The organism is Microcoleus sp. Pol7_B2, assembly GCF_036701035.1.
Lineage (GTDB): Bacteria > Cyanobacteriota > Cyanobacteriia > Cyanobacteriales > Microcoleaceae > Microcoleus.
The window spans coordinates 1-57,671 of sequence record NZ_JAUBQB010000017.1 but is presented as its reverse complement, the minus strand read 5'-3'; the positions used below and the strand labels follow the sequence as shown (position 1 = coordinate 57,671).

The window sequence follows — 57,671 nt, the reverse complement described above, 5'->3', positions numbered from 1 at the left end:
CCGCTGATTTTTCAAGTCTGGTTCTAAACCCAAATCTTCGAGAGGAATTAAGCCGAGTAAAGGTTCTTCTCCTGCGGGGATTTCTACACAATCATACCTGCCTTCTCGTCCAGCTACTGCAAGACCAACATTTTTGAACAGACGAAATTGTCTAGCTCCTATTGCTGTATTTCCTTGGATTTCACCAACTAGAGTTAAACCTAACTGAGCGATAATATCTGCTGGTAAGCAGAGGCGAATTACTCCTTTATCTACTAAAACGTTATCGAGGGTGATTGAGCGTATTTCCTCTGCGGGGATGAACCCTCTTTCTGCTAGAATCTTGTCTACTTCGTTGGTGACGGTTATTGTTGCGGTGACTCTGCCCATTTTTTCCTTTAGTTTTGCTACGCAAGGCAATGGCACATTTCTCAATAATCTTGTGACGGTGCAGGAGGATCACCATCTTACATTTTAGCAAAATCTGTAGCTAAATGAGCTTGGCATTACTAATTCAGGACTGACGCCTCAACAACGTAATTCTGTTATTATTCGCTGTGTATCTTAATTCCCAACCCTTAGTTGCTCTATCCATTGATTTTATTGCAAATCTGCTAGAAGTTTTTGGATCTCTGTCAGCAGCGGTAGCTGTTGTTCTATACAAATTTCCTCGGCTTGATTTAGGTAATATTGGATCATTGGCTGTATGCCAATTACGCACCTCAGCATAGTTTTGGCTAACTCTACGAGTACCCTTAAAGTATCCAAACGATCGACCCCAGCATTCTTATCAATATTGTTCAACAGCATCTCGCTAGTTTGAAGATTTTCAATTGCTTGCTCAAATTCTCTAAGATTCTGAAATTTTTTGCCCATTTTATACACCCTATCTACCTTATGCCTGGAATCTCCATCACTTTCAAACTTAACACATTCACTCAAAATATCGAAAAAGTTTTGATATTCTTCGAGTCCATTGTACGCTGTCACCAAACCTTTGCTCTGATATATGCCATCAGGTCGATCTGCCAAATCAATATAACTTTTTAAAGGCTCTTGCACCCAAGTTATTACCGTTTTATATTTGTGGCTATTTGCACAAAAATCGCCGATCTCAGTAAGCAGATAAGTTGTACATTTGATTTGATGATCTTTGTCGGAGATTATTTCTATAAACTGATTTAAATAATCAATTGCTAAATCGTACTTTTTTAATCCTATGTATGTATTGCCCAAACCAGCCAATGCGTTGGCTTCTCCTTCGGTAAAGCTGTTTTGAATAGCAACTTTTAAAGCTTGGCTAAAATATGCGCTCGCTAAATTATAGCAGTCCCTGTAATAGTTGATGTATCCCAGAGTGTTTAAGACTTGGAATTCAATTTTATCTTCCTTAATATCAATAGCAATTACCAAGCAATCCTCCAAACATTTAATGGCATTTGGGTAACGATCTAGATAATTATGACCCTTTGATAGGTAAAATAAAGTCATTGCCTCTGCTTTTTTATTTTCATTTTTCCGGGCAATAGACAAAGCTTGCTGTAGATATTCGCTGGCAATCTGAAATTGTTCGATCGACTGGTAGACTAAACCAATCTGACACAAAATCTCAATATGAGTAGCAGCCGAAGTTACTAATTGTCCTCCTTGTTTCCAATCAAATGGTATCAGTTTGCTGTACAAACATATCAGGAGTTTAAAATGACTCCAATAGCGCATCGACTCGAAAGCATCGGAAAGTGCGATCGCAGATTCATCCCAATCCTCTGCTTGACAAGCATGATAGTATGCTAACAGCAGCGGTTTAATATCATTAATACTTTTCCATTCAGTTTTAGGCTTGAGGGGAACGTTCAGAAAGTAGCGGTATGCTTGCTGATTAGCGATGCGGAACTGTTCGTAATTTTGACACAGCAAGCGATAAGCTTTTTCTTGAATTAATGGATGCAATTGGTAAGATTCCCTTTGGCGATCGTAGTCAAGAAATTGTCGGCGTTTTAAAGCGAGGATGACGTTTTCTTTTAAGTCATATTCGCTCAACTCTGGCATCAGGGCTACAATTACTGCCAAACTTAGCGGATATTCTGATGTTTGACAGACAGAAATTCGCAGCAGACAAGTTTGTTCTGGTTCGCTCAAACGGGTTAACACTTCATCGATTAAATTTTCAATATCTCTAATTAACAGCCAGTTCCGATCTCGCAAAAACCTCTCTACTTTTCCTTCAAATTCACTGTCGTCCCGAATCAATGCCGCTATCATTTCCAAAGCTTTTGGATGTCCTTGATAAGATTCAGCTAGTGCGGTTAATTCTGAAGGAGTAGCGGATAACTCGAAACTTTGCAGGAGGGCAACAGCAGCATCGATATCCAATCCGCCCAGAGAGATAGTTTTAGTGGCGCGGCAGGGCAATTCTGCTAAATTTTCCCTACAGGTAAATATCACTTTGCTTTGATGTTCTGTTTCTGCTAACTGTTTGAGGAGCCAAGCATATTCAGGGCAGGATGCAGCAAAATATCCCGCTCGATTTGCCTGTCCAGTTTGCAAGACTGTCTCGACATTATCCAGCACTATTAAACAAGGCTGTTTTTTGAGTAACTCGATCAGCCTGGCGGTTTTTTTCAGATAATCATCTTGAACGGTAGTGGCGGTCGAAATTGCGCCGCCGGAGAGGGTAAACAACAGCGAATCAACAATCCAATCAAAACCAGGGGCTATACCTGTAGCAGAACGCAAAGATTCCCATGTTACGGCGGCAAAGTGTGTGGTTTCTGACTGAAGTTGACGCACTAATTGAGAAGTGAGAGTTGTTTTGCCAATACCTGCTAAACCCACAACACAGACAGAGGTAATTGTAATTGCTTTAGTATCGGGGGCTAGCAGTTCATTTTTGATAGTTTCCAGCTCTTGAATTCGCCCTGCAAAATTTCTAACTGGGGGCAACTTTTCTGGCAGTGTAAAACTCAGAGGATTAGGGATCTGTACTCCCTCTTTTTTGTTACTGGGGAGACAGTTTTCTGGAGTGCGATCGACAACTGCTTCCCAATTTTCTATTCCTAAAGTCTGACAAATTCTAATAAAAGTATCGTACTGAATCGGTTGCTTTGCCCAAAACCGTCTCAAAGTAGCTTTTGAGGTTAAAGCATCGCTGCACAAGACTTCTGCTCCTTTGTCCCATCGTTTCTGCCGTCGAGCTCTTTCAAGAATTTGGAAGCCTTCAGCGGACAATTTCAGAGAAGCCATGCTCATCCTTAATTAACTTGCACTTTCACTTACATTATCGCTAGCTCCAAGGATTATGCGTAGTTTTTGTCAGATTTTGTTACACAGAGACTGTGAGTTTTTACTTAGAGAAGTGAGCAAAATGAGCAAAATGAGCAACGAGGTTGAGCAAAATGAGCCACGAGATTGAGCAGTTAGCGACATTTACGCAAGACATTCTGGATATATGGGAAACAAGAGTCCGATCGAATCCGACCGATCGCGCATTCGAGTAATCATACGAGCTCGGCTGCGTAATTACTCTAGGGTTGCATCTATTAGCAGCAACGTTCGTAAAACTTAATGATTGGAAAGCGCGGCGCAACCAGTCGAACTTTGATAGCAGCAAACCAGCCTGCTTCTAGTTACTGACAGGAACTGTAGCAGCAACCCAAACAAACGAGAATATCCTGTCCCTCAATTGAGTGAAACTCAAAGATGTGACTGGTCGATCGGCAAAGCGTTGCTCAAAATGATTTCAATAACACTGCCTTTTCTGTAATACCAAAGAGGAAATTATGTCAGACCAAAATCTGCCGGATCAAAATAAGTCTAACCAAAACATGAATGCCCAGCCGGAAACCGCGTCCGACCAACTTGCGCCTGATGACGCAACAATCAACGGCAACCTTTTTGTAACCGGCTACGCCGCAGTCGGACCATTTGCTGCAACAACAGGCCAAGGAGGAATTAACGTTGCAGGACCAGTAGCTGAATTTGGTTTTGTAGATCGTAACCTGACTTCTTGGCCAACAACGCCAGTAGCAGGCGACCGTTTTGTCTGGTATAACAAAGACAAAAAAGCCCGTCTTTTCACACATACGAATCGTGATTTGCTAACAGTTACAGCCAATGGCAACGTTGGCATCGGGACGACGAATCCAGAAGCTAAATTACACCTCAATTCGGCCAAAGGAAACATTAAAATGTTGCGAACCTCTGGAGTAGGAGATGATTTTAGTTATGACGGCGGAAATGACAGTTTCTTTGTGTTTACTCATTACGGACAAGACATCGGACAGACGAAATTTATCTGGAATGACGGCACTAGCAAAAAAGATTTACTGACAATTAAAAACAAAGGCAACGTTGGCATCGGGGCGAATAATCCACTATCGATGTTGCATATTGCCGACGGATTACCTACTCAGCCTACTGGTGGTTACCGTTCTTGGATGGTAAGAGGAACCCTAGTTTCTGAGAATACCGATAATGTCTTTTTTGGCTTAAAACCTGAAGGTAAGGATGATCGCCAAGATGCGGTCATTGCATGGGGGGACAATACTGAGGATGTATTCAGATTCATCTTTGTAGGAGTCGGAGGCCCTGCTGATGGACAAGAAATAATGAGGTTGCAAGCAAATGGCACTGTCGGCGATGTCAGAGTCACAGGCGATGTCTATGCCAATGGCATTCTACTCAAGTCTTCGAGGGAATTAAAGGAGAATATTGCCGAACTTTCTGGAAAAGAAGCCGTTGAGGCATTAAAAAACCTCAACCCCGTTAAGTTCAATTTCAAAGCAGATAGCGACAAAAATCGGCATCTTGGATTTATCGCGGAAGATGTCCCAGAATTAGTGGCAACTTATGACAGAAAAACGATCAGTCCGATGGATATCGTTGCCGTGTTAACTCAAGCGCTGAAAGAGCAACAAAATACCATATCGGCATTAGCCGAAAAGGTAAAACTTTTGGAGGCTAAAACTGCATAACTGTCAATAATAACTATTGGGTTTGACAGCTAATCATTTTGAAAAGTTGTGTATGCGGGAAAGTTAGCCAGAGAAGCAAGTAGTTAACCTGCATACTCTCTTTTGGTAATGAACCGACACAACAACTTCTGAGTTTCGAGCGCTACCTCGAAACTCAGTTTCACCAATATCCATAACAGTGTTTTCACACCAGGAAATAAGAAGATTTAAATTATGTCTATCAAACTTGTTAAGCCGAGTTTTTGGGCGCTTGCCATTCTCTGTGCGATCGCCCTAACGCTACCATTCTTGGTGGATATGCCTGCTTTTGCTGATACCCTTTTTCCTCAAACAACTTCCACGCCAACTTTGGGGTCAAAGATTAGTCTGGAGAAAGAACCTACTTCCGCGCCAACTTCAAGCTCAACACAATCAGTTATTTCCCCTATTTCCCCGATTACAATCACCACTCCAACCAAGCACCCAGTCATCTACAAGGTTCCCAAGAATCCTGCCACTCAACAAGAACTTACCCCACAAGAGATTGCTCAAAAATTTAGTGCTGTGATATTTCATCGCGGATTCGCTCCCAAGGCGTTGGAGTACCGTCGCCTCGGCTTGCAGGGTCCTCTCATGCAGTACATAATTATGGAGCAACTGGTGGGACCCCCATACCGCGTGTTCTTTAGTCGTATAGGGCGAACGCAGGTATGCACCGAAAAGGAACGAGAGTGGGACGGCGCACGGAGTAACAACGTAACTATGGATAAGGGTGCTTTTTGCGAAATCCAGGACAGCATCGCCACGGGAACCACATTCGACCACGATCTCAACCCAGATACTCCGCCAATTCAAGCTACTGAGGACTGGTTTCTCCACGTCAGACCATTCCAGTCTTTTGAAAATTACCGAATTGTTAGAGATGGCGGTGGGGGAAAAGCCTACTACCCCAACCCTGGCAATAAAGACTGGCAGGAATATTTTATCGCCCGACTGCTGCGCGAAATGAAGGGTACCCCCAACCATCCCAAGTCGGGAATGGACGGTATTTACTTGGATAACTTGGAGTTGAGCTGGAACAAGGTGCGGCGGGATATGTGCAAACCTACACCTACTGAGAACTGCAAGTCTCAACTGGAGAAGTACCAGTCCAGCCAAGAATACGGCGATGCAGTTTTCGAGTTTGTCAAGCGTATTCACAACGTCCTCCATACCAACGACAATAACTTCCCTCTCTGGGCAAATATGATTGAGGGAGCACCCTGGAACTCGAACTCGGAGTGGGATCGCTTCGAGCCCTACTTAGAGGGTGGCTTCCTAGAAGCCTTTGCACTTGACTGGGGGAACGGCTATTTTAGCCCAAACACTATCGAAAATCAGCTTAAACAGGCTCAGAAGTGGCTTGAGAAAGGCAACAACTATATTGCCGGTGCGCCTGGTAACAGCACAAACCGAGATGAAAAAGCCCGTTTTGCACTTGCCACATATCTTTTGATTGCAGAAGGAAATAAGACGTACTTTAGCTATTCTGACCGTAGCAACCTCTACGATTACTGGTGGGAGTACCCCGAGTATTATTACAACTTCGGCAATCCGATTGAACCATATCAACAGGTTTCCGAAAATCCCAAACTTCTGCGCCGATCGTTCGAGCGTGGCAGCGTTGAGGTGGATCTGACCAACAAAGTCCCTAGGTTCAATTACACTCCGGGAAAGGCAAATCCATCTTAGCTGAGCCGCGCTTCGGTCTGGTGACAATATGCGAACTCAAAATTTGTAGGACTTTAGACCTCTTGCAAAAATAGCCCCGGACGGGCTAACAGCCCATCCGACAAGAGTAATTTTTTCTGGTGGGATAGGCGTCTATGCCTGCCTAATAATTCGATCGAAGGGACTTTTGCAAGAAGTCTATTCATGGGTCAAATCACTTGTATTTCAAAGGCAATCTATAGAGGGCTAATAACCAGTTTTGGAGTACAGAAAATCAGTGGTTAATTCTACTTTGTTAAAAAAAATCTCAAAAAATAATAGGATGAAAAACTTATCAACTGCCAATTTTCAGGCTCTAGATGGCAAGAATGGGGCGCGTCCCTTCAGCAGCGCGCGATCGGCAATAATGTTCGTTGACCCCGCTGTTGCGGACTGGGAAAACCTGGTGAAGGGGGTCAAACCGGGAATTGAAGTGATAATTCTCGATCGCGGGCGGGACGGAGTAAAGCAAATTAGCGAGGTTTTGGACTCGCGCACCGGAATTACCAGCGTTCATATTGTTTCCCACGGCAGCCCAGGTAGCTTGAAACTAGGGAACGCGCAGCTAAGTTGGCATAATTTAGACAAATATGGCAGTTTGTTGCAGCAGTGGCGGCGCGCTTTAACAGATGGTGCGGATCTGCTCATTTACGGTTGCAATGTGGCATCTGACCTCACGCCCTACCTCCGGGACTGCGAGGAGAGGGGAGAAGGGCAAGGAGGAGAGGTTGCGTTCATTCAACGCCTAGCTTTCCTCACGGGTGCAAATGTCGCCGCCTCCGCCAAGCTGATTGGCTGTGCTGAACTCGGTGGCGACTGGGAATTGGAATGCGCGATCGGGCAAATTAAGACCCCGTTAGCCTTTGAACCTGCAGTAATGGCGAACTACCAGGGCCTTTTTGCCGAGTCCATCACCCGCGTCTCCGTAGACTCCAATGGCAACCAGGGTGAGGGCGACCCAGGGGCTTACTTCAATCTATCTATCTCAGGTGACGGGCGCTATGTAGTCTTTGCGTCTGCTGACAGCAAGCTCGTGAAGGACGACACGAACCAAGTGCGTGATGTCTTCCTGCGGGATACCGTCAACAGCACCACCAGCCTGATCTCGGCTAACTCAAATGGTAGTTCCCTGTATCCGTCAATCTCAGCCGACGGGCGCTATGTGGCTTTTATGTCTGGTGCCACCAACCTAGTAAACGGCGACACTAACGGACAGGCTGATATCTTCCTGCGGGATACCGTAAAAAACACTACCAGCCGCATCTCTGTTGACTCCAATGGCAATCAAGGAAATGGTGCATCCGGCATTTCATCCATCTCAGACGACGGGCGTTATGTGGCGTTTGCATCTGCTGCCAGCAACCTAGTAAGTGGGGACACTAACGGACGGATTAATATCTTCCTGCGGGATACCGTCAACAGCACCACCGCCCTCATCTCCCTTGACTCGAATGGCAGTCAGGGGAATGAGAGCTCGTACAACCCATCAATCTCAGCCGACGGGCGCTATGTGGCGTTTGAATCTGGTGCCAGCAACCTGGTGAGTGGGGACACGAACAACTCTAGTGACATCTTTTTGCGGGATACCGTTACAAAAACCACCACCCGCATCTCAGTAGACTCCAACGGCCAACAGGGGAAAGAGAATAGGCACTCCCGGCAGGCGTCGATCTCAGCCGACGGGCGCTATGTGGCCTTTACATCTGCTGATAAATTGAGCAACAACGCTAATCCCTTCGATAGTAACATCTACGTGCGGGACACCCTCAACAGCACCACCACCTTAGTATCATCATTCGATCTAGATAAGCCCGGCAACGCCGCCCCATCCATCTCAGGGGACGGACGCTATGTGGTGTTTGACTCTCAGTATACGACCCTTACACAGAGCGGTTCAACAACAACCCAGACTAACGCATTGGACGTTTTCGTGCGGGACACCGTTAACAACACCACTAAGCGCATCTCTGTAGACTCTAACGGCAACCGAGGAAATGGCCCATCCACGCCGGCATCCATCTCAGGGGACGGGCGCTATGTGGCGTTCTACTCTCTTGCCACCAACCTGGTGACTGGGGATACTAACAACGCTATGGATGTCTTCGTGCGGGATATCAGCGCGCCCATACCAATTCCGACTCCGACTCCAGCGACAACTCCGACTCCAACAGAGACGACTCCAACTCCGACTCCAGCGACAACTCCGACTCCAACGCCTGCGCCAACTCCGACTCCAGCGACAACTCCGACTCCAACGCCTGCGCCAACTCCGACTCCAACGCCTACGCCAACTCCGACTCCAACAGAGACGACTCCAACGCCTGCGCCAACTCCGACTCCAACAGAGACGACTCCAACGCCTGCGCCAACTCCGACTCCAACAGAGACGACTCCAACGCCTGCGCCAACTCCGACTCCAACAGAGACGACCCCAACGCCTGCGCCAACTCCGACTCCAACAGAGACGACTCCAACGCCTGCGCCAACTCCGACTCCAGCAGAGACGACCCCAACGCCAGCGCCAACTCCGACTCCAGCACCGACACTTCCGACCCCAGCGCCAACGCCAACTCCTGCACCTGCGCCAACTCCGACTCCTGCGCCAATACCTGCGCCAACTCCAGCGCCAGCGCCAGCCCCTACTCCAACTCCGACTCCTGCGACGACTCCGACTCCTGCGCCAACTCCGACTCCTGCGCCAACTCCCGATCCCTGTATTTGCGATCGAATTGTGATCCCAAATTTTGCTTCAGTTGCTTTCACGCTTGGCGGTAGCAATGGCGATGACACCCTGACTGGCACCAATTCCAACGACGCTATCAACGGCAATGCTCGCAACGATATCATCATTGGCCAACAAGAGAACGACACCATAATTGGCGGAATTTTCAGCAACATTCCTGTCGGCTCAATTCTCGATCGCGACTTACTGTTTGGTAACGAGGGCAATGACTGGCTCGACGGTAGTGCAGGCGACGATACTATATATGCGGGCAAGAACGATGACCTCGCTGTTGGCGGCGCAGACGACGACTTGGTGCGGGGCGATAAGGGCAGCGATACTGTCTCTGGGGGCGATGGCAGCGATACGGTACGCGGCGGCAAGGGTAACGACACTGTTTTGGGCGATGCTGGGGACGATCGCGTATTTGGCGATAAAGCCAGCGATTTGCTTTGCGGCGGTGATGGCAATGACACCTTGCTTGGAGACACCGAGAGCCTTGCGCTAACGGGTGATGCGGGCTTGAATGACTCGCTGTGCGGCGGTGCTGGCGATGACTGGCTGATTGGCGGTGAGGGTGGCGATACTTTGAGGGGCTATCTCGGGAGCGATCGATTTGTGCTGTCATTTGGCGGCACTGATACTGTAATTGATTTTGAAGACAATCGAGACTTGCTGGTATTAAGCGGCGGTCTGACTTTTGAGCAACTGGCAATTACTCAAAACAATAATGCTGCGTCGATTGCGCTCGCGAATACCGGCGAACTATTAGCCATTCTCGATCAAGTCTCTGCTGCAAACATCACTGTCGCCGATTTTACGCTAATCTAAACCTAACTAATACCAACTCTGCATAAACTATGCGCCGGGGCCGGTTTATGAGATTGTCGATTGTGGGCAATTATTGGCAGGTTTACCCGGCCCTACAAAATTTAACATCAGACTTGTCTGAATCAAACGGAAACGATATAATTTACACTCTCAATATATTAAAATTATTGTGGGGTGGGCATCTTGCCCGACCAAAAACTGTAATTTTTAGCTCGATGCTGAAAATGTTTATTTAATCTGGAATTAATTAATTCCTACTTCCAGCCCAACCACCGCAACAAAGGCACAACTAAATAATGACTTACTCCCAAACAAAGCCCGATCGCACTTCCCAACAAACCAAAAAACACAATTGAACCCCAAACTTGCAGCCAGCCGAAGGTAACGTTAGACAGTGACAAAATCCCAAAGAAACTCCCCGGAAAAATGTTCCAAGCATTCAGCAACAGAAACATTCCCGTAGAGAAAACAGCCACTACCAAAGCGTGAACTAATTGATGGCTCCGCAAACCCATTCCCACAGTCAAAGAGGCGATCGCAAAAGCTCCCAAAATAACCCCCTGCACACCGCTAGAAGCTGTTGCTTCCATCCAGCACAAACCCGCCAACAAATAACCCTGAGCTCCCATCAATCCAGACAGCCAATACTGTTTTTGCTGGCGAAAACTCCCCGCATCAGTCAAACCGATCGCAGTTCCGAACCCCGCAAACCCAAACAGCAGCACTTCCGGCCCGACAGCGAAAGTCATGTTAGGCATTAATTGCTGCAAACCTTCATTCAGAAAACTGGCAATTTCCGGGCCTAGAGGCGAAGCATAACCCAAAACCAAACCGCCGATCGCCCCGGCAGTTCCACCAACGCCACCTAGCACCATTTCCCAGCCCGTATCCAGAGAAGCTACCACGATTTGGGCGATCGCGCCGAACACAACACCAGTCAGGCTGACAGTTTTTTGCGCCCCCGCCACCACTACTTGCCGGCAGAATTCTACAATAGCTTGGCCGATTGGGGCGATCGCGATTTTGCCCTTACTCCTAGCATAAATCTCCTGCAAACGCGCCCGAACATCGCCAGCCGTCGCCGGACGCTGCTGCACGTTCGATCGCACCATATCGTCCAACAAATTCGCCAAAGCCGGACTCACAGATACAATGTGGCGCCACCGCAACTCTCCCGTCATCGGATCTTCAATTTCCGCCGGATACTTCCCCGTCAGCAAGTGAATGCAAGTCCGTCCGAGGGCATAAAAATCCGTCGCCGGCACCACACCGCCGCCCACAATTTGTTCCGGCGGACTGTACCCGGGCGAAATCAACCGCGTCGAACTCCGAGAATCTTTCCCCACCGATTCGACACCGCCCATTTGTTTAACTCCCCCAAAGTCGATCGCCACCAATTGCAGTCCGCCCAAACCCTTGCTTAGCAAAACTTGGGGCGATTCCGGGTCTCGCAGCATCAAATTTGAGGGTTTAATGTCGCGGTGAATAATCTGACACCTGTGCAACTCCTCTAAAATTTCCACAGCTTGACTCAGCCAACTAAACACCCATTCCTGCGGACACCCCTGAGGGTGCTCGTCGAGAACCTCTTCTAAAGTTTTGCCGTGAATCTTTTCCATTACCAAACAAGGCAGCCGCTTCGCCGCAGGATTTCCCTCGCCGCCTGCAAAATTTTGCGTTTGGACGTGAAAATAACCGTCCGGCTCGACTCTCGGGACGCCCGGGTGCCGCAAACGAGCCAAAACCCAAGCTTCTTGCTCGAACAGCTTCAGGGCTTTCGCGGAAGTTTCGAGCAACACTTTCAGGACGCGATCGGTTTGAGTTTCTGTGTCCCAAACTGTGAAAATTGCTGCAAAACCCCCGGAACCGAGGCTTTCTACAGGCACGTAGCGATTTTTTAGCCGCAGGGGAGCCCCGCAACTATGACAAAAATTGTTGCCCCAAGTCTGAGGGTAGGGCCTTGGGCAATCTGGATTGATGCAGTGAACGGCTTTTGAAGGGGGGTGAGGCACAACCAGAGTAAAAATGGGGCTAAATATCCATACTAGACTTACGCGCAGCTCACGCAGAAACCCGGTTTTCAGCGAGGTTAAATGGCTGTAACGGCGGATTTGGTTTGAGAAACGAGCTTACTCTTGCTGCACAAGTCCTGTCCATATTATGTGGTATGCTGTCGATTTTTGAGTTGACGGTCTGGAAGTCGCGGGATTTTAGATTTTAGATTTTGGATTTTGGATTTTAGATTGCATACAGGATTGCTGTTGAGATCGATCTCAACTGCCATCCACAACTTTAGGTATTTCTAACTACTTAGCCCAGACCCATTACCCCTTACTAATTCTGATTTTTAAGTATTAAATTCTTTACATAAACCGTATTGATTCGCTGTTCGGCTCGCTGCACCATATCTTCCGCTCAAGCGAAATTCCTCCCCGCTCTGCGATCCCCAGCCTTTCCTCCTGCATCCTTCGCCGCTGGCTTTTCATAAGATATGTTACAAATATTTGCCTAATGTAAAGCAAAATAAATAATACTTATGATGATTAAAAGAATATTAAAATTTGAGAACGCCACTTTATTGATATATTTTTAACAGCCTGCGATCGGGCAAAAAAATTAAGCGAATACTAGGAAGCGAGATATGGCTTACGCGCAAACCCAAACTCAATCAAAGGCTGGGTATAAAGCCGGAGTTCAAGACTATAAACTAACGTATTACACGCCGGACTACACCCCAAAGGATACAGATGTTTTGGCGGCTTTCCGGGTAACACCGCAGCCGGGAGTACCCCCTGAAGAAGCCGGCGCTGCTGTAGCTGCTGAATCTTCCACAGGTACATGGACAACTGTGTGGACTGACCTCCTGACCGACCTCGACCGCTACAAAGGTCGCTGCTACGACATCGAGCCAGTTCCCGGTGAAGACAACCAGTACATCTGCTTCATTGCTTATCCTTTGGATTTGTTTGAAGAAGGTTCCGTCACCAACTTGCTGACCTCTTTGGTCGGTAACGTGTTCGGTTTCAAAGCTCTGCGCGCTCTGCGGTTGGAAGACTTGCGGATTCCCATTGCTTACCTGAAAACCTTCCAAGGCCCTCCTCACGGTATTACCGTTGAGCGGGACAAATTGAACAAGTACGGCCGTCCTTTGCTGGGTTGTACAATTAAGCCCAAATTGGGTCTGTCTGCTAAGAACTACGGCCGTGCCGTTTACGAAGTTCTGCGCGGCGGTTTGGACTTCACCAAAGACGACGAAAACATCAACTCGCAACCGTTCATGCGCTGGCGCGATCGCTTCCTGTTCGTTCAAGAAGCTATTGAAAAAGCTCAAGCAGAAACCGGCGAAGTCAAGGGTCACTACCTCAACGTAACTGCCCCCACCTGCGAAGAAATGATGGAGCGGGCTGAGTTCGCTAAGGAAATCAAAACCCCCATCATCATGCACGACTACCTGACAGGTGGTTTCACTGCTAACACCACCTTGGCTAAATGGTGCCGCCGCAATGGTATTTTGCTGCACATCCACCGCGCCATGCACGCAGTTATCGACCGTCAGAAAAACCACGGTATCCACTTCCGCGTGCTTGCCAAGTGCTTGCGGATGTCCGGCGGCGACCACCTGCACTCCGGTACAGTTGTGGGTAAACTCGAAGGCGAAAAAGGCATCACGATGGGCTTCGTAGACTTGATGCGCGAAGACCACATCGAAGAAGACCGCAGCCGCGGTATTTACTTCACCCAAGATTGGGCCTCCATGCCCGGTGTCATGCCGGTTGCTTCTGGTGGTATCCACATCTGGCACATGCCGGCTTTGGTGGAAATCTTCGGCGACGACTCCTGCTTGCAGTTCGGCGGCGGCACCTTGGGCCACCCTTGGGGTAATGCACCTGGTGCAACTGCTAACCGCGTTGCTTTGGAAGCTTGCGTCCAAGCTCGTAACGAAGGCCGCAACTTGATGCGCGAAGGCGGCGACGTGATCCGCGAAGCTTGCAAATGGTCTCCTGAACTGGCTGTTGCTTGCGAACTCTGGAAAGAAATCAAGTTTGAGTTCGAGGCAATGGATACCCTTTAAGGATTTTTGGTTGGAGATTTTAGGTTTTAGGTCGCAAACTTGCTAGGAAGTCTTTATCTTTGAAGAAGATTTACAAGTAAGTTTGCATCCAAAATCTAAAATCCAAAATCTAAAATTTGAGGGGGCTGGGGTCAAAATGGATCTCAAACAAGTTGCGAAAGACACCGCTAAGGTGCTGGCAAGTTACCTAACCTATCAATCCGTGCGGATGGTGGTCGCTCAGTTGAGCGAAACCAATCCTCCTTTGGCAATCTGGTTGAACGACTTTTCCACGAAGGCCAAAATCCAAGATGGAGAAGCATACATTCAAGAGTTGCTGAGGGAAAATCAAGATTTAGGATTTCGGATCATGACTGTGCGAGAGTATCTGGCTCACGATGTGACGGAATTTTTGCCAGAAATGGTTTGTACTGGCATTCAACAGGCGAATATGGAACACAGACGCCAGCATTTAGAGCGAACTACGCAACTTAATTGGTCTGTTCCTAGCAGTAATCCTGAAACATCAATAGATTCTGAACCGAATCTGGATAATTTGTCGAGTTAATCGATCGGCAAGTGCGATCGAACACACACCTTAGAGATACAAAAAATGAAGACTTTACCTAAAGAGCGTCGTTACGAAACTCTGTCCTATTTGCCCCCGCTGACAGACGCGCAAATTGCCAAGCAACTCCAGTACATCCTGGATCAAGGCTACATTCCCGGCGTAGAATTCAACGAAACCTCTGCCGCTGAAATGCGCTATTGGACTCTGTGGAAGCTGCCTTTGTTTGGTGCTCGCAGCGTCCAAGAAATCATGACAGAAGTTCAAGCTTGCCGTCAAGATAATCCTGGTTGCTACATCCGCGTCATGGGTTTTGACAACGTGAAGCAGTGCCAAGTGCTGAGCTTCATCGTCCACAAGCCTAACACCAGAGGCTACTAAAAAGTATTGGCTGGCTAATCTAATTTTTAGGTTAACAGTCATTGCAGATTGGAGGCGGGGAATTTTCTCTGCCTCTTTTTTTATAGTTTGCAAATAGCTTTTAACACTTGCAGCAACAAAATTGAAGAGTCGGACTCCATCAGGTTTAGCAAAGGCATTAGTTGATAGGTTGGGTGATTGCCCCCCTGAATATTGACGAACTGATAATGCATTCCGTTTGTTGTCAAGCCCCAGATTGTATCCTGATATTTTAAATTTTGATAAGCATAGGTTAGCAATTGGGATAAACCCATCAATGCGTTAATTCCAGAATTTTTACTTTCAATCACCAAAACCCAAAAATATGTATCGCTTCTGATGGGTTTTATCCTGTTGACAGCTAAGATATCAAACCGTCCTTTAATGATAGTATCTTCCTCTTCAATGCTAATTTCGGCTATGTCTTGTTCTAAACTAATTTTGATCGGGCGGCGGTAGAAGCCAGCCAATCGCATTAAGGGAAAGGTAGTCAGAGCTTTTACCAGTCCTTCAGAAACTCGATCAGTTGAAATGTAGTCATCGAAGTCATCCCTAATTTGTATAATTTCCTGCTGTTCGTGTTCTGTCATATCTTCAAGGGATAACAGAGAGGTAAATGAGTTAGTGTACTGTTTTTGAAAGCCGAACAGACGGTGTACTTCTGATAACGTTAGGTTTTTGGCATTAATAGTTGTCGTCATATTTTGATAGTTATTTAAGTTTTAGTTAGAATTGTAACATAGAGATTGCGGTAATCAACTTGCACCATTCTTAGGAACAGGCAAGATGCCTGTTCCACAACATATCAAGTTTCTTGTGGGGTAGACCGGAGAGCCGGCACATATTCTTAGGAACAGGCAAGATGCCTGTTCCACAACATATCAAGTTTCTTGGGAAGTATGCCTCTTGCCTGCCCATGAAAGTAGACGCAATTTCAATCGTCGGGTGACAACAAACCTAATCTATCCTTTCTATCACAATCCCATCAACTATTTCATAACCCCAATTAAAATGTCGATTTGCCAACTGCTCGGCCATGTCATATTCGCCAAAATTGCATAGTTCAACTAACATTTGATATGCTTCATCTCTTTCTCGCTGCAACCTTTCCCCCCGCAGTTTTTCTCTCTCTTCCTTAGAAGGATTGGGTCGCTCTTCTCCCAGGGGATTGATATCGCTAATGGCTTTCATATCAGCCTCATTAAAAAGGGATTGATTCGACTATTTCGCCGTCAACTATTTCGTAGCCCCAGTCGGGGTTGGCAGCGATTTGTTTTTCAACTATACTTCGGCCGAGAGGAGTTTGGTAAGCTTTTTGCAAAGAGGAAATACTGGGGATTTCGGCGGCGGTTGGTGGCTCTTTTTGTTCGAGTTTTGGTGGTTCAGCAATTGTTTCAGATGTGGATTGATTTAAGCCGGATTGAGGCGCGATCGCCCCTAACTTCCGCATAACGCTATCCTTGGTGATTTGCGGTTTTTCATTGAAGGAAGAGGGCAGATATGGTGTGTCAACGCCCTGCTGTTTTGCTTTGAGCGCATCATCAGCAAGACGATCGCACTTTCGCAGAAATCCCTCCCACAAATCTTTGCCCAAAACCGGGTTTCTCAAGTCAGCACGAGCTTTAGAGACTGCTGCTTCTAGGGGTTCGCCTTTGTGCACGTAATACTGAATTCGCTCTTCTTCAAAAGCAGGATAAGGCACTTCCGGCTCGATTTCCCAATCTCGCTTAACTTTTTGACTTTCTCCTAAAGGAATTCCGGCGATAAATTCATCCCAAAAAGTTGAGGTTAAGCCTTTTGTCATGCTGTCAATAATTTTAAATGCCCATCCAGAAGGATTGCCAAATCCTAAGCTGCGCTCTTGAGCATATGCTTCTAAAGCTCGCTGAAAGTTGTGCAGTTGTTCTTGGGAATCCCAAGGGCCGCTAAATCGGTAATTAGGCGTGACAGCAACGGCTATTTGCTGGCGGGGCTGCCCGAAATATTTGTCGGTTTTAACTACATGATTTGGGGGTGATGTTTCGCGGAAGATTGCTACAGGGTGATTGTTGTTTTCGCGGCTTATCGGTGTTATAATATCTGGCGGATTCGGTGTCTCAAAGTTATTGAGTTTTTCCTCGAAAGCATCAATGTCCGCCCAGAGTTCTAGGGTATCCGTGTGGGGATTTATTAATTTTTCTTTCAGGAGCGATCGCATTTTGAGCTGCTTTCTCGCTAATTCCTGTTCTTCCTGATTTAAACCCGTTGCTTTTTCTATTTCTGTGCTGTTAGTTTTCATCCATTCGCCGGAGTTGGACTTTTGTGATTGCCATTGCAATAATTGGCAAAGAAAAATACTCGCCGCGACTCCGCCGGTAATTGTGGCGAGTTTGGGATAGTAGATGGCGGGGTTTCCTAGATTTCCTAAAAATATTCCTATTTTCATTTTGTATATTCTTAATTCCCTTGAATCTTAGGGTTATTATTGGCGCAGCTTAGCTTGAATTCTAGGGGGCGCCTCGGGGCAGCTTACCTCAACTCAACTAGCATTGAGAAACTTAAGATTTTCTTTAAGCTTCTGTCTATTCCTGACTGAATGGAGTTTCTAGAGTAAAAACGGGGATCGCTTATTCGATCGCCTGATTGACAGGGCTGAGTTAAACGTAATAATAAATTATTTACTGTACAGCTTCTGCCAAAATGAATCCAGAACGCCAAGAGGCTTATTTGAACTTAATCGAGCGAGTGCTTACTTGTCCCAACGGCCAAGAACCAGAGGTTTTGAGTTCCTGTTCCGATTTAATTGATGCGGGATTTGTGCAAATGCTAATCCAGATATCGGCTTCTATGGCGCGCGAAGGTGACGAAGATACTGCTAATTTTTTAGTGCAACTTGCTCGTTTGCTGGGGAAATCTTTGGGTTTGTCGCCGGATTTGAGGTCGGCTGGGTACAGTAGTGCAAAGGGGTAGAGAAGAGTTGCGATCGCCTCGTTGTATCATGTTTTGAGAAATGAGGGCGATTCCCTACCCTTCGGGATAGCTTCGCCTCACCTACTTTTTAAATGTCTGGATTGCCTTATAGTTTATATTCGAGAGGTTCACAAAACTCATCCACCCCAGTTTTAAATACATAAATAATCACCGAAGTCACCAAAATATTAGGGCAAATTTTTGCTGCTACTAAATCTCTAAATGCTGCATTCAATTGTCCGTTTTTCAACTCTTCTTTAACCTCGGATTTGCAGATAGCAACGCGGCATCTTTTGGCCAATCCGTCTAACCAATTTTCCGAGATATTCGGTTCTTGGCCGGCTTGAATTGCTAGAGATATCGCTGCATCTTCGATGTTACCTTCGCAATCTTCGATGGCGTCTAGGGCTTTTAGGGCTTCGGGATATTCGGCTAATTGTGAGCGAAATTGGGCAATTTGTTGTGAGGTAATAATCACCATATTATTTTCCTGTGTTCTCTGCTGGCGGGATAAGTTTAGCAATTAAAGTTGATATTATAGCATTTTTTGATTGAGGTGGGAATTAGGCGATGGAACTTAATTATATTTTTAACTAATATTTTGCACCTCGCAATAGTCTGGATGGGGCTTAAGCCCTGGTATTAAAGCTTAAGTCCGGGCTATGGAGAGTGATGTTAAAATTGACAAAATGCGACGCTCAAATAAGTTTGCAGGACTCATATTTTTAGGGAGTTAGGAAAAATGACGACCGTTACTTTAAACTTAGATACTGTCCAACTAACAGACGAACAGTTTTACCGTTTATGCCAGATGAATCAAGATTGGCAATTTGAACGGACTGCTAAAGGAGAAATTATCATTATGTCACCAGTAGGCGGAGTCAGCGGCAATCGAGAAGCCGATTTAATTACTGATTTGGGCTTGTGGAACCGTCAAACTCAGCTAGGGAGAGTGTTTAGTTCTTCAACAATTTTTCGGTTGCCTAATAAAGGCGATCGATCGCCTGATGCGGCTTGGGTTAGCTTGGAAAGATGGTCTGCTTTAACGGATGAACAACAAGAGAAATTTCCGCCGATTTGTCCTGATTTTGTCATAGAATTGCGTGAAGCGAAGCTATCCCGTAGGGAATCGCGCACAGACCCGCTGCGGCAGCTTCAGGAGAAAATGCAGGAATATCTAAACAGCGGCTTGCGCTTGGGTTGGCTGATTAATCCTCAAGACGAACAAGTAGAAATTTATCGCCCTTCTCGCGAAGTAGAGATTGTACAATTTCCTGTAAGTTTATCGGGAGAAGATGTCTTGCCCGGATTTGTGCTTAATTTGCCCATGATTTGATATTGCATCAAACTTTTTCTGTTTCCAACTGTATTTTCTTGGGGCAAATATCATCATCGTACCAACCAGTCAAAGCCACCGCCAAAGCATCCGCCGCATCGTCGGGTTTCGGAATATAACCCAACTCTAACTCTCGCGCCACGGCCTCTTGCACTTCAGATTTATCCGCATTACCGCGCCCTGTCAAAGCTTGCTTAATTTGAGCCGGCGTAAACTCGAAAAGTGGCACTCTACACTGCGCTAATACCAGTGTCAAAACGCCGCGCGCTTGCGCTACAAGTATGGTATTTCCCATCTTGTAAAAAAACAATTTTTCGGCAATTGCTACATCAGGTTTAATCTCTTCAATTACCGCGTGTAAATCGTCGTAAATTGTTTTCAACCGCTGTCCCATTTCCTGTTTGGGCGTTGTTTGTATGACGCCGCAATCAATCATGGAAACAAAGTTTTCATCTTGTTTACCGGGGACAATTTGACAGCAAATTGCCCCGTAGCCGAGATTTGCTAAGCCGGGATCTAATCCTAAAATTCGTTTTTCCATTGCCCGAATTAGTAATTGGAAATGGGGAAGGAGGCATTAAAAATTTGGGAAATGTTTCCTCACCACCAATTACCAATTACCAATTATTAATTACCCCTCAGTTGTTTCTAGGCCGAATACCCGATCAAACACTTTAGTCACTTTATACCCCGAATCTATTGATTCTAGCGGGTCTTTCCGCAACCGGTGCCGCAAACACAGAGTCATCACCCGGCGAATATCGTCCACAGTCACCTCTGTGCGGCACTCCAAAGCCGTGAAAGCTTTCGCAGCCCGATTTGTCACCAAATCGCCCCGCAGCCCGTCTACGTCCAATTCAGCGCAGACTTGGGAGATTTTTACCCGCAACTCTCGATCGATAGTTACCGATTTCAACCTTTCCTGAGCTTCCACCAACTTCTGCTGCATCTCATCTTGTTCGCGCTGGTATTTCGCGAGAAACTCCGCTGGATTTTGGTCAAAGCTCGATCGCTGTTCGACAATTTCTACTCTTAAATTCGGGTCTTTCACAGTCCGAATTTCTGCGTGCATCCCGAATCTGTCGAGCAACTGCGGCCGCAATTCTCCTTCTTCTGGGTTGCCGGAACCGATGAGAATAAACTTAGCCGGGTGGCGGATCGAAATGCCTTCTCTTTCAACAGTATTCCAACCGCTCGCGGCAGAGTCGAGCAAAACATCGACTAAATGATCGTCGAGCAAATTGACTTCATCAACGTACAGAATGCCGCGGTTAGCTTTAGCTAAAAGACCGGGTTCAAAAGCTTTAACACCTTCCGACAAAGCTTTCTCGATGTCGATCGTACCGCAAACTCGGTCTTCGGTAGCGCCTAGAGGCAAGTCTACCATTTGGACTTTTTTGCGGGCGATTTTAATGTCAGTTTGAGATAAAGTGCGATCGCGCACCTCATCGCTCATCAAATCTGGATCGCTGGGATGACTGTTAAAAGGATCGTCAGCCACCACCTCAATTTCCGGCAGCAAATCAGTGAGGGCGCGGATTGTGGTAGATTTACCAGTACCTCGATCGCCCATAATCATCACCCCGCCAATTTTGGGATCGATGACATTCAACAGCAGCGCCAGTTTCATCTCCTCCTGGCCAACAATCGCAGTGAAGGGAAAAACAGCGCGGCGGGCTGGAGTAGCGGTAACGGTTGGTAGAGCGCCCGCATTTAGGGTATTGCTGACTTCGGCAGTAGGACTCACAGGATAACTCAAAATATAATAATTGCTTGTTTATTGTGACATACAAGCGGACAACAGTCACTCAAAGGTAGGCGATCGTCGTTTTGAGTAGCCTAGTCGGTTTACAAAAATTCATACACCTCTATAATATCTTGTAACGTCCGTCAAGAGTTATAATTAAGAGGTATTTATCTATCTATTTTATCGGCCTATATTTGCTAAGTCTATCGCATTAAAAGTTGAGTTACTTTATGTTAATTGAATTTTCAGTCAGTAACTTTAGGTCAATTAAAGAAGAGCAAACATTAAGCATGATTGCCGACTCTTCCACCAGGAAGAATGACAATACTTTTGTGCCAATCGAAGGTAATAAACTGCGCTTGCTTGACTCTGCGGCGATTTATGGAGCAAATGCTTCTGGCAAGTCAAATATTCTCAAGGCTTTGAATACACTGATCGCCTATTTTCACACTCTAAATATTGATGTTGATGACAATATTCCTTATTACGAACCATTCGAGTTAGACAAGTCGTGGTTAAGCCAGCCTTCAATCTTCAAGCTTAGTTTTATTATTGAAGGAATTATGTATAAGTATCAACTTGCTTTTGACAGTCGAGAAGTTCATCACGAACAGCTAGATTTTTATCCACATAAAAGACAAGCCAACTTATTTATTCGTACAAAAAACGAGGTCAAGCGCGGTGATTATTTTCAAGACAAGCGAGGGTTTTCAACCAAAGCCTTAACTAAATATCCTTATTTATCAAAAGTAGCCCGTGAAGAACATGAACAAATGCAAAAAATTTATGAATACTTAAAAACATATGCTTGTTTTGCAGCCAACGATCCTCACATGAGGAGTTCATTAGTACATCATGTTAATCAATTATTACAAGAAGATCAAAAGCTCAAAAGACAGTTGGATAAACTCATCAAAATAGCTGATACTCAGATAGAAAACATTCAATTTGAAGAAAAGAATGTTAAGTTTGAATTTGCTGATGAGGTGCCAGAGGGAATTAAAAATTTCATTATTAGTGACAATAAGTATGAATTGTTTGCCGTCCATAAGACTTTTGGAGATGGCGTATCAGAAGGTGTAACTAATTTTAAATTTTTCCAAAAAGAATCAATCGGAACTATTACACTTTACGGTCTAGGCGCTTTGATTTTATTGATCTTAAAGAGAGGTCATATTCTAGCTATTGATGAAATAGATAATAGTTTACATCCTAAACTGTGTAAGTTCTTAATTAAGTTATTTCACCATCCATTAACTAATCCCCGTAATGCCCAACTAATTTTTACCAGCCATGAAACCACTCTACTAGATCGAGAATTATTCAGAAAAGATCAAATCTGGTTTACCGAAAAAAATAAATATGGTGAAACCCAACTCTTTTCTGCCCAAGACTTTGATAAGGTAAAAGGTGATGAACCTTTTGACCTATGGTATATGCAAGGTAAATTTGGTGGTCAGCCTAATATTAAAGAAGTTGAATTTATTTTTGGCGATGAGTAGACAAACAAAAAGAAAATTAAGACAGTTAAAGCAGTCCATCTACATAGTATGTGAAGGAACTAATACGGAACGGATTTACTTTGAGCGGATTGCTCAGGAAAATGATGTATTTGAAAAATATGCCATCACCGTTTATCCAAGTGAAGAAGACCAAATAAAAGCCTCAAAAAAAGAAGGTGAATCTATTAAAACAGATGCGGTGAATCTGGTCAAACTCGCCAAACAAGAAATAAACAATTATAACGAAGTTTGGGCAGTTTTTGATAAAGATGGTTATACCAAACATGAAAAAGCATTTTCCGATGCACAGAAACACGGTATTAAGTTAGCGTTTTCAAGTATTGCTTTTGAACATTGGATTTTATTGCATTACGAACAGAATCGAACTGCTTTCCCTAAATCGCAGAATGTTATTGATTATTTGGAACAAGCAGGTTATTTTACAGGCTATTCTAAAAAAGCAGATATTTCCATTTATCCTCGACTTCAAAACCTGACTAAAACAGCTATTGAAAATGCAGCCTGGTTACGGATGGAAATGGCAAAAAATAGAGCTGCTGGTGATGATAAAATCTATGAATTAAATCCTTATACTACTGTAGATAAGTTAGTAATGAAGCTTTTAGCTTTTAATCCTGTAACCTACGGATATATTAAGGAAACGCTGAGAATTAGCGAGATTAGCATCACAGTTAATGATGTTCAGCGCCACTGTGGAATAACTTTGAGTGTTTGTATTGTCAATGAGGGAAAGTGTGGCTATTTAGTGAACAACCACTGCAACCACTTTTATTTAAAAGATGAAAACGAAAATACATTTCCCATTGTCATTGATACTCCAATTAAAATTGAACCAAGTTAAACTCAAGATATGGCCTTAAAGTTTGAAATATCTTCAGCAACGGGCAAGTTAAGATTGCATTTTAGTCCTAAGCCAAAGGAAATACTAATTATTGCGCTTGACAATATAACTGAACCGTGAAAATAATTACCCACAAAAACAAAATAAACCGGGTTTGGCAACCGGGATCTATGGTGTTGCACGATCGATTTTCGTTCATCAAAGCCGGTTTCTGCGGCCAGGACTATGTGAAAAAAACAGGATTTACCACTGCGGCTCGGAAGCCATCAAAGCAGTCGCAGCCTCGCTCGGTAACGGCTTAGCAAAAAAATAACCCTGACCGTATTCGCAGCCGATCGACCTCAACCTAGCTAATTGTGCCGCCGTCTCCACACCCTCAGCAATCACATCCATACCCAAAGCGTGAGCCAGCGCCACAATCGTCCGCACGATCGCCACATTCTCCCCCTCGCTTTCGATCTCCATCCGCCCCACAAACGACTTATCAACCTTCAAAGTATCCGTAGGAAACCGACTCAAATAACTCAACGACGAATAACCCGTACCAAAATCATCAATTCCCAACTTGACATTTAACGCTTTCATCTGCTTCAAAACCGCGATCGCCGACTCCACATCCTCCATCACCACACTCTCAGTAATCTCCAACTTCAAACTCTCGGCACTCAAACCCGTTGTTTCCAAAATCACCTGAATGCGATCGACCAAATCCGGCTGAGCAAACTGCTTCCCAGATAAATTTACACTCATAATCAAAGCTTGATCGAAACCAAACATTTCCTCCCACAGCCGCAACTGCCGGCAAGCCTCCTCCAGCACCCACTCACCCAGCGGCACAATTGCACCCGTTTCCTCAGCCACCGGAATAAACTTCATCGGCGGAATCAAACCCCGCAGCGGGTGTTGCCAGCGTACCAAAGCCTCAAACCCAATAATCCTCCCGCTTGCCAAAGATACAAACGGCTGGTAATGCAGCAAAAACTCCTGACGCTTGAGGGCCATCCGCAAATCAGTTTCCAACTGCAACCTCTCCACCGCCAAAGCGTGCATCGAAGCATTAAACACCTGATACCTTCCCGTTCCCAAAGCCTTCGCCCGGTACATCGCCGTGTGCGCGTCCCGTAGCAAGTGTTCCGGCTGTTCCCTGACAGTAGCAGCAGGTTCGCCCCCCAGGGCAATCCCAATGCTCGCAGTCACAAACACCTCCTGCCCCTTCAACTCAAAAGGCACAATTAAAGCTTCGTGAATTCGAGTGGCCAAATCCACCGCACTAGCAACATCAACATTCCTCACCAAAATCGCAAAATCATCACCCCCCACCCGCGCCACAGTATCCCCGGAGCCAATAATCGCCCTCAACCGCAGCACCACCGCCATCAGCAGTTCATCCCCCACCAAATGACCCAAAGAATCATTAATCACCTTAAACCTGTCTAAATCCAGAAACAGCACCGCAAACACATAGCTGCGCCGGCCCCTAGTATTGGCGATCGCCCGCCCCAGGCAATCCACGAACAAATCCCGGTTGGGCAAACCCGTTAGAGAATCGTGAAAAGCATCGTAAAGCTTCCTGTAAGCACTGACACCCACACCAGTCACCACTAAACCCAAAGTCGGCGACACTAACGGTAGCCACCCACCCCCACTAAAAATCCCATAAGTAATCCCCAACAAACCCATCAATGCAGCACCCCCAGCCAATCCAGCCCTCGCAGGGTGCTGAATCCGCCAAGCCAAAACCCCGCCAACCATTGCCCAAGCACCGTTCCACAAAATTTCCGCCCATTCCGGCCACACCCAAAACAGCGATCGCCCATCCAAAACCGCACTCAATATTTGGCTGAGCATTTGCGCGTGCAGCAACACCCCCGGCATTTTCGGACTTTGCTTTTTAACTGGGCTGTAAGGCGTCAAAAACAAATCTCTGGTACTCGGTGCCGTCGTCCCGATCAACACAATCTTGTCCTTAACCCAGCTTGGTTCAATTTCTCCCTTCAATACCTGCCTGATACTGACTTGTCGCGCCACCTCCTTACCAGAACGGTATTTGAGCAGAATTTGGTAGCCTGTGGTGTCAATATTTGCATAGCCGCCGCTGTCAGAAGTTAAAGGCACAAATTCTGCCTTTCCCCAGTTGATTTGGTGGGGATGAACAGGGCTATTTTCCCGCTGCACTCTGTCTTTGAGATACAAAAAAGCCACTTGCACAGAAAACGAGAAAGCAGTATTCTTTTCTGGTTGCGAGACTGAGAGCAAATTGCGGCGTACAACGCCATCAGGGTCGAGCACGAAGTCGTTAAAACCAACTCGATCGGGCGGTATCCCCGGAGGTGCAGGCACTCCCGGACTTTCTGAATCGCTCAATTGGTTGATAGCCACAACATTCGGTGCTTTCAGCGCGGCCAACAATTCTTGGTGTCCCGGCGCTTGAGGCAAATCCCGGTACAAATCCAAACCGATAACTTTTGGCTGATACTTTTGCAGTTTTGCCAAGGTTTGAGCGATCGCACCGTCGGAAATCGGAAATCTCCCCAAAGCTTGAATATCGGCCTCAGAAATTCCCACTACCAGCAGTCGCGGATCGGGGTCCGAATCTGGCTGCAAGCGCACTAACGAGTCAAAACTCCCCAATTCCAAGCTTTGCAAGCCTCCCAACTGCCGAACTCCCATATTCAGCAGCGTTACAGTCACGCCCGCAAGCATTGCAGGCAAAATCCTGACCCGTCGGTTTTGAGAACTCAGGTTGAGACCAGTTGCGACAGACATGACATATCGAAGATTTCGAGAGAATTTGGCAGTCACAGAAAAAATATGTCGGTGCAAATTAGCTTTGCACAAGTCTGTTCTTACAGAATTGAGCTTAATATGAGATTGAATGTAATTTTTTCAGAACTTGTGCCGCAACCGAGTTTCTTTAAGCTAATTACTCGATTTGGCAAAGTATTTCTCGAATGGGAACCGGGTTTTTGAAGATTTGCCGACAAATCCTGTCTTTCATTCCTTGTTTCCCCAAATTCGCACAAGCGTTAAAATTTAGTCGATCAAACTTTCAGGACATTTTTGAGATGATGGCGAATCAACTTCCGATTCCGGTGATTGTTAACGGTGCTGCAGGCAAAATGGGCCGCGAAGTAATTAAGGCGATCGCCCATGCTAGTGACATGACCTTATTTGGGGCTGTAGACCGCTCTCCTGAGTGCCTCAACGCCGATGCCGGGGAATTAGCCGGATGCGGCCCGTTAGAAGTTCCCATCACAGACGACTTGCAAGGAATGCTGGTATTAGCAGCTCAGGAAAAGCAGTTAGGGGTGATGGTAGATTTTACGCACCCTTCGTCTGTTTATGAAAACGTGCGATCGGCCATAGCTTACGGCATTCGCCCGGTAGTCGGCACTACTGGCTTGAGCAGCGAGCAAATTAAAAACTTAGCTGAATTTGCTGACAAAGCTAGCACTGGGTGTTTAATCATACCCAATTTCTCGATCGGCATGGTTTTGCTCCAACAAGCTGCCGTCACGGCATCTCAGTATTTTGAACACGTAGAAATTATCGAGCTGCACCACAATCAAAAAGCCGACGCCCCCAGCGGTACGGCAATTCAAACTGCCCAAATGTTAGCAGAAATGGGAAAAACTTTCAATCCGCCAGAAGTTGAGGAAACCGAAAAATTAGCCGGAGCTCGAGGTTCACTGGCTGATGAAGGGATTCGCATTCACAGCATCCGTTTACCCGGTTTAATTGCCCACCAAGAGGTAATTTTTGGCGGCGCCGGTCAAGTTTATACTTTACGACACGATACGAGCGATCGCGCTTGTTATATGCCAGGAGTCTTGCTGTCTATACGCAAAGTCCTTGAATTGCGATCGCTCGTTTACGGCCTGGAAAAAATCTTGTAGCCATGAATCATTAGTCATTAGTCATTAGTCATTAGTAATGTGGAATTAATCTAACTTATAACTTTTGACTTCTAACTTCTGATTTTTGACTTCAACATCCATCCCTTAAATCTGTTAAATCCCTTAATATAATCCGCTTCCGAACAGACAGCCGTTGCATCCCGTACATTGCTCGTTGCCGAACTTCCTATGCTAATTCCCTTAACCCGCGAAACCTTTCAAGAACTAATTCCCGCCGTCGCCACGGGAGCGCAATACAAATATATCTGGGGAAAACCGCCCGATTTTTTGAGGCGAATGTTAATCTCTGCCGTCACCGTAGTTTTCCTCCTGGTAGTTTACAACTTCGCCGGTTCCGATGTCGGACCGCTAGTTTTAATCACCGGATTGATAGCTGGTTTGTACTGGCTGTGGGGGCCGATTTTGTGGGCGAGTTTGCGGAATGCAGAATGCCGCAAATATCAATACTGCGGTTTTTGGCAAGGACGAGTTTTGGATATATATATTACAGATGAAGTCACCAGTCAAGAAGAAACTGTCAATCAAAAAGGACAACTCGTAATAGTTGACAACTTAGAACCGCGAATTAATTTAGAAGTCGGCGACAAAACCGGATTTACTACTACACTTCGAGCTCCCTTGCGGAAAGATCACCAAGGAATTGCCCCCGGCCAAGCTGCTTTAATGTTAATCATGTCGAATCAAGAAGATTTGGGACGGATTGCCAAAGTTTCAGATATTTACATTCCCAGCCGTGACGTGTGGGTGAGCGACTATCCTTATTTACGCAGAGATTTGTTTGTCGAGATGAGCCAGCAAATTAAAAAAGGCAGGAAAAAAGACCGCGATCAGACTAATCAAAGCAGAGATGTAAAAAGGCGATCGCCCGCTGATTATTAATATTGATAGTAGCGACAAATTTAAGAGCGATCGCAAGTTAAACTTAGGACAAAATTCACAAGATAGCGGCTAATGCCTACGGTTTTTCAGGTTAGCCCCTACAGTTTCATCTTTTTTAGTTCGGATCGAGGCGAACCCGCCCAAATTCATTTTAAGCGCGATCGGCAACTTACCAAATTTTGCCTTAATCCTGTATTTATCGATAAAAATCGAGACCTCAAAGAGCATGAATTATCCCAAATCCGGCTTTAATACCCCTTGATCTTTTAGTCTCTTAGAGAGAGATGGAAGGCAAGTCTAGGAGCGGTTTCAACCACCGAGTCTTACACAGGGGGTTTTTAAACCGAATTTAGTATTAGTTCCAGCTCTCAGATTCATCTGTGGAGTCAATCTAAAATCTAAAATCGACTGACTTCTCGATCAACTGTTCCCCTCTTGGCCGTAAGCTTGCCAAGCCAAATCCACCAGCCCGTTAACAATAGCCACAGCCACAACTGCAGATCCCTTGCGGCCCTCAATCCGAATGTGAGGAATCATCGAATCGTGCAGCCGCGACTTAGCCACGTCCACCCCCACAAACCCCGAAGGAGTCCCAATCACCAAAGCCGGCCGAATTTCCTCAGATTCAATCAAATCTACGATCGCCGACAAAGCAGTTTGAGCCTGGCCCACCACAAAAATCCCTTCAGGATAGCGTCTTGCCAAAGTTTCAATCCCCCAAGCCGCCCGCGTCCTTTCCTTTTGGGGGCGTGTCAAAGCCTCCATCGAACAGTAAACCGGATTCGCAAAGGTACTTTGGATTAGGGGCGTAATCCCCACCTGCACCATCGGCACATCTACGACGATCGTAGTCCGAGCAGCCAAAGCCGCCGCCCCAGCCTGCAAAGCCTGATCGGAAAAACTAATTAAAGACTTGTACTCAAAATCAGCAGTCGCATAAATCACGCGGCGGACTATTTCGTACTCCGCCGCTGAAAAACCGTGGTCGCCAATTTCGTTATCGATTAATCCCAGACTCTGGGCATCGCTTACGTGCCATTCCATTTGTTGGATAGCTGTCGCCTGTGAGTTGTCAGGTATCAGCTTACCAGCTTTTAGTCATTCGTTGACTGTTGAGTAAAATCTGCCAACTGCCAACTGACAACTAAGTTTCCGACGACGAAGAAGATTTGCCCAACACCGGAGTCAGGAATGCCACCAAAGCTCCGATCGCAAAACCGGCCACATTCCGAACCACAGGCAACCAGTCAGAAGTCCGAGTCACCACCGGCCCAAGTCCGAAAGCAAAAAACAGAATGCCCCACAGCGGCGAAAAAATCAGCGCCCACTGCCAAGCCACAACCTGTCCCGGCTTCCGAGGCTGAGCAGCAAACCCACAGATGACGCCACCAAGCACCGACGTAATTAACGTCAGAACCCACTGTTCCCTCGGCAAACCGGGAACCACCCGGCATCCGCCCTGACGCAAACAGCCTTCTATCGACTCCAAAGATTCAATAATCGCTCGATCTTCCCCATTGTCCCGCACAAAAAATTGATTACCGTAACGGGTTTGCAGTTCCACCCAAAAAGTGCGCGGCAGCAGCGGATACAGCGAGTCGCCCACATTAAAATTGAGCAAATTGCCTCCTCGGGGGTCAGCAACTAACAACACACTCTTGTTATCTAGCCCCCAATAACTTTTGACAGCCAAACCGGGCGTGCGATCGTACTGAGTCAGCACTCGCAGTTTCCAGCCGGTTTCGGCTTCAAATGCCTTTAAATTTTTTGCCAAATTTTGTTCTTCAATATCCGTAAGGGCTTTAGCTAAGTCAATGATCGGCGTCTGAGTTGACGGCAACAAATCGGGATTATTGAAAGCGTGAGCCGCAGGTGCGATCGTCCACACGGACAAAGCCAGAAAAAATGCGGCAACAGAGGCTAGAAATTTTCGCGGGAAAAGCTGTGACATAGGAACTTATAATCCGGGTCTTAATTGTGAATGCTAGCTGGCGGTCTTAACCAGAGGATAAGAGAAAACTCATATTTCTTTACAATTATTTACTTTACAGGAAGCCGAGAGCAAGGGGAAGATTTCGGGCAAGGAAAGTTTTGAACAGTCAACCGTCAACAGTCAACCGTCAACAGTGAAATGACTAAAATTGAGATTTTGCCCCAACCCCGTCACAGAGACGCCGATCGCGATCGCTCACATTAGGATTAGTTCTCAGATAATCTCCCACCCAGTCACAGCCCCTCACCAGCAAATCGTCAAGATCCAAATTCCACAAAATCACCCGATTATCCCGGCCCGCAGAAGCCAGAACCTTCCCATCCGGGCTAAAACTCACACTCATCACGCTATCCTTGTGACCCGTCAAAGTTTTCAGCAAAGTCCCGCTGCGACTCCACAGCTTCACCTTATGGTCATAACTGCCCGAAGCAACCAACAAACCATCCGGGCTAAAACCCACGCTAGTCACGCTGTCGCTAGAACCCTTCAGCAGCGTCGCCACCAAAGTCCCGTCTACCTTCCACAATTTCACCGAATTGTCGTAACCAGCCGAAGCCAGCATTTTGCCATCAGGGCTAAAAGCAACCCCCAACACAAAACTGTTGTGAGCACCTTCAAAAGTTCTCAGCAAACGACCGTCCCGATTCCAGAGTTTGAGAGTACCATCATCGCTGGCAGAAGCCAGCATCGAGCCGTCGGGACTGAAAGTCACCCCAGTCACCCAGCCTGTGTGTCCCGTCAAAGTCTTGATCAACCTGCCGTTTCTAGTCCAGAGTTTCACAGTCTTATCCTTGCTCGCCGAAGCCAGAACCTCGCTGTCGGGGCTAAAACTCACGCTCATCACGCTGTCGGCGTGGCCGTCGAGAGTGAACAGCACAGAAGGCGAACACGGGAATAGCGGAGCCGATGGACAAGGGAGAATATTATTCATGCCATCTTCTGTCAAACTCCAGACTTTCACCGTTTTGTCGTAACTCCCAGAAGCAAGTAGCTGACCGTCGGGGCTGAAACTGACGCTGGCGACTCTCTGAGTGTGTCCTTCCAAGGTTTCCAGCAAAACCCCCGTGCGGCTCCAGAGTTTGATAGTGTTGTCCGTAGAAGCAGAAGCCAGCCTTTGGCCGTTGGGGCTGAAAGTAACGCTTTGCACCCGGTTTTGGTGTCCGTCGAGGGTTTTGAGCGGCACGTCATCGAGTCGCCACAGCCTGATAGTTTTGTCAAAACTCGCCGAAGCCAAGGTTTTGCCTTCCGGGCTAAAACTCACCTGAGTAACTCGATCGGCGTGTCCCTCAAAAGTTCTCAGTAAGCGACTCTCTGGTTTAATGTTGCTAGCATCAGTTGGGCGTTTGTCGCCAACACCAGCAAGACTCCAGAGTTTGACAGTGCCGTCTGCACTTCCAGAAGCAAGTGTTTGACCGTCGGGGGAGAAACTGACACCAAATACCCACTTGCTGTGTCCGCGCAAAGTTGTTAGCAGTTCACCTTTTTTTGCTTGTGTTGAATTTTCTGTTGGTGGGTGTTTGAGTGCAGCGATGCTCCAGATTTTCACCGTTTTATCTTCACCTGCACTGGCGATCGTTTCACCATCGGGGGAGAAACTGACGGTGTAAATTTTCGAGGGTTGTCTGTTTTCGCTGTGCCATAAATTAGCGATTAACCTGCCGTCAGAACTCCACAGTTTCACACTACCGTCATCGCTCGCCACAGCAATTATTTTGCCGTCACGACTGAAGCTTAGCCAATTTACGGGAGCAAATTGTTCGATCGTTCTCAGCAGCGTGCCGTCGGTTTTCCAAAGTTTGATAGTTTTATCTGTAGAGCCACTGGCGATCGTTTGACCGTCTGAACTAAAAGCAACGCTGGTAACGCTATTAGTATGCCCTTTGAAAGTTGCCAGCAAACTGCCGTCAGTTTGCCATATTTTGACAGTTTTATCTAAACTTGCCGAGGCTATAGTTTTGTTGTCGGGACTGAACGCGACACAGGAGACACTGTTAGTGTGGTCTTTGAAAGTGGCCAGCAAACTGCCGTCGCGCCGCCAAAGTTTGACTGTTTTATCTACACTGGAAGAAGCTATTGTTTCCCCGTCTGGACTGAAGCTAAGGCCCCAAACTACATCGCCGTGTCCTTCCAAGCGGTTGCGTTCTTTGACTCCATAAACGGCCTGCTGGAGGGCAGCCGAAATCAGAATTTCGGTGTCTTTGAGAGTATACATTTGTTGGGAGTGTTCAATCTGTTTCCACTTTTTACCAGCTCTCAAACTTTCCATCATGGCGTCAAATTTGTTGTTTGAGAAATAAAGTGCTTCAGAAGCTGCTGTCAGGGTACTGATTTCTGCTCGCTGAGTTTGAGCGACAGCTAGCTGTTTTTGACCCACAGCCCGCCACCAAAAATTTACGGCTGCGATGGTAGAACTGGTTAGCAGCATGACGCCGATTACTGCTACTCCCAGCAGTTGTTTGAGAAAAGTATTGGCTCGATAGAGCTGTGCTTGACTCATTTTTTTATCTGCTTCTGCTTTATGCAGTCGGGCTTCTAAGCCGAATCTTTGGCGGATTGGTCGCACTAAATAGTCGTGTACCAATTGATAGCGGTCTTCGGGCGCTTCCCGTAGCAGAAATAGCAAACCGTGACCAACTAAAATGTCTAAAATTAAGTCGAGGTTGTCGGTTTTCTTTTGTCGGATTTCTGGGTCTTTTGCGAACTGTCGGTGTAAGGGAATTCTGTTTCTGCCGCTCGCCGATAATTCTTTTTCGCCCGCGTCTGCTGGCTGTTGGCCTGTCACTAACGAGAGTTCGTGTTTGGTTTTTATCAGGCGAACGCCTCTTTCATCTGTCAGGGAAAACAAGATTTTCCACGCTGCATCTTCGTTAACCAGACCACAGTCAGAGATGACTCCTTCGAGCGATCTTTTCACTAATTCCGCTTTGGGATTGTCCCCCAATTGCTGGTATTGTGCTAGACTGGTAATACCTTCTTCTTGCAGTTGCGCTCCTACTACCTGCAATTCGATTGGTCGCACTTCTTGCAGTTCGTCTGCTAAATCTTCTACGAAGGCATCGATCAGTGCCGGCTCTAAATAAAATTCCGCCCGCTCTGTTAAGTGTCCAATGACAGCCCGCGCGTCTTTGATAGAAAAACTCCGCAGTTGGTAGCGGATGCTTTTGTCGAGAATATTATTGTTAATAGCGTCAAGATTTGGGAAGCGATCGCAATCTAGTAAGTAGTGCAAATAATCTTCGCGCAAGCACAGAATTATCTTGACATAAGGCAAATTCAAAAACAACCGCAAAAAATTATAAAAAAGTTGTCTTTGTGCCACTGAAGTCGAAACAAAGAAAAACTCTTCAAATTGATCGAAAATCAGGACAGTCAACAAATTATTTGTGGCATTTTCGCGCAACTGATCTATAATAAAAGAAGAGACTTCCGAGCTGCGAGCAGGAATAACCGAGCAACTTCTTTTGTTGATTTCCTGTAGTCCTTTAGAGATTAATTTACTTTCCTCTTCGGCTTGTTTGTCGTACAGTGCGCTGTTCAAAGCATTTTCTAACTCCACCAGCCAGTCGGTGTAAACTTTGACTACTACGGGCAATGTATCCCGCGCGCCCGGAGTAATATTTTTCAAAGCTGGTACTAAGCCGGCATTGACTAGAGAACTTTTCCCAACACCGCTGGGCCCGTGAATAATAGTTAATTTATGGTCGTCCCTGCTAATTCTTTCTAGCAAGCTATTGATATCTTTTTGGCGCGAGTAAGCTGTCATGGACGCTGCGATGGCAGCTTGATTTTGAGCTGAGGGACCTGAAGGATTGACCGCTTGGCGCTGCTGCTGCAATTGGCTGGCTCCGATAAAAGCTCTAAATCCGTATTGATATTCGATCGACCGCTGGGTTTTTTTAATCCGAAACGCTTTAAGGTACTCTCCCTGCTCGAAATAAACCGCTTGCAATTCCGTCAAAATATCGATGTAAAGTCGGGGGTCGTACTTCGGCTCGCTTTGAGATTGAGCCAACTCCAAAGAATGAACCGCCGCTTCCCACTGGCCTAGCTGCCGCAAACTTCGGGCTAAAAGTAAAAGATACGAACTCCTGTCGGATTTAGGATGTTGGATTTGAGATTTGGGTTCGTTACTTAACTCGTTAGAACCCACAATTTCTGGATAATTTCCCTCAAACCCCAATCTCAAATCTTCAATCAGCAATCTCAAATCATTAGGGGTTTGATCCAAAATCGCCAAAGCCAACTCCGCTAGCTGGCGGGCTTGACTCCACCTCGACTCTTGCAGGGCAACTTCAGCCAAAAAGCCGTAATCTTGAGCTAGTTGGCTGGGAGTACCGTAAGTGAAGTGCAACTGCAAAGAATTTTCAGCTAATGCTTGCAACTCTCCCCAAGCTTTCAGGCGCTGCAGCACTTCTCCGAGGTGTGCTGTCACCTCAGCGACCAATTCCGGGCGTGAAGCAAGGGAGAAAGCGTTTCTAGATTGTTCCAGGCTAATCCAAGCTTGTTCCCAGTGGTGGCGGTTGGCTACCGGGTTTCTGGCTGCTTGCAACCGGTGACACAGGGCTATGTGAAACAGCACTATGCCTTCTCTCTCTAAAAATAAAATTTTGGGGACAGGATTCGACAAGGAGGAGAAGGTTTCTGGGTTTTCGGAATGTTCCAAGTTTGGCAGTTCCCAGTTGCCCGTTTTCTGCTGCCAAAATACTAAACTTTCTTGGTAGTGAATTAAGGCAGTTTCGGTTTGGTCGCTGACATAGTAATCTCGACCGAGAACGAATTGCAGGCTGGCTTTGAGGGCTGGTTCTAATTCTTCACCGCGATTTTGTAAATCTCTTAAAGCTAATTCTAGTTCTCGGCGTGGCAAAGAGCCGATCGCCAAATCGAAGGTATTGCCCGGACTCAATGGCGAATACGAGTGGACTTCTGATGGTCGTCGGTTTTGGGGCCCTGAGTTAAAAGTTAGAAAGCGTTCTCCGGGGCTCATTTCGCGCTCCAGGCCGCGTTTTTCGCACTGGGTTTCGCAGGTCTCACAATTAGCGATGGTGCTGACGTTGCTGCTGGTGAGTTCTTGATTGAGTTCGCCTATTTTAAATATAGTATCGGCCCGCCTAGCGAGGAAATTAATTAATTCGTCAACGCCCATTTCAAATTTAATTGTGGCGGCGGCCCAACTTTTGAAATCCGGGGCCAGACGAATCATTTTGGTCACGATGTCATCTGTTACCCACAAAATCACTGGGCAGGAAAAATTTTTGCGAAATTCGTCTCGCACTTGATTGGTAGAAGCCATCACTTCGTCGATCGCTACTACTGTTTCTAAACCGAATACCATCAAAGCCGAGGCGGCACCGACAGGCGAGTACCCCTCCTGGAAAGTGCTTGCCTGCAGAGTAGTGTAAAGGGTTTTGACTGAAGGTGGCAGGACGATATCTTGAATTGGAACTGGGGACACTTCTCGCAGCCGCTGCGCTATTTGTTGCCGCAACTGCTCGTAGTTGCAGCGCACCAAAATTAGCGAGAATTGGTGTTGAGACATTGTGATTGACCTGACCAGAGTTTTGAGCGATCGCTCGTTGTAGTTGGCAGTTTCTTGTACCTTAATTAGATCGGTCATGCGTGCACCTCTTTTTCATTAATCAATTACCTAACGCTCGCCAATCGTGACTGAAAGCGTCTCTACTTAGACATCCCCGTCTCTGTCTGACGCTTTATCTCTGTATAAATACGTAGTTTTCCGTACTTGTCCTATCAATACTTACATATTTATTAGATCCAATGTAAAGATATCATACCTCTGAATCTTAGAGAATGCTAGACTTGCCAATAAAATTTTAATGTTATCTTAGATTTTTTGATTCAGCTATATATAAAGGACTACCGATCATAAATAGCCCAATGCTAAGTTCATGATCATACCAACGGCTAGCTATTAGGAAACAACTCCGATATATCTGTAGCAGGCATTTAGCACAACAGTCAAAAAAATGTCTTCCGGGATGGAATTAGTTTAAATTAAGAGCAACAGATAAAAACAGACATAGGGGGTCTGACATTGCAGATATGAGAGTTGAGAGTGGGTAAAGTCCTTAGTGGCGGCAAAGTTTTACACGATAATAACATTTACCACCTATAGCAAGCATTCAACAGAAATCAGCCAGTGGCAAAAACCGCTGACTGATTTATGTATTGGATGGTAATATTTCGGAGTTGTGAGGGATGATTTTTCAGTTAAATACTTTCTAAGTCCCTCGTGGTTAAGGGTTCTCAGAGTCACGAAGCTATCTCAAAAATCCCAACTATTTTGCTTCACAGCGCTGCAGCCACTCCTTATATTTTCTGGTTTCTGCTAGGGCTGGATTAATCCCAAACCAACGACCTTCTTGATCGCGGTATTCAAAGACAAACATACTTCGCAACAAGATTTGAGATTCTTCTTCGCCGGTTACACTTTGTCGCTTGACGACTTGAAACAGCAATTCCCATTCCAGGTCATTGATGGCTCCCAAAAGGTCATCGCGATATTCTTGAATGACGCTTTCAAGGCATTCGCGAGAAAAGGGAGGGTCTTCGTGCTGCAAACAGCTATATAAAAGCATCAGTAGATTGCGAACGTGACCGCCACTAATCCGACAAAGCCGATCTAAAGTTTCGGGAGAGTCAAACACCTGGGAAATCAAATCAATGCGTTGATCGGGAGCAACTTTCGGGAAAGCTCTAGCTAATACTAGCTGCCGCAGGAGTGCCATTCCTTCAATGTGGTCTTCGCCCGATCGCATTTGCACCGGTACCATCGGCATCACCTTGGGCTTGACTCCAAATCGACTGGCGAGGCGGCCGAAGTCGTTGGAAAAAATCAAAGTCAGGGGAATCGTGTAGACAACATGGCAATTAAGTTTTTTCAACTGTTCGCCGCGGTCTAAAAACAGATATTCTGGCTGGGTGCGTCCGCTGGGTTTGAGGGAGGCGTCGAGGCGATCGAGGTTGTCAACGATGACTGCGAGTCCTTTTTTCCCTTGTTGCTTGAGTTCGGCGTTAGCTCTGTTGAGGAGTTCTTCGTTGATCGACTGCAAGATGCTGTTGGTGCGGGGTTCGAGATATTGCCTGAGTTGCGATCGCAGTTTGGGAGAGTCTTTAGTTTTAGCAGTAACTCTAGCAATGCCTACAGATAACTCGGCTTCCGCTGACAAATCTATGGGAGTCTGCAAAAATTCTGCCACTTCTGCAAACAGATTTGTAAAATAGCTCGGTCTGAGTTTGATTTTAGCTGATTCCATAGTTTCGCTGACTTGGCGCGCAATGCTCAGCAAAATATCGCTGATGTCTACATCACCCATGTCTAAGTCTTGGGAAGACTCGAAGTAGACGACGCAAAAACCCTCTTGCTCTAACTCAGCTTTTAGTCGAAACAATTCCGTAGATTTGCCACACCCAATATGTCCTGTAAATAGCTGACAGGTTGGCTCGTTGGGGGAGATGCGGGTAATGGTTCGCTGTAAAGATTCAATGATTTTGCCCCCACGCACGGAACCAAAATCAATGTAGTATTGATAATCTCCTGGGTCTCCCGCAACAAGGGTCTTGCTCGGGTTGCAGGCTTTATAGAATCTGTCTAATTCGAGTGCGATCACAATGGAAGCCGAATAAAAGTTAAAAAAGTTAATCGAAAGTCTAAACTTTCTTTAGTTGAGTTTAGTTTGATTTGTAACCTTTTGCCCTGTGGGGTAATGCCCTAAATACCCAAAGAACCTTGATCTGGTAAGGGGTTTTCCCGGCGCTGGAATTGGGTAATTTTTAATTAATAATTTTTTATTACTTATGGGACTCAGTGATATTACTGATATTGGCAGGAGTCTGGGTAAATTTGCGGGAATCTGGTTAAATGGTAGGGGAAAACAGGGTTCAAGAGAGAGATTAAACAGTTTTGAATTTGTGCTAATCCTTAATTACTATATTGTCAAGACGTAGATGGCTAGTTTTGGAGCGGTTTCTCAAACAGAGTTAGGGCGCAGGCGCCAAAAGTTGCGGCAGCAGAGGCGCGCTCGATTGGCGGCTGTTGTGTGGCAAATGCTGGCAGCGAGCGCAATGGCTGGAGGTTTGCTCTGGTGGATTGCTCAGCCGGCTTGGTTGATAGCCCGATCGGAACAAGTGAAGGTGGAGGGCAATCAGTGGCTATCCGATAAGGCGGTGCGGTCTTTGGTGCCGCTGTCTTACCCGCAGTCGCTGTGGGGGATTCAACCGCAGGCGCTAGCCCAAAAGCTGGAGTCAACGGGGCCGATCGCCAAAGCGAAGGTGACTCGTAACTTGTTTCCGCCGAGTTTGACTATAGAAGTGGCAGAACGCCTGCCGGTGGCGGTGGCGCAGCCGACGGCGGTGTTGAGATCCAACAGTGAGAAGGAAAAAGTGGGGTGGCTGGACGCTCGCGGAGGTTGGATGCCGTCGGATAGTTATACTGCTGTACGATCGCAGAATAGTTCGATCGGGCCCGGCAGCATTCCGGGAACGCAGCCTCAGCGTTCTTTGCCCACTTTAAAAGTCATCGGGCCTTTGGAACAGTATCGCGCCTATTGGCCGAAGTTTTACCAAGGACTCAGCGGCTTGACGGTGAAAGTGTTTGAGATTAATTGGCAAAACCCGAACAACTTGATCTTGAAAACAGAGATCGGTACCGTACACTTAGGGCCGTACAGTTCCAGGACTGCGGAGCAACTTAAGGTTTTAGACCGAATGCGACAATTGCCAAAACAGATAGATTCAAGCAAAATAGCCTACATTGACTTGAAAAATCCTGCTTCGCCGATCGTCCATTTGCCAGAACTCCCCCCCAGTTTGGAGAGTTCAACTCCCGCACCCACTCGCGCCCAGAATTGATTCTCTGTCAACAGAAGGTAGAAGGTATCGATCGATAGGCAGAATTTTTGCCCACCAGGATCGATAGGCAGGGCTTGCAATCAGCCGAGTTTTTGGATAGCACCCCGCGTTTGGGGCTAGTATCCTTTTTTTTCCTTCTGCCTTGCTTACAACTGCCTTAATCCGGTCAAGTACCTGGATGGCGTCAAGCGAGGTCTGGGCTAGCGAGGTCGGCCAAATCCGAGATTGCTAACATTAAGCATCGACCAGTGTTAGTTTTTCGCGCAACTTAGCCTATAGTTGATTGTGAATTGGCGTTTAGTTAACAAGCTGTAATCTACTATCCCCGACTCTAATGAAGCTTAATAATAGACAGGGGTCTGACCAAGACAGTCCCCCTTCGGAAGAAGTAAAAAATTTTCCGGTGGCTGCAGATTCCGCCAATCCCTTTAGACGCAAGTCTGGTTATGTAAATGTAGATAGTATTGATATCGATCCTATGGTCAATCCCAAAGACATAATGCCCAGCAGTGCCGCGAAAATCAAAGTAATTGGCGTCGGCGGCGGTGGGGGCAACGCCGTTAACCGGATGATTGCCAGCGAGGTTTCTGGTGTCGAGTTTTGGTGTGTGAATACGGATTCCCAAGCTCTAGTTCTCTCAAATGCTCCGAAACGCTTGCAAGTAGGACAGAAGTTGACGCGCGGTTTGGGGGCGGGGGGCAATCCGGCGATCGGTCAAAAGGCTGCGGAGGAATCTCGCGACGAGGTTGCTAATGCTCTGAATCATGCGGATTTGGTATTTATCACAGCCGGCATGGGCGGCGGTACGGGCACAGGCGCGGCTCCGATCGTGGCTGAGGTCGCTAAGGAAATGGGCGCCTTGACTGTGGGCATAGTGACGCGGCCTTTTACGTTTGAGGGACGGCGGCGCACCAGCCAAGCTGAAGAAGGGATTGCCGCTTTGCAAACCCGGGTGGATACGCTGATCGTAATTCCTAACGACAAGCTGCTGTCTGTGATTTCCGAACAAATGCCGGTACAAGAGGCTTTTCGAGTTGCTGACGATATCCTGCGCCAAGGGGTTCAGGGTATTTCTGACATTATTACTATTCCCGGTTTGGTGAATGTTGACTTTGCTGACGTGCGGGCAGTAATGGCTGATGCGGGTTCGGCTTTGATGGGCATCGGCGTGGGTTCTGGCAAGTCGCGGGCTAGAGAGGCTGCGATGCAGGCTATTTCTTCGCCTCTGCTGGAAGCTTCGTCTATTGAGGGCGCTAGAGGTGTGGTGTTTAACATCACTGGCGGTACAGACATGACGCTGCACGAGGTGAATGCGGCGGCTGAAACGATTTACGAGGTTGTCGATCCGAATGCCAATATTATTTTTGGAGCGGTGATAGACGAGCGGCTTCAGGGCGAAATTAAGATTACTGTGATCGCTACTGGTTTTTCGGGGGAAGTTGCCCCCCCTCCGACTCCGGGGCGGACGCAAAATGTTAATGCTCCTTGGCGAGCGGCAACTGGGCCGACGACTCCGGCTCAACAGACGCCCGATCCGACAACGAAACCGCCGCAGGATTTGGGATTGGATATTCCTGAGTTTTTACGCAACCGTCGCCCGCCTAGATAAATGTGGATTTGGGATTTTGGATGGCGGATTAAATCTAACATCTCAAATCTCAAATCTCAAATTTCTAGGGTTTGGCCTGGTTCGGGTTCGAGGAGTTGGGTGGAAAGTCCCGATTTTGCTAGCAAATCGCGAAATTCGGGGATGCTGCCAACCGATCGCACTAACATTGCTAAAATGCCTGTGGCTCGGATGTCTCCCGCCGCTGTAGGCAGGAAAAACCGAGGTTTGAGTGTTTGGGCGAGGCTGAGGGCTTCCGAAGGGCCGATGATGACTTGTCCGAGGAATGGGAAGATTTGACCGATGACTGGGGCGATGGCTACGTCTACTGTGTCTATTTTCTGTTTGACTTTTTCTAATGGTGGCAGGTGCGGTTCGTAATAAAGTGTCTCGCCGCTGCTTAAATCTTTGAGCAAATAGCCGTTTTCTTCTTGTCCGGGCTGGATTTCGGCTCCGGGTACGGCAGTAATTTGTAACTTTTCTTTAAGATTTAACTCTTGCCAATTTGCTAAAGATGTGGTATTGGTGTAGCCTAAACTGCTGAGGACTTTGGCGGCGGTGGGTGAGGCGATCGCGGGAATTGTGCGATCGAGCTGTTCGAGTGTTGGTCTGTGGCAGTGGTCGTCTAATCCTTGGGAAATCAGGATGAGGTCGATCGGCGGTAAGGTGCTGGGAGTGAAGGCGACGGGGGTGTTGTGGTAGGCGGTGAACAGCCAGGGTTGACCGTAAAATACGAGGGGATCGACCAGCCAGGGATCGACGAGGATGGTTTGGCCTGCGATGTGGAAGATCCAAGAGTTGAGGTCTATTCGGGTGATTTTCACAGTTGTTTGCAATAATTCTTTACAATTGGTTTAATCATAGCTAATTTTGTTGGGGAATTTTTAACCGCAGATGAGGGCGGATGAGCGCTGATGAACGCGGATATGATGGGATTTATCTGCGTTTGTTTGCGTTTATCTGCGGTTGCAAAAAAGATGATTAAATCTAAGATTCCTGTGGCTTTGACTGTGGCGGGTTCGGATAGTGGCGGCGGGGCGGGAATTCAGGCGGATTTGCGGACTTTTGCGTTTCACTGTGTGCACGGTACGAGTGCTTTGACTTGTGTGACGGCTCAAAATACTTTGGGGGTGACGCGGGTGGATGCTTTGTCTGCGGAGGCTGTGGCGGCTCAAATTGAGGCGGTAGTTGGGGATATTGGGGTGGATGCTGTGAAAACTGGGATGCTGCTGAACCGGGAAATTATGGGGGCTGTGGCTTCACAGGTGGAAGCTTTGGCAATAGGGAATTTGGTTGTCGATCCGGTGATGGTTTCACGATCGGGGGATCGATTGATTGATGAGGGGGCGATCGCCTTTTTGCGGGATGTTTTGATTCCAATGGCGGCTGTCGTGACTCCGAATCGCTTTGAAGCTCAAATTTTGAGCGGTTTGGAGATTGATTCTGTGGATGATATGCGATCGGCTGCGGAGAGAATTCACAGTTTGGGGGCGAAGGCGGTTTTGGTGAAAGGTGGCGGGATGAAGGGGGATTTGCGGGGGATTGATGTTTGGTTTGACGGTACGCGGGTGGATGTGTTGAAGACTGAAAATGTTGATACTCCCAACACTCACGGGACTGGTTGTACTTTGAGCGCTGCGATCGCCGCTAATTTAGCATTAGGTAAAGATTTATTTACAGCGGTGACATTGGCTAAGGATTATGTGACTACTGCTCTCAAATATGCTTTGGATATTGGGGAAGGTCAAGGGCCAGTAGGTCATTTTTTCCCGCTTTTACTGAAGTAAATTGTGAAATCATCCCTTCTCTTCCCTTCTTCCTTCGCGTCCTTTGCGTCTTCGCGGTTCGTTTAATTTCTTAATTTTTCAGGCGATAAAGCGATCGCCACCAAGTCTTCGATTTTCTTAATATTCGGATCGCCTGCCAAATAACCAATCCCTCGGTGCAAGTGCAGGCGAAATTGTTTGGCTAGAGTTTCTTTTTCTGTGCCTAAATTGTCTTGGTGACAGCGCTGCTTGAGGGCCATTATCAAGATATCGGCCATGTCGCCGCCGAAGACATCCCAGCTTAATTCGACGTTGCTGTCGCTGGGAATTGGTACTGGGGATGGGATGCTGGGTTCGGCGAGCGATCGGCAAAATCCCCACCTGCATAGAATATTCCACTGATCGATTTTGGTCGATCGTTTCAGTTTTGATAGTTGGTCTTTGCCTGTTTGGGATAGGCGGATGCGATCGACTGGTGGTTCCATAGGTTGATAATTTTGTTACCGCCGATGAGGGCAGATGAACACGGATGAACGCAGATAATATCATGAGATTGTATCTGCGGTTTAGAAATTATTGACTATTCGTTGAATTGCAACTTTAGGGTTGCCGAAGTTGATGAGCAAGCAGACGGTTAGTTTTGTAGCTTTTATGACATTTAGACACTGTGCCATTTCTCTTTCCCCCAGTGATTTGATAGCTTTGAGTTCTACAAGCACGGATCTTTCCACCAACACATCTGGTACGAATTTCCCAACGATTATATCTTCATAATGGACATAAATGACAAACTGAGGTTCAACCAGCATTCCTGTTTTGCGAAGTTCATAAACCAAAGAATTCTGATAAACTTGCTCCAAAAATCCACAACCTAAAGTATTTCCTACCTTAAAAGCACAACCAATAATTTTTTCCGTAATCCCATTCAATTCCAATCTGCGTTCATCCGTGTTCATCTGCCCTCATCTGCGGTTAAAAACCTCCCACATCCAAAACTATACCAAAAATTCCCATGCCATCCAATCCAATCTGCGTTCATCCGTGTTCATCTGCCCTCATCTGCGGTTCATTCCCAGAAGTAACCTTTTTCGACGGTGGTTTGGTGTTTGGCGGAGTCGTATTTGAGGAGGTAGCTGTGGGCGATCGCCTCTAATTCTTGGAGTTTTTCGTATTCTACTTTTCTAATTTCGGTGTCGGTAGAAAGCAGGATGACTTGGTGGCTGGCCGAGGGGAAATAGCGTTCGACTAGGTTGTTTCTGTGGGAGGAGTCGAGGCGGCCCAAGGGAGTGTCGATCGCCACTGGCAATTGTCTCCCGGATACTCGGGCTAATCCCCACAAAAAGGCGATCGCCAGCAATTGTTTTTCCCCGGCTGAAAGTCGGTGTTTGGGTACCGGTTTGCCTTCTGGATCGTAAATGGAGAGGCTAAATGTTTGAGTGTCGATCGCAACTCTGTGCACGAGGTCGGTTTTGTGCAACAGGTAGCGGAAACAGTCGGTAATTTCTATTTCGAGTTTGTTGAGTTTTTTGAGAGTGAGTTTTTCTTTAAAGAGTTTCAGGGTGGCTTGGGCTTTGGCGATGGAGGCGATGACGTGTTGGCTGTTTCTGATGGTGATGAATTCGCTGCTGTAGCTTTCTAGTTCTTTTTGGTTTTTGGCTAATTCTCTCTCTAATTCATCGACGCGGCGGTTGGCTGATTCACAGGCTGCGGCTGCGATAGCGACTGCTTTTTGGGCTTTCCTGACTTCTTCTTCTAGTTTTTCGTAGGCTTCGGGGGAAGCGGCGGCTGCGAGTTCTCTGTCGGTGAAGTCGATTTCGGATTCAATGTTTTTGATTTCTTCTATTTGGTCGCGGGCTAGAATTTGCTGGGCTTTGATTTGGTAGCTAAGAAGGTTTTCTAGTTGCTGGATGCTGTTGTTGTCGGCGTTCATCCAGGGCGGAACGTCTGTTGCGGCTTGCTGTTCGAGTTCTTGGTTTTCTTGGCGGATGAAGTCTTGAATTTTATCTAGCTGTTGGGGATTTAACGAGATTTCCGCGATATAGTTGAGAAGGCGATCGCTTCTTTGTTTGATGACATTTTGGGCAATTTTTGCTTGCTGCTGGCTGGCTTCTGTTTCTGCTTGAATTTTTGCTTCACTTAGCAAGGGGGAAATTAGGGCGAGTGGTAGCGTATTTGACGCCAATTCCATCATGGCTTGACGGGTTTTTTCTGCCTTATTTCTGTAGTCATTTAGCTTGCTGTCTAGCTGACTGCGATCAGCGGCAATTTTTCCACCTTCATAAATAAACTTTTCTGATGCTTGTTGCTGATTTTTTTGAGCTTTATCTAACTCGTTTTTAAAGCTGGCTTGTTCTTGCTTAGCTGAGTCTATTTCCTCACTAATTTTCTTAAAAGTTTGTTCGATTTTCTCTAAAGCAGCCAAGTCTTTTTTGCCAGCAATTTCTTTCCGCTTGCGGCCGGCTAATATTTCTAAATCGACGGCGAGGCGTTCTGCTAATTCTAAACCTAAAAGAGATTTAATTGCTCCGACGACAAACTCTGGCGGTGTTTCGAGTTCGGCGAGTTCTTTTACTTGTTCGCCGTCAAACAAAAATAGGTTGGATATTCCGACGGGCAAAAGGGTTTCGATGTATTCGTCCCAGGTGTTAGTAATTGCTTTGTCTGACCACCAATCGCTGACAATTTTGCTGTATATGAGAATGCTTAAGTTATCTTTGATATCTGGTTTTTTCCAGTATCTAACTATTTTGAATTGAGCTAATTTGTCATCTTGGACTTGTTCAAATGTTAGTTCGACGCGGGTATCTTCTAATGGGGGAGTGTGGCGGTTGACGCATTGATTGAGAAAGTCGCTGTAGCTTAAATTGCCTCTGGTGGAACATTGGGCTCGGCCACCGTAGAGGGCGAGGCGAATGGCGTCCATGAGGGTGGTTTTGCCACCGCCATTCATGCCGCCAAATAGGATAACTGGGCAGGGATTTCCGTCTTTTTCGGGGCGGAGATTGATGGTTTGAGTCCCTGCATAGGGGCCGAAGTTTTTGAGGACGAGTTCGAGGAATTGCATTGTAGATGTTGTCGGTGGTTGCTTATTTTTTTGGTAGGTACGTCAGCGATTGGGCTATCCATTATGTCGAGAATAATGATAGCTGACGCACCTTACGCAGGGGAAATTTTGATTTAACGGATTTAATCTTGGCTATTTTTCTCTCCTACATCGGGAGTAGAATATTTGATGTCTGCCCAAGATAGCTGTCTGCTTTGATTGCTGTTGCTTTCGAGTTCTTCTTTAAGTTTGGCAATATCAACGGTATCGTTTTTGGCGGAACTGTTGGTTTGGGTTATCGCATCTTTGAATTGCTGAATGTTTTCGGTCGGATTTGCTTTAATATCTTCCACCGCTTTTTTTAAATTGCGTTGATAGTGGGCGTTGCCAATCGCTTCTTCCTTCGATCGCGAACTGGTTTCAAAGCATTTGTCCAAATCGGCGTAAATGCCTGTACGGCGGGGTTTCGTGTAGTATTGGCGTTCTGTATCCAGGAGTTTTGCCATCAATTCGAGGTGCATTTTATCCTCGCTGCAAATCTCTTCGATCGCAGTCCATTCATCGCTACCGAGGAGTTTTCTTTCGGCGGCGGGACGGGAATCTTCAAAAGGTTCGCCCGTGACTTCTTCGTAAATCCGGGGTAAAGAATCGTCGAATTCGTGCTTTTCTTCCAGCCAAATGCGGCGGATTTCGCTCAGTTCTTCTGGGGTAATTAAGGTGATGTCGCGCATTTCTAGGGGGGCGGTTTTGCGGATTTGGGTTTGTGCTTCCAAGACTCGTCTCAGCCAGTGTTCTCGCCAGAATTTGGTGTAGGGCCCTGGGATGGGTTCGACGGAGGTTGTGTCGTCGCCCATGTTGCGTTCAAACAGTTCTACTCTACCGTAGATGCGTCGGAAGTCTCTTTTTGGGCGATCGTCTTTTATGTCTAATTCGTTGCGAATATCGAGGAGAGGCTGCATCCATTCTTTTTCCTCATCGTTTTGAATCATTGCCTCCATAGATTTGTCTTGGCTTACCATTGTGCAAACCCAGCAGCCAAAGCGAGAACTGCCGCAGCTAGGTGTAGACGTATCGACAACTAAAGGACATTCATTGTCTGCTGTTGCGCCTCGATACATGGTAAATAAATCTTTATTGCTATTTTCCCAAGGATTAGGCCACTGATTCAGATAAATCCAAACTTCATCAGTTCGCCAATCTTCTATCGGACTATAAATTAGGGAATTAGGCAGACTAGGACTCTGATAAAGCATAGATTTAATGGAACTAGATTTATCATTTAGACGGTCACTCATGCGACCTATTTCATGTTTCTCCATTGAAACAGCGCGTTTAATGCTTTCAGCTTTGCGAGTACCCAATATCAGAATCACTTCTCCATTGATTCTCACCATATCACGAACAAACCGATTAGAAGGAAGGATTTTCAGGCGTTCAGTACACCAGCGAAATCCATGTCTGGGTGCTGGGTAGCCTTTTCCCATCAAGTTTACCCAGAAAGTATCTTTGACATCTGGATAAAGCATATGAGGCTCTATTGGGAGCTGCTGCTTTATAGCCGCAGACTTCATCTGTTTTAATGACTGACGTACCCAAGTAGAAACTATCGGGTTCTCTACCAGTGTATCTGTGGTAATTACATAAATTTTTTTCGTCCTTTTTTCAGGTGGTAATTCTGCTATTGCATACCAGATAAGCTGCACTACCGCAGTGCTGTCTTTTCCGCCGGAATATCCTAAAACCCAAGGTATATCATCTAAACAATATAACTCTTTAATTTCTTTACTTAATTTTTCGATTTCTGCCACTAACTCACTAACACTACGGGGGGGAAAGAGTGGTATTTTCATTGTTTCTGTCATGTCTTTAACCTCAGTTACTTAATTAAGCTCTAAATACATTCAGCCGATGCCATTCTAGCGATTCAAGTCTTGGTAAATCTTGGTCTGAAGCCGGCAGGAGAATAGTTTCACTATGAAAATCTTTCATACATCTGGCATTGGGGGATTCCTCTTCTAAGTCATCAGCGACGATAATTCTGTAATTATCATCTATAGCAAACCAACCCTGGTCAAAAGCCCAATGATGATTTTTACACAATGATATCCCATTATTAATTTGATTATCATAAAACTTTGAAAACGGCTTAATGTGTGAGCCATCTACAATATTTTGAGTTATATTTCTCATGACTTTCAATCGACAAAATGCACACTTGTAATCATAGGTATGTACTACTGCTTTCCTGAAAAAAGCATTTCTAACAGCAGATTTGGTTAAATAAAATTTTGGTTGTCCGTCCGAAAATCCGGCTGATTCTGATAGTTCTCTTTCTGTCTCACTAACTTTTTCAAAGTCTTGATTAACTTGCAAAATATCTCCAAGATCGTCCATCTTTAATGAAAACCATGTCGCAATCAGTGTATCTATTAATTCCGATCTAGAATTTTGGTCTTGAAGTAAATCGAATAATTCATTATCCCAACTAGCGTATTCTACAGCTTCTCTTAGCTTGTTAGTTGTTTTAGGCTTTGAACCATTAAATCCAGATTTTAATGTTTTATGCCAGAAACCATCGCCTTCCAAATGCCAAAATGGATAGTACAAACCACGATTGTGAGATTCAGAACCTAAGATATCCCAATATTTGTTAAATGTTTTAATCAAGTCGTCTGAAACATAAATTTGATTATCTCTAATTATTCCTTGAGCAATTAGATCGATGATTGATAATAGTAATATTGGCTTATGATTAGCTTTACCACGTTGGCGTGTATTACTTACATTAAGAGCGGCAAAACGTTGTCGATAGTATGCTAAATTCTTATTTTCGGACTCTTCTCCTGTAGTCATTTCCTCCTCCCGCTATGATTAAATACAATCCGACCTAAAATTTTACACTCTTTTCAACAAAAAGTTAAGCGCCGCAAGGCACAACCATAACGCAGAAACTAGACAATTTAAGCAGTGTCATCAGACTTAAAAGTAATTTTCTAGCCTAAACTGGTGATAATGATATCACTATCCGCGTTCATCCGCGTGCATCTGCGGTTAAAAAAATCATATCTCCCACCCCAAATCAAATATGTCCTACAGCGACTTCAAAAGCATCGACCAAGCCGTCTCAACCCTGGATCTAACCGTTGAAGACATTCCCCACTTATTCAGCCAAATCACCCCGATCGCACCTTCAGAACGCCTCACACAAACCCTAGACGAAACCTTAGACTTAGCCTCAAGTATCAGCACAGAAAAAGCTCGCTCGGAATTAATCATCACTCCCATTTTACTCGAAATACGGCGCACTTTCAACAACAAAATCGGCTATTTTTCCGGCAACACATTTAACGTAGAAGAGAGCAAAGGATTAACCGGGGCTTGTGACTTTCTCCTCAGCGCATCGAGCAATCAATCATTAGTTACAGCCCCAGTCTTGACATTGGTGGAAGCAAAAGACAACGATATTAGAATAGGGTTGGGACAGTGTGCGGCTCAGATGGCAGCAGCTCAAATATTTAAGGCCCGCAAAGGACAAGAACAATCCGCAATTTATGGAGCAGTTTCAACTGGTACAAACTGGAAATTCCTAATTCTAGAAAATCAGTTGTTAAAAATTGATTTGACTGAATATTTTATTACTCAGCTAGACCAAATATTGGGCATTCTTGCAGAACCATTCAGACGCTATTTTAATTAGCCTAGTTTTTGGTGGCATTTGGGCGCTGCTGGGCTGCATCTGCTGTTCCCAAACCCAACCGCTTTTTCAAATAATCAGTCATCCAACTAACACTCGCCCTCGACTTAGAAATCCCCCCTTTCAACAAAATCCCACCCTCCCAATCAGGATTAGAAATCGACCAATCAACCTGCTGCAAAAGGCTCAAACGTTCCTCCCAACTCTCAGGAAAAACCGATCGCAAAGCCGCCCCAACTTCCCCCAAACTCTCAAGCACAACACTGTGACAGTGCACGCAATCCCGGCGCATTTCCCCCGCCGCCACTTGCTTGTGCAGAACTAATTGCCAATCAGGAATAAAATTGCTAACTGCATTCCAATAACTAACCGCCAGTTGTATTTTTTGAGCGAGTTCTTCCTCTTTCTGTTCTTTTTTGGTGCGAGAACCAGAGGGTTTTGCCTGTTCGCTGCCGTGAATATTAGATAGCAAAGCCATAATAGCACGATCGATCGCACTCAGCGCAAACAATTTGTGCGATCGCCCGTTCAAACTCCCCCTCTCCATCTCAGTCAAACACCGGAAAACCTCAACCTGCTTAACAACAGCCTTCACCACAAAAGCGCGATCGTCCCGGTGGTTGTAAAGTACACTTAGCGACGCCTCCAAAGGAACCTGAAAATTATTCAAATCAGCAAACATCTGCTGCGATTTTTCCAACCCAATATCGAGAAACAAAATCAGCGCCACCGTCTCATATCCCAACTGCGGATTTTCCCTCAAAGCCATCTCAAAAGCCGCGCGCCGATGCTGTCCGTCATTAATAGTAAACTTAGCATCCATCGGCACCCGCAAGCGACCGATTTTCCTTTCCTCCGCCTCATTTCCCACTGCTTCAAAAGTAATATCCGCATCAATCGAAGCAGCAATAGCCCCACAAGTATAATTTGTAGGATTCTTAACAAAATAATCAGCAATTTCGGGAATCCTAGCTTTGTTAAGCGCGCGTTTCGCCCGCATAGACGGCGGCAACTCTTCAGATTCAAAGGGAAACAATTTCGGCAAAAAACGCACCGGACACATCGACACGTAATATTCGCGGCCCGCTTGAATTCCCCGGATGACCGGCAAAATGTATTCAAAAGAAGGAATAGACATATTTTTTTGTGAAACCGCAGATACACGCCAACTTTCTGCAGATGAATAACTCTTATCTGCGTCTATCTGCGTTCATCTGCGGTTTAAATAAATAAATCCTTGACATCGTGCAATAAATATGGTAATAAGTCTGGACACAGTTCCCCGACAACTCAAGTATTTCACAAAACTTTTTAAAAAACAATACTTGACAGAGAATTTAACCGATGATATTTTAAAAAAAATAGCATACTTATATAAAAACCGCCAATGACTACCAACCCAGCGGATGACCTCGCTAGCAAAATTTTAGAAAAAGAAAATAGCGACAGACAGGAAATCGCACTTTTATTAGATAATTATTTAGGAAAGGACGATCGCATTTTCGTCCAAAAAACCCAGATGGGAAACAGCGAAGCATACATCGGTTCAGTCACCCTAGAATGGTTAGACTCTCGCGTCCGTTTCGCCTCCCAAATGCCACTTTTCCGCCAAAAATTCGACCTCCAAACCAACAACATCGTCCGCGACGACGAAACCATTGACGAAATTATCCAGCGTCCCTTAGATTGGTCGCGCCAAGCCACCCTCACTCAATACTTAGCCGCCCGAAAATCGCACAAATTCCCCGCAGTTTTAGTAGTCGTCAGTCCCCCGTGGGTAGATAATCCTCTAGCCGAGGAATGGGATAAAAATGGCGTAGCAACCAAATCCGCAACTGAATTTACATCCTTTGATAAAAACGAGAACTTAGGGCTTTTGAATGTTTCTAAAGAAGTCTCAATTTTTGCCTTAGACGGCCAGCATCGGCTGATGGGAGTTCAAGGTTTAATGAGTTTAATTAAAACCGGAATCCTGCAAAGATACAACAAAAATAAAAAACCTGTCGGCGCTGCAATTACTCTGGAAGATTTAGCAGAAGAGTATCAAATCGACCCCGAAACAGTGTATAAATTAGCTCACGAAAAAATCGGAATTGAGTTTATCCCGGCGGCGGTAGCGGGGGAAACGCGACAGCAAGCACAACGGCGCGTGCGATCGATCTTTGTGCACGTTAACCTAATGGCGGTAACGCTGAGTCAGGGACAGCTAGCATTATTGAACGAGGATAACGGATTTGCGATCGCAGCCCGAAAAATTGCCGTCACCCATCCCTTATTAAAAGAACAAGATGACAGAAACCCCCGCGTCAATTGGGACAGCGCCACAGTCGCAGCAAAATCAACTGTCTTAACCACATTGCAAGCGCTGCAAGATATGTCCGAACGGTATTTAGAATACAAATTCCCTCATTGGAAGCCGGAACGAAAAGGTTTAATTCCCATGCGTCCCGAAGATGAAGAACTAAAAGAGGGCATTGAAGAGTTTAAAAAATTGTTCGATCATTTAGCAACTTTGCCCAGCTATCAAAGAATTGAAAGCGGCGAAGAAACTGCAGAATTGCGCCGATTTAGTTTTGAAAAGCCACCGGGCGAGGGAAATATTTTGTTCCGTCCAGTCGGTCAAATTGCTTTAGCTAATGCTTTGGGAATTCTAGTATTTAGGAAGAAACTTTCCCTGAAATCTATTTTCGACAAACTCCGCAGATTCGATGTCGATGAAGGATTTAGCCACATGGACAATCCTGAGTCTGCCTGGTACGGGATTTTGTACGATCCGAACAAAAAGCGAATGCTAGTTTCTGGAAAAGATTTAGCGACGAAGTTAATTGTATATTTGGTGGGGGGAATTCAGGACGATATGGAGCGAGCTCATTTGCGGCAAGCGGTGGCGGAAGCGAGGACTTTTGAGGATAAAGCTATTAGTTTTAACGGCCGATTTGTGCAGCCGCAAGAGGTAGGATTGCCGCCGGTGCTGACTTGATTTGGTCACCGCTTCGGAACTACAGGCGGGACGCCCGTGCCACGATGCAGGCAGATGTTTTTTCACGATCGCCCTGCATCTGCGGTTTGTAAATCGCTGAGGCAGCGAGCGTATTTTCTAACGAATGTTTCAATTGATGTGGGGCGATCGCTAAAATTTTCGCACAGAACATCAAAACCGCCGTGAGCGTATTGATTCATTATCTTAATGCCTTCATTAGACAAATCGGAAGGCGAGTTAGGATCGACTAACTCTGCGACTCGGCGGTAAACAGCATCTCGCTCATCTAAATCTATTCCTAAATAAGCTAGATCGGCATGAATTAAAAGTCCGACTAACCGCCGCCCGCGATCGCGGAAGTCACCCGGAAAGTTTTCTACTAAAGAATCTACTTCTTCAGAAGTCATTTGAGTATTTCTGCGTCCCGAAGCGAAACCGGCCATCAAACAAAGATAGTAGAAGTCAAACAAAATTGGATAATGGGTGGATATATCCTTAAACCACCTGCGAGCATCTTTACGCAATTGAAAGTCCATGTTTACAACTCCTCATCGAGATCGAACCGTTCAAAAAAGTCATTTCCGTTCACCATGACTCCATCAACAGTTTCTTTGATGCGATCGCGCGGTACATTCTGCAAAAGCGCATTCATTCTAGAGGTTTTCCGAAAAATAGTGAGATACTGCACTGGCTGGTTGGCCTCCCGATGCAAAACATTAACAAAACTTTGGCGTTCGCTGGAGATAGTAAAGGCGACAAACTGAGCGGACAAAGAGGGAATGAGGCCCGCTACTTCGGGACGGACTTTGAGATCGAGGGCACCGGCCGGACTATCAACAATAAAGGGCAATTGGTGCTCGCTGCGGTTAAAAAGAGTCGCTAGAAAAGCATAGCTAACAGATAAGGTTTGACCGACACTCGCACCGCCTTGTCCCCGCAGTTGCAGTGAGTCTTGAATGTCTTCTAAAAAAACTGGATCTCTCGATAGCAGTTGCGCGATGCGCTGGTTGGTTTCTTCAAGAATCAACTTTCGCAGGTATTCTCTTGCTTGCAGACGCGCTTCGGCAAGAATGCGCCTAGCAATTTCTGTTTTGGATTTGAGGTTTAAGGTTTCGGTGGCTTCAGCGACTTCATATTCTGCTTTTTCAATGAGTTTATCTAATTCTTTGAGGGAGTCTGTATCTTCGCTAGGTTTGGTGTGGGGCGATCGCTCAATTTCTTTCAAACGTTCCGTACAACTGCGAAGTTCTTCTTTGAGATTTTCGAGATATTGCTTTTTCTCCTCTAGTTCCGAGTCGCCTTGTGCAAAACGTGTTTGTTCGATCGCGCTCATTCTTGTTTTGAGGTAGTCTCGATCGGCAATTTGATTTCCTAAGTTTGCTAACTGTTCCTGAAGTTCTTGATATGGAACTTCGGGTTCGTCGCTGCAATGAATGGCAATATCTGATTTAATGCTATTTAAAACCCCGACTTCATCGTCGGCTAGATAGTTTTTAGCGCGATCGCGCACCGCAGAGCGAGTCACCTCATTCATTCTGCGACCGCACACGCATTCTTCAGCTTGCGCTAACTCCTCAAAAAACTCTTTTGAAGTCGAAGTTGGTAATTTCAGCCGATCTAAATTCGCTTTTAAGTCCTTGAGGGCTTCTCCAAACTTAGGAAGCAGTCTTTCGGGGCTTCGCATTTTATCGATCGCCTTTGCAACCTCTATAGCAATAATTTTCTCTTTATTCTCTAAATCTACTTTGATTTTTTGCAACTGAGAGCCGATATTTTTATCCTTGCTGAAGGCGGTTTCATAGTCTGTTTCTGCTGACTGTATTTCTAAGTTAAGTCGCGATTTGTGAAGCTGAAGTTTTTCTTTTTCGAGCTTAATTCTTTTTCGCTTTTCTTGCAATCCTTTTAATCTATTTCGGCGGCGACTCAAACCTTGAGTAGATTTAGCTGTAGCCGATTCCGCGTGTTTTTCCCAATTTTCATGAAACGCCTTAGCCACTTGCTCCAACAAAGATAGTTGAAAGAGAGAATCAATTGCACTGCGAGCTCGTGTCTGTTTGGAATCTAGTAAATTACTAGCTAGTTCGCCGTCAAAAACAAACAGGTTAACAAATTCTGGATTGAGAAATTTCATCAGCATTGGAGGCGGAAAAAACCCCTCCCTAATTCCAGTTCCGTAGCTGGTTCTGTATTCAACTTTACCGCGATCGAAATTGAGATTCAGCTCAAACGTCAGCGGGTTGTTATTCACAGCTATTTTGACAACAAACTGACCGGATTTTGCCGATTCGCCGCTGCGTCGAAGTTCGCGGATTTTTTCGGTATTCCACTCTTTTGCAGAGCCGGATAGTGCAGCACGCAGCATCGTTAATGTAGTTGTTTTACCAGTACCGTTAGGCATCTGCACTAATGTTACTGGATAGGGTAAAAGATGATTGTCAGGAAGGCAAAGATTCACCTCATGGTCGGGGCATCTTAAACCAGAAGCCGACCATCCTAAAAGCGTAAATTGTCGGCTCATTCTAATTCCTCCTCTTCATCTTGACCGCCGTCTACTTTAATGGCATCTAATATTGTTGCCATGCAAGCTTTAATGTCATCTGGATTTGACAAAGTAGCACTTCCTTCTGATAGATGCGCCAGCCATAGCATCATTCTCTCAGCCACTTTTGGCGGTTGATTGTGGTTGTTAACCGCTTCATAAACGGCCTCGTAAATTTTTTTGTCTATTGCCATCGTTAATCAGCCTCGGCTCTAATTTTAGATAAACTGGTTAGCCACTGTTTGCGCAATTGATCAGTATTTAACTCCTCTGTATTTTCATCCTGAACTCGAACAAAGTCAACAACTACAGCTCGTTTATTGGGGTTAGTTGGATCGCGCCGCAAACAGCGCCCCATTCTCTGAACTGTTTCTAATTTAGACCGCGCTGATGAAAATAAAACCACTGAACGGAGAGACTGAATATCAATTCCTTGAGAAATGCGATGGCAGGTTACTAAACAAGAAATTTTACCTTGAGCGAAATCAACCAAGTTTTTAGTGTCATCTTCTGCATAATAGGTATGATAATCGTATCGGTAACGGTGAATGTGAGACAAGACTAATTCGCCGTATTGGCGGTCTTCTACAAACACAATACATCTGTCTAAAATTTCTGGACGATCCAAGAGAAACCTTTCAAAATAAGGCACTTTGGAGCGAGAAGTTTTATAAACTCTTGCTAAAGCCGTCCAAAACTCCTCATTAGACATGGGTTTACCTTCTGATTTTCGAGCTGCTTTTCTGCTGTAGACATTCTTGATGCGCTGTCGGTCTTCTTCCGATAATTCATACTCAATTGGATAGTAATCAAATTCACATAAAACTCCGCTCCGAATCGCATCCTCTAAAGTAAACTGGTAAATGACAGCACCGACATTTTTTTCAATAAATTCTGTTCCTTCGCGATCGTATTCTCGCTCTGGAGTTGCACTGAGGCCCAGTCGATAAGCAATCCCGTCAGATAGTCCGTCTAAGTCTTCAATATTGGCGGGACTTCCCAAGCCGTGAACTTCATCGTGAATTATGAGCAACCGTTTTCTGGTGGGGTTGTTGAGCGATCGCAGCACGTTGCGCAGTGCGTTTCGCGACACTACCAACACGCTATTTTTGGGGTCTAGATCGTACTCATCTTTTTGGCAATAATCCCCATAATGCTGAAGGACGCGAAACTGGGGGTTTAAATTGCTAGCCACGCTGTACAACTGTTTAACCCATTGGTTGAGTAAATCGGTTCCAATTGTAGTAATTATGGCAGATTCAATCGCTTGTGCTGTAGTTAATTCCTGCAAAATATTCAAAGCAGTGCGCGTTTTTCCGGTTCCTGTTGCCATTTCCAGAATGCCGCAGCGATGCTGCAAGAAAGCTTGAACGGCTAGTGTTTGATGTCCCCACAAATCATTTCTTTTTGAGGAGTTCACTTGGTAATTTGTCTTATCTTCAGAGACCGAAAATTTAGGTTTGTATGGCAATCCGGGTTCCAGTGCGGGAGGTCGATCGGGACACAGCCGCAAGAGCGATCGCGCCGCCGCTTCGGGAAACTCCATTACCTCCACATTCGGCGTCTCGTTTTTCCACAATTTCTGAAAATTTTCGGCTTTTGTTAAGGCCCGTTCTCTAACTCCCGGATGCCAAGAACAAAAGACATCAACGCATTCAAAATTATCAATTAAAGCAGTTGAGCTTTCGTTGGCAGAACCCGTGAAAGCAACGATATTGTTTTCGGTATCGGCAAATATCCCTAATTTTTCGTGATAAATTCCCTGGCGGCGAATCTCTTTAGTAACAGCTAGTTTTATTTCGAGGATGTTTTGACTCAATAACCAAGCCAAACAAGCCCAGCGATCTCGAACAATTCCCTCAAATTCTTTATCTAATTCTCGCAGAACAGCACTGACAATAACTTCTTCTTTTTGTCGCATTCCTTGCAGGATCGCCTCCGCATCTTCTGGGGACAAATGTGGAGAAGCCACGAGCTGCATCTTGCCCCCCACTCGAATCAATGCTGTCAGTCCTTTGGCGGCGGCTGCCATCGAAGTGCTGGAGAAAAAACCAACGGCTCGCTTGTAGACTGTAGCTTTTTCCAAACAAGGAATGTAAAATTCTTGGATTAGATCGCAGCGATCGCTCCGGTACTCATCTTGAATCGCTAAATCTCTCAAGCTCAACGCCGCACCCTCCAAATCCCCGCTAATTTTTCTAGTATAAACTAATTCTCGTTATCTAGCCGCTGTCAATAAAATAAGTTCTGCTCCTACAGGCAAATGATCGGACTCGGTTGCCTCCAAAACCGAACTCGATTTAGCACCCCAATGCTTGGAATACCAAATATAATCAATCCGGAAAACGGGATAATTTAATCTCCAATTCGACATTTTTACCAAGAATTTAAGTTCCCAACCGCGAGGCCAGGTAAAACCAAACCCAAATCCAGATTTTCGGAAAGAATCTTGCATGACTTTCTGCACCCTGTCATAATCTTGGGTTTCGTCTGTCATATTAAAATCGCCTGCGACAATTACTGGCAGAGTTTCTCGCTCAACTCGCTGCAGTAAGTCTTGAATTTCAGGCGAACGTTTGTCATATTTGTAAACTGGAATTTTGAAAAAACGCCATTTTTTAGAGAGTTTCAACCACGGCCCGGTAGCTTGCATATTATAAATCAATACGGTTCAGTTAAGGCTCAAACCCTGGTAAATTAGGTATTGTTTCCAAAAATGGAGAGTAAGTTAGCGTGCAT

General features: G+C 45.9%; 43 protein-coding genes (1 of these 43 running past the window's edge). 17 read left to right on the top strand and 26 right to left on the bottom strand.

Annotated features, from left to right (window positions below; genetic code table 11):
• Both QUA57_RS09535 and QUA57_RS09530 read right to left on the bottom strand, forming a co-directional pair.
• Positions 1 to 369, bottom strand: partial view of an aspartyl protease gene (locus QUA57_RS09535; protein ID WP_333060528.1) — the 5' portion only. The gene continues 48 nt to the left of window position 1, outside the view; only the first 369 of its 417 coding nucleotides appear in the window; its start codon is at positions 367 to 369; its stop codon lies beyond the left edge, outside the window.
• 210 nt (positions 370 to 579) lie between these two features.
• The gene (locus tag QUA57_RS09530; protein WP_333060527.1) at positions 580 to 3,222 is read right to left on the bottom strand and encodes a tetratricopeptide repeat protein; all 2,643 of its coding nucleotides are present in this window, start codon (positions 3,220 to 3,222) and stop codon (positions 580 to 582) included.
• Positions 3,223 to 3,758: 536 nt separating this feature from the next.
• Here QUA57_RS09530 and QUA57_RS09525 point away from each other — a divergent pair.
• From QUA57_RS09525 to QUA57_RS09515, 3 genes are all read left to right on the top strand, one after another.
• Positions 3,759 to 4,952: a tail fiber domain-containing protein gene (locus QUA57_RS09525; RefSeq protein ID WP_333060526.1), complete on the top strand. Its 1,194-nt coding sequence runs from the start codon at positions 3,759 to 3,761 to the stop codon at positions 4,950 to 4,952.
• A gap of 213 nt (positions 4,953 to 5,165) precedes the next feature.
• Positions 5,166 to 6,662: a hypothetical protein gene (locus tag QUA57_RS09520; protein WP_333060525.1), complete on the top strand. Its 1,497-nt coding sequence runs from the start codon at positions 5,166 to 5,168 to the stop codon at positions 6,660 to 6,662.
• 301 nt (positions 6,663 to 6,963) lie between these two features.
• Positions 6,964 to 10,233, top strand: coding sequence for a DUF4347 domain-containing protein (locus QUA57_RS09515; protein WP_333251063.1), 3,270 nt, complete (start codon positions 6,964 to 6,966; stop codon positions 10,231 to 10,233).
• Between the two features lie 254 nt (positions 10,234 to 10,487).
• Here the strand turns inward: QUA57_RS09515 and QUA57_RS09510 are convergent, their stop codons facing one another.
• On the bottom strand, positions 10,488 to 12,245 hold the full coding sequence (locus QUA57_RS09510; protein ID WP_333060522.1) for a serine/threonine-protein kinase: 1,758 nt from the start codon (positions 12,243 to 12,245) through the stop codon (positions 10,488 to 10,490).
• Positions 12,246 to 12,874: 629 nt separating this feature from the next.
• Here QUA57_RS09510 and QUA57_RS09505 point away from each other — a divergent pair.
• From QUA57_RS09505 to QUA57_RS09495, 3 genes are all read left to right on the top strand, one after another.
• Entirely contained in the window at positions 12,875 to 14,305 is a 1,431-nt protein-coding gene (locus QUA57_RS09505) for a form I ribulose bisphosphate carboxylase large subunit (RefSeq protein ID WP_190660564.1), read from the top strand.
• Positions 14,306 to 14,441: 136 nt separating this feature from the next.
• On the top strand, positions 14,442 to 14,852 hold the full coding sequence (gene rcbX, locus QUA57_RS09500) for a RuBisCO chaperone RbcX (RefSeq protein ID WP_190660566.1): 411 nt from the start codon (positions 14,442 to 14,444) through the stop codon (positions 14,850 to 14,852).
• 45 nt (positions 14,853 to 14,897) lie between these two features.
• Positions 14,898 to 15,233: a ribulose bisphosphate carboxylase small subunit gene (locus QUA57_RS09495; protein WP_333041670.1), complete on the top strand. Its 336-nt coding sequence runs from the start codon at positions 14,898 to 14,900 to the stop codon at positions 15,231 to 15,233.
• 80 nt (positions 15,234 to 15,313) lie between these two features.
• On the opposite strand, the gene QUA57_RS09490 is transcribed toward QUA57_RS09495, so the two are convergent.
• From QUA57_RS09490 to QUA57_RS09480, 3 genes are all read right to left on the bottom strand, one after another.
• Positions 15,314 to 15,952: a restriction endonuclease subunit R gene (locus QUA57_RS09490; RefSeq protein ID WP_333060521.1), complete on the bottom strand. Its 639-nt coding sequence runs from the start codon at positions 15,950 to 15,952 to the stop codon at positions 15,314 to 15,316.
• Positions 15,953 to 16,208: 256 nt separating this feature from the next.
• On the bottom strand, positions 16,209 to 16,442 hold the full coding sequence (locus tag QUA57_RS09485; RefSeq protein ID WP_333060520.1) for a hypothetical protein: 234 nt from the start codon (positions 16,440 to 16,442) through the stop codon (positions 16,209 to 16,211).
• A gap of 10 nt (positions 16,443 to 16,452) precedes the next feature.
• Complete coding sequence (locus QUA57_RS09480) at positions 16,453 to 17,676, bottom strand: hypothetical protein (protein ID WP_333060519.1); 1,224 nt, start codon at positions 17,674 to 17,676, stop codon at positions 16,453 to 16,455.
• A 254-nt stretch (positions 17,677 to 17,930) separates the two neighbouring features.
• Between QUA57_RS09480 and QUA57_RS09475 the strand changes: the two genes are divergently transcribed.
• Positions 17,931 to 18,200, top strand: coding sequence for a hypothetical protein (locus QUA57_RS09475; protein WP_333060518.1), 270 nt, complete (start codon positions 17,931 to 17,933; stop codon positions 18,198 to 18,200).
• Positions 18,201 to 18,306: 106 nt separating this feature from the next.
• On the opposite strand, the gene QUA57_RS09470 is transcribed toward QUA57_RS09475, so the two are convergent.
• A complete protein-coding gene (locus tag QUA57_RS09470; RefSeq protein WP_333043082.1) occupies positions 18,307 to 18,681 on the bottom strand; it encodes a hypothetical protein in 375 nt (124 codons plus the stop codon).
• Positions 18,682 to 18,942: 261 nt separating this feature from the next.
• Between QUA57_RS09470 and QUA57_RS09465 the strand changes: the two genes are divergently transcribed.
• Positions 18,943 to 19,536: a Uma2 family endonuclease gene (locus tag QUA57_RS09465; protein ID WP_333060517.1), complete on the top strand. Its 594-nt coding sequence runs from the start codon at positions 18,943 to 18,945 to the stop codon at positions 19,534 to 19,536.
• A 7-nt stretch (positions 19,537 to 19,543) separates the two neighbouring features.
• Here the strand turns inward: QUA57_RS09465 and ruvC are convergent, their stop codons facing one another.
• Together ruvC and bchI are read right to left on the bottom strand one after the other, a co-directional pair.
• A complete protein-coding gene (gene ruvC, locus QUA57_RS09460) occupies positions 19,544 to 20,077 on the bottom strand; it encodes a crossover junction endodeoxyribonuclease RuvC (RefSeq protein ID WP_333060516.1) in 534 nt (177 codons plus the stop codon).
• A gap of 90 nt (positions 20,078 to 20,167) precedes the next feature.
• Positions 20,168 to 21,283, bottom strand: a complete 1,116-nt coding sequence (bchI, locus tag QUA57_RS09455; protein ID WP_333040655.1) for a magnesium chelatase ATPase subunit I — start codon at positions 21,281 to 21,283, stop codon at positions 20,168 to 20,170.
• 230 nt (positions 21,284 to 21,513) lie between these two features.
• On the opposite strand from bchI, the gene QUA57_RS09450 reads away from it, so the two are divergent.
• Together QUA57_RS09450 and QUA57_RS09445 are read left to right on the top strand one after the other, a co-directional pair.
• On the top strand, positions 21,514 to 22,785 hold the full coding sequence (locus QUA57_RS09450) for an ATP-binding protein (RefSeq protein ID WP_333060515.1): 1,272 nt from the start codon (positions 21,514 to 21,516) through the stop codon (positions 22,783 to 22,785).
• Positions 22,778 to 23,647: an RloB family protein gene (locus QUA57_RS09445; RefSeq protein WP_333060514.1), complete on the top strand. Its 870-nt coding sequence runs from the start codon at positions 22,778 to 22,780 to the stop codon at positions 23,645 to 23,647. Before QUA57_RS09450 ends, QUA57_RS09445 begins: the two co-directional genes overlap by 8 nt.
• A gap of 243 nt (positions 23,648 to 23,890) precedes the next feature.
• Here QUA57_RS09445 and QUA57_RS09440 read toward each other — a convergent pair whose 3' ends face one another.
• Positions 23,891 to 26,413: an EAL domain-containing protein gene (locus tag QUA57_RS09440; protein ID WP_333060513.1), complete on the bottom strand. Its 2,523-nt coding sequence runs from the start codon at positions 26,411 to 26,413 to the stop codon at positions 23,891 to 23,893.
• Positions 26,414 to 26,715: 302 nt separating this feature from the next.
• Here QUA57_RS09440 and dapB point away from each other — a divergent pair, with 302 nt between their 5' ends.
• Positions 26,716 to 27,543: a 4-hydroxy-tetrahydrodipicolinate reductase gene (gene dapB / locus QUA57_RS09435; RefSeq protein WP_333060554.1), complete on the top strand. Its 828-nt coding sequence runs from the start codon at positions 26,716 to 26,718 to the stop codon at positions 27,541 to 27,543.
• Positions 27,544 to 27,732: 189 nt separating this feature from the next.
• Positions 27,733 to 28,443, top strand: coding sequence for a phosphate ABC transporter permease (locus QUA57_RS09430; protein WP_333060512.1), 711 nt, complete (start codon positions 27,733 to 27,735; stop codon positions 28,441 to 28,443).
• A 420-nt stretch (positions 28,444 to 28,863) separates the two neighbouring features.
• Here QUA57_RS09430 and QUA57_RS09425 read toward each other — a convergent pair whose 3' ends face one another.
• The 4 genes from QUA57_RS09425 to QUA57_RS09410 form a co-directional block, all read right to left on the bottom strand.
• Positions 28,864 to 29,487, bottom strand: coding sequence for a precorrin-8X methylmutase (locus tag QUA57_RS09425; RefSeq protein WP_015179019.1), 624 nt, complete (start codon positions 29,485 to 29,487; stop codon positions 28,864 to 28,866).
• 100 nt (positions 29,488 to 29,587) lie between these two features.
• Positions 29,588 to 30,394 (bottom strand): TPM domain-containing protein, encoded by an 807-nt coding sequence (locus QUA57_RS09420; RefSeq protein WP_333040666.1) that lies wholly within the window; start codon positions 30,392 to 30,394, stop codon positions 29,588 to 29,590.
• A 184-nt stretch (positions 30,395 to 30,578) separates the two neighbouring features.
• Positions 30,579 to 36,050, bottom strand: coding sequence for a WD40 domain-containing protein (locus tag QUA57_RS09415; protein WP_333060511.1), 5,472 nt, complete (start codon positions 36,048 to 36,050; stop codon positions 30,579 to 30,581).
• 682 nt (positions 36,051 to 36,732) lie between these two features.
• Positions 36,733 to 38,064, bottom strand: coding sequence for an ATP-binding protein (locus QUA57_RS09410; RefSeq protein WP_333060510.1), 1,332 nt, complete (start codon positions 38,062 to 38,064; stop codon positions 36,733 to 36,735).
• 337 nt (positions 38,065 to 38,401) lie between these two features.
• Here QUA57_RS09410 and QUA57_RS09405 point away from each other — a divergent pair, with 337 nt between their 5' ends.
• Together QUA57_RS09405 and ftsZ are read left to right on the top strand one after the other, a co-directional pair.
• A complete protein-coding gene (locus QUA57_RS09405) occupies positions 38,402 to 39,304 on the top strand; it encodes an FtsQ-type POTRA domain-containing protein (protein ID WP_333060509.1) in 903 nt (300 codons plus the stop codon).
• Between the two features lie 334 nt (positions 39,305 to 39,638).
• Positions 39,639 to 40,913 carry a cell division protein FtsZ gene (ftsZ, locus tag QUA57_RS09400; protein ID WP_333060508.1) on the top strand — a complete coding sequence of 425 codons (1,275 nt, stop codon included), beginning with the start codon at positions 39,639 to 39,641 and terminating at the stop codon, positions 40,911 to 40,913.
• Positions 40,914 to 40,969: 56 nt separating this feature from the next.
• On the opposite strand, the gene QUA57_RS09395 is transcribed toward ftsZ, so the two are convergent.
• Positions 40,970 to 41,734, bottom strand: a complete 765-nt coding sequence (locus QUA57_RS09395; protein ID WP_333060507.1) for an MBL fold metallo-hydrolase — start codon at positions 41,732 to 41,734, stop codon at positions 40,970 to 40,972.
• Positions 41,735 to 41,887: 153 nt separating this feature from the next.
• On the opposite strand from QUA57_RS09395, the gene thiD reads away from it, so the two are divergent.
• Positions 41,888 to 42,697 (top strand): bifunctional hydroxymethylpyrimidine kinase/phosphomethylpyrimidine kinase, encoded by an 810-nt coding sequence (gene thiD, locus QUA57_RS09390; protein ID WP_333060506.1) that lies wholly within the window; start codon positions 41,888 to 41,890, stop codon positions 42,695 to 42,697.
• A gap of 62 nt (positions 42,698 to 42,759) precedes the next feature.
• Here the strand turns inward: thiD and dndE are convergent, their stop codons facing one another.
• The 5 genes from dndE to QUA57_RS09365 form a co-directional block, all read right to left on the bottom strand.
• The gene (gene dndE, locus QUA57_RS09385) at positions 42,760 to 43,161 is read right to left on the bottom strand and encodes a DNA sulfur modification protein DndE (protein WP_015179042.1); all 402 of its coding nucleotides are present in this window, start codon (positions 43,159 to 43,161) and stop codon (positions 42,760 to 42,762) included.
• An 81-nt stretch (positions 43,162 to 43,242) separates the two neighbouring features.
• Positions 43,243 to 43,632 carry a GxxExxY protein gene (locus tag QUA57_RS09380; protein ID WP_333060505.1) on the bottom strand — a complete coding sequence of 130 codons (390 nt, stop codon included), beginning with the start codon at positions 43,630 to 43,632 and terminating at the stop codon, positions 43,243 to 43,245.
• A 110-nt stretch (positions 43,633 to 43,742) separates the two neighbouring features.
• Positions 43,743 to 45,740 carry a DNA sulfur modification protein DndD gene (dndD, locus tag QUA57_RS09375; RefSeq protein WP_333060504.1) on the bottom strand — a complete coding sequence of 666 codons (1,998 nt, stop codon included), beginning with the start codon at positions 45,738 to 45,740 and terminating at the stop codon, positions 43,743 to 43,745.
• A gap of 122 nt (positions 45,741 to 45,862) precedes the next feature.
• Positions 45,863 to 47,581: a DNA phosphorothioation system sulfurtransferase DndC gene (dndC, locus tag QUA57_RS09370; RefSeq protein WP_333060503.1), complete on the bottom strand. Its 1,719-nt coding sequence runs from the start codon at positions 47,579 to 47,581 to the stop codon at positions 45,863 to 45,865.
• A gap of 22 nt (positions 47,582 to 47,603) precedes the next feature.
• Entirely contained in the window at positions 47,604 to 48,572 is a 969-nt protein-coding gene (locus QUA57_RS09365; protein WP_333060502.1) for an HNH endonuclease, read from the bottom strand.
• A 232-nt stretch (positions 48,573 to 48,804) separates the two neighbouring features.
• On the opposite strand from QUA57_RS09365, the gene QUA57_RS09360 reads away from it, so the two are divergent.
• The gene (locus QUA57_RS09360; RefSeq protein ID WP_333060501.1) at positions 48,805 to 49,416 is read left to right on the top strand and encodes a hypothetical protein; all 612 of its coding nucleotides are present in this window, start codon (positions 48,805 to 48,807) and stop codon (positions 49,414 to 49,416) included.
• Between the two features lies 1 nt (position 49,417).
• On the opposite strand, the gene dndB is transcribed toward QUA57_RS09360, so the two are convergent.
• Positions 49,418 to 50,551 carry a DNA sulfur modification protein DndB gene (gene dndB, locus QUA57_RS09355; protein WP_333060500.1) on the bottom strand — a complete coding sequence of 378 codons (1,134 nt, stop codon included), beginning with the start codon at positions 50,549 to 50,551 and terminating at the stop codon, positions 49,418 to 49,420.
• A 249-nt stretch (positions 50,552 to 50,800) separates the two neighbouring features.
• Here dndB and QUA57_RS09350 point away from each other — a divergent pair, with 249 nt between their 5' ends.
• On the top strand, positions 50,801 to 52,393 hold the full coding sequence (locus QUA57_RS09350; RefSeq protein WP_333060499.1) for a DGQHR domain-containing protein: 1,593 nt from the start codon (positions 50,801 to 50,803) through the stop codon (positions 52,391 to 52,393).
• A gap of 62 nt (positions 52,394 to 52,455) precedes the next feature.
• Here the strand turns inward: QUA57_RS09350 and QUA57_RS09345 are convergent, their stop codons facing one another.
• From QUA57_RS09345 to QUA57_RS09325, 5 genes are read right to left on the bottom strand one after another with little or no spacing between them, the layout of a single operon-like run.
• Entirely contained in the window at positions 52,456 to 52,929 is a 474-nt protein-coding gene (locus QUA57_RS09345) for a hypothetical protein (RefSeq protein ID WP_333060498.1), read from the bottom strand.
• A gap of 2 nt (positions 52,930 to 52,931) precedes the next feature.
• A complete protein-coding gene (locus QUA57_RS09340) occupies positions 52,932 to 54,911 on the bottom strand; it encodes a hypothetical protein (protein WP_333060497.1) in 1,980 nt (659 codons plus the stop codon).
• Entirely contained in the window at positions 54,908 to 55,126 is a 219-nt protein-coding gene (locus QUA57_RS09335) for a hypothetical protein (protein ID WP_333060496.1), read from the bottom strand. The genes QUA57_RS09340 and QUA57_RS09335 overlap by 4 nt, the downstream gene beginning before the upstream one ends.
• Before the next feature lie 2 nt (positions 55,127 to 55,128).
• Complete coding sequence (locus QUA57_RS09330; protein WP_333060495.1) at positions 55,129 to 57,099, bottom strand: DEAD/DEAH box helicase family protein; 1,971 nt, start codon at positions 57,097 to 57,099, stop codon at positions 55,129 to 55,131.
• 51 nt (positions 57,100 to 57,150) lie between these two features.
• Complete coding sequence (locus QUA57_RS09325; protein WP_333060494.1) at positions 57,151 to 57,585, bottom strand: endonuclease/exonuclease/phosphatase family protein; 435 nt, start codon at positions 57,583 to 57,585, stop codon at positions 57,151 to 57,153.
• Positions 57,586 to 57,671: the final 86 nt, after the last annotated feature.

Excerpts from the sequence above, each read along its gene's own strand:
- QUA57_RS09530 (WP_333060527.1), bottom strand. The coding sequence starts at position 3,222 with ATGGCTTCTCTGAAATTGTCCGCTGAAGGCTTCCAAATTCTTGAAAGA.
- QUA57_RS09525 (WP_333060526.1), top strand. The coding sequence starts at position 3,759 with ATGTCAGACCAAAATCTGCCGGATCAAAATAAGTCTAACCAAAACATG.
- QUA57_RS09520 (WP_333060525.1), top strand. The coding sequence starts at position 5,166 with ATGTCTATCAAACTTGTTAAGCCGAGTTTTTGGGCGCTTGCCATTCTC.
- QUA57_RS09515 (WP_333251063.1), top strand. The coding sequence starts at position 6,964 with ATGAAAAACTTATCAACTGCCAATTTTCAGGCTCTAGATGGCAAGAAT.
- QUA57_RS09505 (WP_190660564.1), top strand. The coding sequence starts at position 12,875 with ATGGCTTACGCGCAAACCCAAACTCAATCAAAGGCTGGGTATAAAGCC.
- rcbX (WP_190660566.1), top strand. The coding sequence starts at position 14,442 with ATGGATCTCAAACAAGTTGCGAAAGACACCGCTAAGGTGCTGGCAAGT.
- QUA57_RS09495 (WP_333041670.1), top strand. The coding sequence starts at position 14,898 with ATGAAGACTTTACCTAAAGAGCGTCGTTACGAAACTCTGTCCTATTTG.
- QUA57_RS09490 (WP_333060521.1), bottom strand. The coding sequence starts at position 15,952 with ATGACGACAACTATTAATGCCAAAAACCTAACGTTATCAGAAGTACAC.
- QUA57_RS09485 (WP_333060520.1), bottom strand. The coding sequence starts at position 16,442 with ATGAAAGCCATTAGCGATATCAATCCCCTGGGAGAAGAGCGACCCAAT.
- QUA57_RS09480 (WP_333060519.1), bottom strand. The coding sequence starts at position 17,676 with ATGAAAATAGGAATATTTTTAGGAAATCTAGGAAACCCCGCCATCTAC.
- QUA57_RS09475 (WP_333060518.1), top strand. The coding sequence starts at position 17,931 with ATGAATCCAGAACGCCAAGAGGCTTATTTGAACTTAATCGAGCGAGTG.
- QUA57_RS09470 (WP_333043082.1), bottom strand. The coding sequence starts at position 18,681 with ATGGTGATTATTACCTCACAACAAATTGCCCAATTTCGCTCACAATTA.
- QUA57_RS09465 (WP_333060517.1), top strand. The coding sequence starts at position 18,943 with ATGACGACCGTTACTTTAAACTTAGATACTGTCCAACTAACAGACGAA.
- ruvC (WP_333060516.1), bottom strand. The coding sequence starts at position 20,077 with ATGGAAAAACGAATTTTAGGATTAGATCCCGGCTTAGCAAATCTCGGC.
- QUA57_RS09450 (WP_333060515.1), top strand. The coding sequence starts at position 21,514 with ATGTTAATTGAATTTTCAGTCAGTAACTTTAGGTCAATTAAAGAAGAG.
- QUA57_RS09445 (WP_333060514.1), top strand. The coding sequence starts at position 22,778 with ATGAGTAGACAAACAAAAAGAAAATTAAGACAGTTAAAGCAGTCCATC.
- QUA57_RS09440 (WP_333060513.1), bottom strand. The coding sequence starts at position 26,413 with ATGTCTGTCGCAACTGGTCTCAACCTGAGTTCTCAAAACCGACGGGTC.
- dapB (WP_333060554.1), top strand. The coding sequence starts at position 26,716 with ATGGCGAATCAACTTCCGATTCCGGTGATTGTTAACGGTGCTGCAGGC.
- QUA57_RS09430 (WP_333060512.1), top strand. The coding sequence starts at position 27,733 with ATGCTAATTCCCTTAACCCGCGAAACCTTTCAAGAACTAATTCCCGCC.
- QUA57_RS09425 (WP_015179019.1), bottom strand. The coding sequence starts at position 29,487 with ATGGAATGGCACGTAAGCGATGCCCAGAGTCTGGGATTAATCGATAAC.
- QUA57_RS09420 (WP_333040666.1), bottom strand. The coding sequence starts at position 30,394 with ATGTCACAGCTTTTCCCGCGAAAATTTCTAGCCTCTGTTGCCGCATTT.
- QUA57_RS09415 (WP_333060511.1), bottom strand. The coding sequence starts at position 36,050 with ATGACCGATCTAATTAAGGTACAAGAAACTGCCAACTACAACGAGCGA.
- QUA57_RS09405 (WP_333060509.1), top strand. The coding sequence starts at position 38,402 with ATGGCTAGTTTTGGAGCGGTTTCTCAAACAGAGTTAGGGCGCAGGCGC.
- ftsZ (WP_333060508.1), top strand. The coding sequence starts at position 39,639 with ATGAAGCTTAATAATAGACAGGGGTCTGACCAAGACAGTCCCCCTTCG.
- thiD (WP_333060506.1), top strand. The coding sequence starts at position 41,888 with ATGATTAAATCTAAGATTCCTGTGGCTTTGACTGTGGCGGGTTCGGAT.
- dndE (WP_015179042.1), bottom strand. The coding sequence starts at position 43,161 with ATGGAACCACCAGTCGATCGCATCCGCCTATCCCAAACAGGCAAAGAC.
- QUA57_RS09380 (WP_333060505.1), bottom strand. The coding sequence starts at position 43,632 with ATGAACACGGATGAACGCAGATTGGAATTGAATGGGATTACGGAAAAA.
- dndD (WP_333060504.1), bottom strand. The coding sequence starts at position 45,740 with ATGCAATTCCTCGAACTCGTCCTCAAAAACTTCGGCCCCTATGCAGGG.
- dndC (WP_333060503.1), bottom strand. The coding sequence starts at position 47,581 with ATGACAGAAACAATGAAAATACCACTCTTTCCCCCCCGTAGTGTTAGT.
- QUA57_RS09365 (WP_333060502.1), bottom strand. The coding sequence starts at position 48,572 with ATGACTACAGGAGAAGAGTCCGAAAATAAGAATTTAGCATACTATCGA.
- QUA57_RS09360 (WP_333060501.1), top strand. The coding sequence starts at position 48,805 with ATGTCCTACAGCGACTTCAAAAGCATCGACCAAGCCGTCTCAACCCTG.
- dndB (WP_333060500.1), bottom strand. The coding sequence starts at position 50,551 with ATGTCTATTCCTTCTTTTGAATACATTTTGCCGGTCATCCGGGGAATT.
- QUA57_RS09350 (WP_333060499.1), top strand. The coding sequence starts at position 50,801 with ATGACTACCAACCCAGCGGATGACCTCGCTAGCAAAATTTTAGAAAAA.
- QUA57_RS09345 (WP_333060498.1), bottom strand. The coding sequence starts at position 52,929 with ATGGACTTTCAATTGCGTAAAGATGCTCGCAGGTGGTTTAAGGATATA.
- QUA57_RS09340 (WP_333060497.1), bottom strand. The coding sequence starts at position 54,911 with ATGAGCCGACAATTTACGCTTTTAGGATGGTCGGCTTCTGGTTTAAGA.
- QUA57_RS09335 (WP_333060496.1), bottom strand. The coding sequence starts at position 55,126 with ATGGCAATAGACAAAAAAATTTACGAGGCCGTTTATGAAGCGGTTAAC.
- QUA57_RS09325 (WP_333060494.1), bottom strand. The coding sequence starts at position 57,585 with ATGCAAGCTACCGGGCCGTGGTTGAAACTCTCTAAAAAATGGCGTTTT.